The 53,940-nt window shown below is 73.0% G+C and carries 58 protein-coding genes and 1 pseudogene (2 of these 59 only partly in view); 32 read left to right on the forward strand and 27 right to left on the reverse strand.

Going from position 1 to position 53,940, the window contains the following annotated elements; all coding sequences use genetic code 11:
- Positions 1–652 carry the 3' portion of a GTP 3',8-cyclase MoaA gene (gene moaA, locus AC3X7Z_RS18170; RefSeq protein ID WP_489976806.1) on the forward strand. The gene continues 338 nt to the left of window position 1, outside the view, so the window shows 652 of its 990 coding nt (coding positions 339–990); its start codon lies off the left edge, out of view; it ends in the stop codon at positions 650–652.
- A 29-nt stretch (positions 653–681) separates the two neighbouring features.
- On the opposite strand, the gene AC3X7Z_RS18175 is transcribed toward moaA, so the two are convergent.
- Both AC3X7Z_RS18175 and AC3X7Z_RS18180 read right to left on the reverse strand, forming a co-directional pair.
- A complete protein-coding gene (locus tag AC3X7Z_RS18175) occupies positions 682–885 on the reverse strand; it encodes an acetone carboxylase (RefSeq protein WP_186342557.1) in 204 nt (67 codons plus the stop codon).
- 189 nt (positions 886–1,074) lie between these two features.
- Complete coding sequence (locus AC3X7Z_RS18180; RefSeq protein WP_186342556.1) at positions 1,075–1,365, reverse strand: DUF3099 domain-containing protein; 291 nt, start codon at positions 1,363–1,365, stop codon at positions 1,075–1,077.
- 77 nt (positions 1,366–1,442) lie between these two features.
- Here AC3X7Z_RS18180 and AC3X7Z_RS18185 point away from each other — a divergent pair, with 77 nt between their 5' ends.
- The 4 genes from AC3X7Z_RS18185 to AC3X7Z_RS18200 all read left to right on the forward strand — a co-directional run bounded on the left by AC3X7Z_RS18185 (position 1,443) and on the right by AC3X7Z_RS18200 (position 5,071).
- Positions 1,443–1,655: a dodecin gene (locus AC3X7Z_RS18185; RefSeq protein WP_186342555.1), complete on the forward strand. Its 213-nt coding sequence runs from the start codon at positions 1,443–1,445 to the stop codon at positions 1,653–1,655.
- Between the two features lie 70 nt (positions 1,656–1,725).
- Entirely contained in the window at positions 1,726–2,448 is a 723-nt protein-coding gene (gene fabG / locus AC3X7Z_RS18190; protein ID WP_489976864.1) for a 3-oxoacyl-[acyl-carrier-protein] reductase, read from the forward strand.
- Between the two features lie 63 nt (positions 2,449–2,511).
- Complete coding sequence (gene fabI / locus AC3X7Z_RS18195; protein ID WP_186342553.1) at positions 2,512–3,282, forward strand: enoyl-ACP reductase FabI; 771 nt, start codon at positions 2,512–2,514, stop codon at positions 3,280–3,282.
- A 31-nt stretch (positions 3,283–3,313) separates the two neighbouring features.
- Positions 3,314–5,071, forward strand: coding sequence for a Mur ligase family protein (locus tag AC3X7Z_RS18200; protein ID WP_489976807.1), 1,758 nt, complete (start codon positions 3,314–3,316; stop codon positions 5,069–5,071).
- On the opposite strand, the gene AC3X7Z_RS18205 is transcribed toward AC3X7Z_RS18200, so the two are convergent.
- The 3 genes from AC3X7Z_RS18205 to AC3X7Z_RS18215 are packed head-to-tail and all read right to left on the reverse strand — an operon-like array spanning position 5,005 to position 9,580.
- Positions 5,005–5,781, reverse strand: a complete 777-nt coding sequence (locus tag AC3X7Z_RS18205; protein ID WP_489976808.1) for a hypothetical protein — start codon at positions 5,779–5,781, stop codon at positions 5,005–5,007. The genes AC3X7Z_RS18200 and AC3X7Z_RS18205 overlap by 67 nt on opposite strands.
- 35 nt (positions 5,782–5,816) lie before the next feature.
- The gene (gene cphA / locus AC3X7Z_RS18210) at positions 5,817–8,588 is read right to left on the reverse strand and encodes a cyanophycin synthetase (protein WP_186342550.1); all 2,772 of its coding nucleotides are present in this window, start codon (positions 8,586–8,588) and stop codon (positions 5,817–5,819) included.
- Complete coding sequence (locus AC3X7Z_RS18215) at positions 8,585–9,580, reverse strand: cyanophycinase (RefSeq protein ID WP_186342549.1); 996 nt, start codon at positions 9,578–9,580, stop codon at positions 8,585–8,587. Before AC3X7Z_RS18215 ends, cphA begins: the two co-directional genes overlap by 4 nt.
- Positions 9,581–9,613: 33 nt before the next feature.
- On the opposite strand from AC3X7Z_RS18215, the gene AC3X7Z_RS18220 reads away from it, so the two are divergent.
- A complete protein-coding gene (locus AC3X7Z_RS18220) occupies positions 9,614–10,156 on the forward strand; it encodes a SixA phosphatase family protein (RefSeq protein WP_489976809.1) in 543 nt (180 codons plus the stop codon).
- Complete coding sequence (locus AC3X7Z_RS18225) at positions 10,153–10,947, forward strand: putative protein N(5)-glutamine methyltransferase (protein ID WP_489976810.1); 795 nt, start codon at positions 10,153–10,155, stop codon at positions 10,945–10,947. The genes AC3X7Z_RS18220 and AC3X7Z_RS18225 overlap by 4 nt, the downstream gene beginning before the upstream one ends.
- Here the strand turns inward: AC3X7Z_RS18225 and serB are convergent.
- Together serB and AC3X7Z_RS18235 are read right to left on the reverse strand one after the other, a co-directional pair.
- Positions 10,937–12,154 carry a phosphoserine phosphatase SerB gene (gene serB / locus AC3X7Z_RS18230; RefSeq protein WP_489976811.1) on the reverse strand — a complete coding sequence of 406 codons (1,218 nt, stop codon included), beginning with the start codon at positions 12,152–12,154 and terminating at the stop codon, positions 10,937–10,939. The two genes, AC3X7Z_RS18225 and serB, sit on opposite strands and share 11 nt — an antisense overlap.
- A gap of 128 nt (positions 12,155–12,282) precedes the next feature.
- On the reverse strand, positions 12,283–12,993 hold the full coding sequence (locus tag AC3X7Z_RS18235; RefSeq protein WP_186342545.1) for an Rv1486c family protein: 711 nt from the start codon (positions 12,991–12,993) through the stop codon (positions 12,283–12,285).
- 79 nt (positions 12,994–13,072) lie between these two features.
- Between AC3X7Z_RS18235 and AC3X7Z_RS18240 the strand changes: the two genes are divergently transcribed.
- The 4 genes from AC3X7Z_RS18240 (at position 13,073) to AC3X7Z_RS18255 (ending at position 16,333) form a co-directional block, all read left to right on the forward strand.
- The gene (locus tag AC3X7Z_RS18240; RefSeq protein ID WP_186342544.1) at positions 13,073–13,861 is read left to right on the forward strand and encodes an ABC transporter ATP-binding protein; all 789 of its coding nucleotides are present in this window, start codon (positions 13,073–13,075) and stop codon (positions 13,859–13,861) included.
- Positions 13,862–13,906: 45 nt separating this feature from the next.
- Positions 13,907–14,368, forward strand: a complete 462-nt coding sequence (locus AC3X7Z_RS18245; protein ID WP_186342543.1) for an NfeD family protein — start codon at positions 13,907–13,909, stop codon at positions 14,366–14,368.
- A gap of 67 nt (positions 14,369–14,435) precedes the next feature.
- Positions 14,436–15,575 (forward strand): SPFH domain-containing protein, encoded by a 1,140-nt coding sequence (locus AC3X7Z_RS18250; protein WP_186342542.1) that lies wholly within the window; start codon positions 14,436–14,438, stop codon positions 15,573–15,575.
- Positions 15,572–16,333 (forward strand): sulfite exporter TauE/SafE family protein, encoded by a 762-nt coding sequence (locus tag AC3X7Z_RS18255; RefSeq protein WP_489976812.1) that lies wholly within the window; start codon positions 15,572–15,574, stop codon positions 16,331–16,333. Before AC3X7Z_RS18250 ends, AC3X7Z_RS18255 begins: the two co-directional genes overlap by 4 nt.
- A 314-nt stretch (positions 16,334–16,647) precedes the next feature.
- Here AC3X7Z_RS18255 and AC3X7Z_RS18260 read toward each other — a convergent pair whose 3' ends face one another.
- On the reverse strand, positions 16,648–17,643 hold the full coding sequence (locus AC3X7Z_RS18260) for an alpha/beta hydrolase (RefSeq protein WP_489976813.1): 996 nt from the start codon (positions 17,641–17,643) through the stop codon (positions 16,648–16,650).
- 81 nt (positions 17,644–17,724) lie between these two features.
- Between AC3X7Z_RS18260 and AC3X7Z_RS18265 the strand changes: the two genes are divergently transcribed.
- Positions 17,725–18,882, forward strand: coding sequence for a PP2C family protein-serine/threonine phosphatase (locus AC3X7Z_RS18265; RefSeq protein ID WP_489976814.1), 1,158 nt, complete (start codon positions 17,725–17,727; stop codon positions 18,880–18,882).
- An 8-nt stretch (positions 18,883–18,890) separates the two neighbouring features.
- On the opposite strand, the gene AC3X7Z_RS18270 is transcribed toward AC3X7Z_RS18265, so the two are convergent.
- From AC3X7Z_RS18270 to AC3X7Z_RS18290, 5 genes are all read right to left on the reverse strand, one after another.
- Positions 18,891–19,850, reverse strand: coding sequence for an ABC transporter ATP-binding protein (locus tag AC3X7Z_RS18270; RefSeq protein WP_489976815.1), 960 nt, complete (start codon positions 19,848–19,850; stop codon positions 18,891–18,893).
- A gap of 1 nt (position 19,851) precedes the next feature.
- Positions 19,852–20,673 (reverse strand): ABC transporter permease, encoded by an 822-nt coding sequence (locus tag AC3X7Z_RS18275; RefSeq protein ID WP_489976816.1) that lies wholly within the window; start codon positions 20,671–20,673, stop codon positions 19,852–19,854.
- Positions 20,666–21,463, reverse strand: coding sequence for an ABC transporter permease (locus AC3X7Z_RS18280; RefSeq protein ID WP_489976817.1), 798 nt, complete (start codon positions 21,461–21,463; stop codon positions 20,666–20,668). The genes AC3X7Z_RS18275 and AC3X7Z_RS18280 overlap by 8 nt, the downstream gene beginning before the upstream one ends.
- Positions 21,464–21,576: 113 nt before the next feature.
- Positions 21,577–22,092, reverse strand: coding sequence for a CAP domain-containing protein (locus AC3X7Z_RS18285; RefSeq protein ID WP_186342536.1), 516 nt, complete (start codon positions 22,090–22,092; stop codon positions 21,577–21,579).
- Between the two features lie 343 nt (positions 22,093–22,435).
- Entirely contained in the window at positions 22,436–22,957 is a 522-nt protein-coding gene (locus AC3X7Z_RS18290; RefSeq protein ID WP_489976818.1) for a YbhB/YbcL family Raf kinase inhibitor-like protein, read from the reverse strand.
- Positions 22,958–23,006: 49 nt separating this feature from the next.
- Between AC3X7Z_RS18290 and cobA the strand changes: the two genes are divergently transcribed.
- Together cobA and AC3X7Z_RS18300 are read left to right on the forward strand one after the other, a co-directional pair.
- Entirely contained in the window at positions 23,007–24,245 is a 1,239-nt protein-coding gene (cobA, locus tag AC3X7Z_RS18295) for a uroporphyrinogen-III C-methyltransferase (protein ID WP_186342534.1), read from the forward strand.
- Complete coding sequence (locus AC3X7Z_RS18300; protein ID WP_489976819.1) at positions 24,238–25,059, forward strand: TrmH family RNA methyltransferase; 822 nt, start codon at positions 24,238–24,240, stop codon at positions 25,057–25,059. Before cobA ends, AC3X7Z_RS18300 begins: the two co-directional genes overlap by 8 nt.
- A 28-nt stretch (positions 25,060–25,087) precedes the next feature.
- On the opposite strand, the gene AC3X7Z_RS18305 is transcribed toward AC3X7Z_RS18300, so the two are convergent.
- Genes AC3X7Z_RS18305 through def form a run of 3 tightly spaced genes read right to left on the reverse strand, consistent with a single transcriptional unit; the run spans position 25,088 to position 27,140 of the window.
- Positions 25,088–25,693 (reverse strand): DedA family protein, encoded by a 606-nt coding sequence (locus tag AC3X7Z_RS18305; protein ID WP_489976820.1) that lies wholly within the window; start codon positions 25,691–25,693, stop codon positions 25,088–25,090.
- Positions 25,694–25,706: 13 nt separating this feature from the next.
- Entirely contained in the window at positions 25,707–26,501 is a 795-nt protein-coding gene (locus AC3X7Z_RS18310; protein ID WP_489976821.1) for a TrmH family RNA methyltransferase, read from the reverse strand.
- An 18-nt stretch (positions 26,502–26,519) separates the two neighbouring features.
- The gene (def, locus tag AC3X7Z_RS18315) at positions 26,520–27,140 is read right to left on the reverse strand and encodes a peptide deformylase (protein ID WP_186342530.1); all 621 of its coding nucleotides are present in this window, start codon (positions 27,138–27,140) and stop codon (positions 26,520–26,522) included.
- 87 nt (positions 27,141–27,227) lie between these two features.
- Between def and AC3X7Z_RS18320 the strand changes: the two genes are divergently transcribed.
- Entirely contained in the window at positions 27,228–28,598 is a 1,371-nt protein-coding gene (locus AC3X7Z_RS18320; protein ID WP_489976822.1) for an acyl-CoA dehydrogenase family protein, read from the forward strand.
- On the forward strand, positions 28,598–29,818 hold the full coding sequence (locus AC3X7Z_RS18325; RefSeq protein ID WP_489976823.1) for an acyl-CoA dehydrogenase family protein: 1,221 nt from the start codon (positions 28,598–28,600) through the stop codon (positions 29,816–29,818). Before AC3X7Z_RS18320 ends, AC3X7Z_RS18325 begins: the two co-directional genes overlap by 1 nt.
- A gap of 63 nt (positions 29,819–29,881) precedes the next feature.
- Here the strand turns inward: AC3X7Z_RS18325 and AC3X7Z_RS18330 are convergent, their stop codons facing one another.
- Positions 29,882–30,169 carry a YiaA/YiaB family inner membrane protein gene (locus AC3X7Z_RS18330; RefSeq protein WP_186342527.1) on the reverse strand — a complete coding sequence of 96 codons (288 nt, stop codon included), beginning with the start codon at positions 30,167–30,169 and terminating at the stop codon, positions 29,882–29,884.
- A gap of 98 nt (positions 30,170–30,267) precedes the next feature.
- Between AC3X7Z_RS18330 and AC3X7Z_RS18335 the strand changes: the two genes are divergently transcribed.
- The 4 genes from AC3X7Z_RS18335 to AC3X7Z_RS18350 are packed head-to-tail and all read left to right on the forward strand — an operon-like array spanning position 30,268 to position 34,432.
- Complete coding sequence (locus AC3X7Z_RS18335) at positions 30,268–31,707, forward strand: pyridoxal phosphate-dependent decarboxylase family protein (protein ID WP_489976824.1); 1,440 nt, start codon at positions 30,268–30,270, stop codon at positions 31,705–31,707.
- 55 nt (positions 31,708–31,762) lie between these two features.
- The gene (locus tag AC3X7Z_RS18340) at positions 31,763–33,199 is read left to right on the forward strand and encodes a GuaB1 family IMP dehydrogenase-related protein (protein ID WP_489976825.1); all 1,437 of its coding nucleotides are present in this window, start codon (positions 31,763–31,765) and stop codon (positions 33,197–33,199) included.
- On the forward strand, positions 33,196–33,891 hold the full coding sequence (locus AC3X7Z_RS18345; protein ID WP_206054366.1) for a sulfotransferase: 696 nt from the start codon (positions 33,196–33,198) through the stop codon (positions 33,889–33,891). Before AC3X7Z_RS18340 ends, AC3X7Z_RS18345 begins: the two co-directional genes overlap by 4 nt.
- Positions 33,884–34,432, forward strand: coding sequence for a nucleosidase (locus AC3X7Z_RS18350; protein ID WP_489976826.1), 549 nt, complete (start codon positions 33,884–33,886; stop codon positions 34,430–34,432). Before AC3X7Z_RS18345 ends, AC3X7Z_RS18350 begins: the two co-directional genes overlap by 8 nt.
- 645 nt (positions 34,433–35,077) lie before the next feature.
- On the opposite strand, the gene AC3X7Z_RS18355 is transcribed toward AC3X7Z_RS18350, so the two are convergent.
- Positions 35,078–35,554 (reverse strand): VOC family protein, encoded by a 477-nt coding sequence (locus AC3X7Z_RS18355; protein WP_186342524.1) that lies wholly within the window; start codon positions 35,552–35,554, stop codon positions 35,078–35,080.
- Between the two features lie 363 nt (positions 35,555–35,917).
- Positions 35,918–36,538, reverse strand: coding sequence for a maltokinase N-terminal cap-like domain-containing protein (locus tag AC3X7Z_RS18360; RefSeq protein ID WP_186342523.1), 621 nt, complete (start codon positions 36,536–36,538; stop codon positions 35,918–35,920).
- Positions 36,539–36,677: 139 nt separating this feature from the next.
- On the opposite strand from AC3X7Z_RS18360, the gene AC3X7Z_RS18365 reads away from it, so the two are divergent.
- Positions 36,678–37,052 (forward strand): Rieske (2Fe-2S) protein, encoded by a 375-nt coding sequence (locus AC3X7Z_RS18365; RefSeq protein WP_186342522.1) that lies wholly within the window; start codon positions 36,678–36,680, stop codon positions 37,050–37,052.
- A 30-nt stretch (positions 37,053–37,082) separates the two neighbouring features.
- On the opposite strand, the gene AC3X7Z_RS18370 is transcribed toward AC3X7Z_RS18365, so the two are convergent.
- From AC3X7Z_RS18370 to AC3X7Z_RS18380, 3 genes and pseudogenes are all read right to left on the reverse strand, one after another.
- On the reverse strand, positions 37,083–38,150 hold the full coding sequence (locus AC3X7Z_RS18370; protein ID WP_489976827.1) for an NAD-dependent epimerase/dehydratase family protein: 1,068 nt from the start codon (positions 38,148–38,150) through the stop codon (positions 37,083–37,085).
- An 82-nt stretch (positions 38,151–38,232) separates the two neighbouring features.
- A complete protein-coding gene (locus AC3X7Z_RS18375) occupies positions 38,233–38,814 on the reverse strand; it encodes a LysR family substrate-binding domain-containing protein (RefSeq protein WP_489976828.1) in 582 nt (193 codons plus the stop codon).
- 58 nt (positions 38,815–38,872) lie between these two features.
- Positions 38,873–40,749: pseudogene (locus AC3X7Z_RS18380) on the reverse strand (BCCT family transporter).
- Here AC3X7Z_RS18380 and AC3X7Z_RS18385 point away from each other — a divergent pair.
- Positions 40,748–40,984 carry a hypothetical protein gene (locus tag AC3X7Z_RS18385; RefSeq protein WP_489976829.1) on the forward strand — a complete coding sequence of 79 codons (237 nt, stop codon included), beginning with the start codon at positions 40,748–40,750 and terminating at the stop codon, positions 40,982–40,984. The pseudogene AC3X7Z_RS18380 and the gene AC3X7Z_RS18385 overlap by 2 nt on opposite strands.
- A gap of 13 nt (positions 40,985–40,997) precedes the next feature.
- On the opposite strand, the gene AC3X7Z_RS18390 is transcribed toward AC3X7Z_RS18385, so the two are convergent.
- Both AC3X7Z_RS18390 and AC3X7Z_RS18395 read right to left on the reverse strand, forming a co-directional pair.
- A complete protein-coding gene (locus tag AC3X7Z_RS18390) occupies positions 40,998–41,159 on the reverse strand; it encodes a hypothetical protein (protein WP_489976830.1) in 162 nt (53 codons plus the stop codon).
- Between the two features lie 4 nt (positions 41,160–41,163).
- Entirely contained in the window at positions 41,164–42,852 is a 1,689-nt protein-coding gene (locus AC3X7Z_RS18395) for a bifunctional 3'-5' exonuclease/DNA polymerase (RefSeq protein WP_186342516.1), read from the reverse strand.
- A gap of 16 nt (positions 42,853–42,868) precedes the next feature.
- On the opposite strand from AC3X7Z_RS18395, the gene AC3X7Z_RS18400 reads away from it, so the two are divergent.
- The gene (locus tag AC3X7Z_RS18400) at positions 42,869–43,381 is read left to right on the forward strand and encodes a VanZ family protein (protein ID WP_186342515.1); all 513 of its coding nucleotides are present in this window, start codon (positions 42,869–42,871) and stop codon (positions 43,379–43,381) included.
- A gap of 98 nt (positions 43,382–43,479) precedes the next feature.
- Here AC3X7Z_RS18400 and AC3X7Z_RS18405 read toward each other — a convergent pair whose 3' ends face one another.
- Together AC3X7Z_RS18405 and AC3X7Z_RS18410 are read right to left on the reverse strand one after the other, a co-directional pair.
- Entirely contained in the window at positions 43,480–44,073 is a 594-nt protein-coding gene (locus AC3X7Z_RS18405) for a hypothetical protein (protein ID WP_489976831.1), read from the reverse strand.
- Positions 44,074–44,248: 175 nt separating this feature from the next.
- On the reverse strand, positions 44,249–45,151 hold the full coding sequence (locus AC3X7Z_RS18410; protein ID WP_489976832.1) for a nitroreductase family protein: 903 nt from the start codon (positions 45,149–45,151) through the stop codon (positions 44,249–44,251).
- Positions 45,152–45,434: 283 nt separating this feature from the next.
- On the opposite strand from AC3X7Z_RS18410, the gene AC3X7Z_RS18415 reads away from it, so the two are divergent.
- The 4 genes from AC3X7Z_RS18415 to AC3X7Z_RS18430 all read left to right on the forward strand — a co-directional run bounded on the left by AC3X7Z_RS18415 (position 45,435) and on the right by AC3X7Z_RS18430 (position 48,261).
- On the forward strand, positions 45,435–46,031 hold the full coding sequence (locus AC3X7Z_RS18415; RefSeq protein WP_489976833.1) for a hypothetical protein: 597 nt from the start codon (positions 45,435–45,437) through the stop codon (positions 46,029–46,031).
- 137 nt (positions 46,032–46,168) lie between these two features.
- Positions 46,169–46,585 carry an Hsp20/alpha crystallin family protein gene (locus tag AC3X7Z_RS18420; RefSeq protein ID WP_186342750.1) on the forward strand — a complete coding sequence of 139 codons (417 nt, stop codon included), beginning with the start codon at positions 46,169–46,171 and terminating at the stop codon, positions 46,583–46,585.
- Between the two features lie 96 nt (positions 46,586–46,681).
- Positions 46,682–47,350, forward strand: a complete 669-nt coding sequence (locus AC3X7Z_RS18425) for a DUF2238 domain-containing protein (protein WP_186342751.1) — start codon at positions 46,682–46,684, stop codon at positions 47,348–47,350.
- A 71-nt stretch (positions 47,351–47,421) separates the two neighbouring features.
- Positions 47,422–48,261: a universal stress protein gene (locus tag AC3X7Z_RS18430; RefSeq protein WP_489976834.1), complete on the forward strand. Its 840-nt coding sequence runs from the start codon at positions 47,422–47,424 to the stop codon at positions 48,259–48,261.
- A 16-nt stretch (positions 48,262–48,277) separates the two neighbouring features.
- On the opposite strand, the gene AC3X7Z_RS18435 is transcribed toward AC3X7Z_RS18430, so the two are convergent.
- Positions 48,278–48,772 (reverse strand): DUF6326 family protein, encoded by a 495-nt coding sequence (locus AC3X7Z_RS18435; RefSeq protein ID WP_186342760.1) that lies wholly within the window; start codon positions 48,770–48,772, stop codon positions 48,278–48,280.
- A 162-nt stretch (positions 48,773–48,934) separates the two neighbouring features.
- Here AC3X7Z_RS18435 and AC3X7Z_RS18440 point away from each other — a divergent pair, with 162 nt between their 5' ends.
- The 5 genes from AC3X7Z_RS18440 to AC3X7Z_RS18460 all read left to right on the forward strand — a co-directional run.
- Entirely contained in the window at positions 48,935–50,074 is a 1,140-nt protein-coding gene (locus AC3X7Z_RS18440) for a sensor histidine kinase (protein WP_489976835.1), read from the forward strand.
- On the forward strand, positions 50,071–50,727 hold the full coding sequence (locus AC3X7Z_RS18445; RefSeq protein ID WP_186342754.1) for a response regulator: 657 nt from the start codon (positions 50,071–50,073) through the stop codon (positions 50,725–50,727). Before AC3X7Z_RS18440 ends, AC3X7Z_RS18445 begins: the two co-directional genes overlap by 4 nt.
- Before the next feature lie 117 nt (positions 50,728–50,844).
- Positions 50,845–52,347 carry a DUF3375 domain-containing protein gene (locus tag AC3X7Z_RS18450; protein ID WP_489976836.1) on the forward strand — a complete coding sequence of 501 codons (1,503 nt, stop codon included), beginning with the start codon at positions 50,845–50,847 and terminating at the stop codon, positions 52,345–52,347.
- Positions 52,344–53,120 (forward strand): DUF4194 domain-containing protein, encoded by a 777-nt coding sequence (locus tag AC3X7Z_RS18455; protein ID WP_489976837.1) that lies wholly within the window; start codon positions 52,344–52,346, stop codon positions 53,118–53,120. The genes AC3X7Z_RS18450 and AC3X7Z_RS18455 overlap by 4 nt, the downstream gene beginning before the upstream one ends.
- Positions 53,121–53,152: 32 nt before the next feature.
- Positions 53,153–53,940: the start of an ATP-binding protein gene (locus AC3X7Z_RS18460; RefSeq protein WP_489976838.1), read on the forward strand. It continues 2,665 nt past the right edge of the window; the window shows 788 of its 3,453 coding nt (coding positions 1–788); the start codon lies at positions 53,153–53,155; its stop codon lies beyond the right edge, outside the window.

The following is a 53,940-nucleotide window of genomic DNA, read 5'->3' on the forward strand; positions in this document are numbered from 1 at the left end:
GGGGCTCGACCGCATCAACGCCAGCATCGACTCGGTGCGACCGGAGACCTTCGCGACGATCACCCGCCGCGACCGCCTCACCGACGTCGTCGCCGGTCTCGAGGCGGCCAAGGCCGCGGGGCTTGGCCCGATCAAGCTCAACGCGGTGCTGCTGCGCGGCACCAACGACGACCAGGCCGCCGAGCTGCTGCGGTGGAGCGTCGCCCATGGCTACGAGCTCCGCTTCATCGAGCAGATGCCGCTCGACGCCCAGCACGACTGGAGCCGGGCCGCGATGGTCACCGCCGACGAGATCCACCAGGCGCTGTCCGCCGAGTTCTCGCTGACCCCCCACGGTGAGCCGCGGGGCAGCGCGCCGGCCGAGCTGTTCGACGTCGACGGCGGCCCGGCGACCGTCGGGATCATCGCCTCGGTGACCCGTCCGTTCTGCGGCGACTGCGACCGCGTCCGGCTGACCGCCGACGGTCAGGTGCGCAACTGCCTCTTCGCCCGCGAGGAGTCCGACCTGCGCACGGCGCTGCGCTCGGGCGCCGGCGACGAGGAGATCGCGGAGCGCTGGGTCATCGCGATGCTCGGCAAGCGTGCCGGGCACGGCATCGACGACGAGACCTTCCTCCAGCCCGACCGCCCGATGTCCGCCATCGGGGGCTGAGCGCCGGGCACTCCCATGACGTCCGGGACTCAGCGCTCGGTCCGGTGCTCCACGACGTCCTTCAGGAAGCCGCGGGCGCCCAGGAAGTCGGACAGCGAGGAGCGGTGCTCCTCGCACGCGAGCCACGACTTGCGGCGCTCGGGGGTGTGGATCTTGGGGTTGTTCCACTGGAGGTCCCACACGGCGTCGGCCTGGCAGCCCTTGGCCGAGCAGATGTCACGGTCGGGGTCCATCGGCGTCCTCTCGGCAGGGGGTACGGCGGGGCTCCGCCGGACATGAGAAGTGCCGGACAGCCACGGGGGGAAGCTGTCCGGCACTCAGAGCTCGCGCAGACGGGGGATGCTGCGCTCGCACGGTGAATCATTCCAGACGGGTGGATGAAAACCAAACTTGTCGCGCACCGCGCCCGACCGAGGTTTTCCTCAGTCCGTGTCGTCCTTCGCCGCGAGTTCGTGGGCCCCGGCGTTGGCCGGAAGCGTGAATCCGTCGTGACGCTGGTCGTTGGCGTTGGCCATGACCACGGCGAAGAGCGGCAGGAAGACGGCGGCCGCGACGAGCACCCACCGCAGCGCCCCCGGGCCGACCGCGACGGCGGCGACGAAGCACACCAGGCGGATGCTCATCGACCACGCGTAGCGCCGTTGGCGCGAACGCATGTCGTCGGCGGCGTTGCTGCGAGCCGTGGTGATGCGCACGGCATCGGACTTGGCCATGGGGTCGAGTCTACGTCGCTAGGCTCGGAGAACCACGGGCCCGGGGACGGTCCGCACGACGCTCACCAGGAGGAAGCATGACCGACCGCACCTACCGCGTCACCGAGATCGTCGGGACGTCTCCGGACGGCATCGACCAGGCCATCCGCAACGGCATCGAGCGGGCCGGCAAGACGCTGCGCCACATCGACTGGTTCGAGGTCACCCAGGTCCGCGGCCAGGCCAAGGACGGGGCCGTCGAGCACTTCCAGGTCGGCATGAAGGTCGGCTTCCGCCTCGAGGACGAGTGACCCGGGCGGGCGGCGCGGCGTGATTCCGGATACCCCCCGGTAATCACTAGCGTCGGGGAGCGTGAGCGAGATTCCCGAAACCACCCCCGCGCCCCGGTCCGTCCTGGTGACGGGAGGCAACCGCGGGATCGGCCGCGCGATCGCCGAGGCGTTCATCGCCCAGGGCGACAAGGTGGCGGTCACCACCCGCAACGGCGGCGCGCCCGACGGCGCGCTCGACGTGCGCTGCGACATCACCGACCCGGACGCCGTCGACGCGGCGTTCGCCCAGGTCGAGGAGGCCCACGGCCCGGTCGAGGTCCTGGTGGCCAACGCCGGCATCACCAAGGACACGCTGCTGCTGCGGATGAGCGAGGACGACTGGTCGTCGGTCATCGACACCAACCTCACCGGCACGTTCCGGCTCGCCAAGCGGGCCGCGAAGGGCATGCTGCGCCTGCGCCGCGGGCGGATCATCCTGATCTCGTCGGTGGTCGGCCTGCTCGGCTCGGCCGGGCAGGTCAACTACGCCGCGTCGAAGGCCGGCCTCGTCGGCCTCGCGCGCTCGCTCGCCCGCGAGCTGGGCAGCCGCTCGATCACCACCAACGTCGTCTCGCCCGGCTTCGTCGAGACCGACATGACCGACGTCCTCACCGACGAGCAGAAGGCCGCGATCAGGACGCAGGTCCCGCTGGGTCGCTACGCCACGCCCGCCGAGGTCGCGTCCGCCGTCACCTGGCTCGCCTCCGACGGCGCCGCCTACGTCACCGGCGCCGTGATCCCCGTCGACGGCGGCCTCGGCATGGGCCACTGACGCCCCCACCTGCTCCGCCACCTCCTCTGCCCGACCACGACCCGACACGAAAGGTCCACAGACATGGGAATCCTCGACGGCAAGCGCATCCTGGTCGCCGGCGTGACGATGGACAGCTCCATCGGCTTCGCCACCGCCAAGGTCGCCCAGGAGCAGGGCGCGACGGTGCTGATCTCCAACTTCGGCCGCGCGCTCGGCATCACCCGGCGCATCGCCAAGCGGCTCCCGGAGGAGCCCCCGGTGCTGGAGCTCGACGTCACCGACGAGAGCCACCTCGCCGGCCTGGCCGACCAGGTCCGCGAGCACGTGGACGGCCTCGACGGCGTCGTCCACTCGATCGCCTACGGCAACCCCGACACGTTGCTGGGCGGCAAGTTCATGGACGGTCCGTGGGACGACGTCGCACAGGCCGTGCAGGTCTCGGCCTACTCGCTGAAGTCGCTGGCCGTCGCGACCAGGCCGCTGCTCTCGCGCGGCTCGTCGATCGTCGGGCTGACCTTCGACGCCACCACCGCGTGGCCGGCGTACGACTGGATGGGCGTGGCGAAGGCCGCGCTGGAGAACACCTCGCGCTACGTCGCGCGCGACCTCGGCCCCGAGGGGATCCGCTGCAACCTCGTCTCCGCCGGGCCGCTGAAGACCCTCGCCGCCAAGGCGATCCCGGGGTTCGGCGACCTCGAGTCGGCGTGGAAGGACCGCGCGCCCCTCGGGTGGGACGAGTCCGACCACACCCCGACCGCCCAGGCCGTCGTGGCCCTGCTCAGCGACTTCTTCCCGGCCACGACCGGTGAGATCGTCCACGTCGACGGCGGGTTCCACGCGATGGGCCTGTAGCACCGGCGCCGTGCTTCGGTAGTTTGCGCGCGTGACCTCACTCGCCGAGCTGCGCGTCCTCGAAGGACCCAACCTCTACTTCCCGCGCGCGGCGATCAAGCTCACGCTCGACGTCTCCACGATCACCGAGGCCGACGAGGAGCGGGTGCTGCGGTTCGCGCGCCGCATCGGGCTGCGCACGACCCGTCCCGGCACGCCGGGCTCGGGATTCCGCCAGCGCTTCGCCCTGCGCGCGGTCGAGCGCCTGGTGCGCGCGGTCGCGGCCGAGGCCGGAACGCGCCGGCTGGCGGTCCGCGTCCGCCCGACGAGCGACCCCGACGTCGTGGTCGTGGCCTATCCGTGGCGCAACCGCGGGCGGGCCCGGGCCCTGGGGGAGGCGGTGGCCCGGGCCATCGACGCGCTGCCGACGCCCGACGTGGAGGCGGCCCTCGGCGCCGCTGCGGCGGAGGTGGCCGCCGCACCCGTCGGAGACACGCCCACCACGATCACGCCCACCATCCCGGTCGTCGCCGTCACCGGCACCAACGGCAAGACCACGACGAGCCGGATGATCGCCCACGTCGCCCGCACCAGCGGGCTGGTGGCCGGCTGGTCCAACACCGACGGCATCTACCGCGACGGCGTGCTCGTCGAGGCGGGCGACTACTCCGGACCCTCCGGCGCCGCGCGGGCGCTGGGACTCGACGGCGTGCAGCTCGCCGTGACCGAGACCGCCCGCGGCGGCATCCTGCTCAAGGGCATCGGCATCACCCGCAACGACGTGTCGGTGGTGACCAACGTGACCGCCGACCATCTCGGGCTCCAGGGCATCGACACGGTCGACCAGCTCGCCGAGGTCAAGTCGGTCGTCCCGCGGATCACCCGCAAGGGCGGCTGGGCGGTGCTCAACGGCGACGACCCGCGCGTCCTCGCGATGCGGGGCGTCATCTCCGCCCGACCGTGGATCTTCAGCCGCGACCCCGACTCGCCGGCCGTGCGCGACGTGCTCACCGACGGCGGGCGCGCCACCACGGTGATCGACGGCTGGATCACCGTCCTGGCCCCGGGGGCCGACCCCGACCCGCTGGTCGAGCTGGTCGACGTCCCCATGACGCTCGCCGGCCTGTCGCGCTTCAACATCGAGAACGCGCTCGCCGCCGCCTCGGCCTCCCTCGCCGTCGGGATCGCGCGCGAGCACGTCGTCGCCGGCCTCACGTCGTTCCTCCCCGACGCCGAGCACAACCCCGGGCGGATGAACTTCTTCTCCCTCCCCGGCGACGTCTCGGTCGTGATGGACCTCGCCCACAACGAGGCGGGCCTGGAGGCGCTGCTCGAGATCATGGGCGGCGTACGACGTCCCGGCGCGCGCCTGCTCCTCGGCCTCGGCGCCGTCGGTGACCGCACCGACGAGCTGATCGACGCGCTCGGCGAGATCGGGGCGAAGGGCAGCGACGTCGTCGCGATCGGCCACAAGGAGTGGTATCTCCGCGGCCGCACGATGGACGAGATCGACGTGCTCCTGCGAGCCGGCGCCGCCCGGGTCGGTGTCACCGAGATCGAGACCCACACCACCGAGGTCGCCTGCCTGGCCTCACTGGTCGGGCAGGCGGCGCCGGGCGACGTCGTCGGCCTGATGTGCCACGCGGAGCGCCAGGAGGCCTACGACTGGATCGCCGCCCACGGCGGCACCCCCGACAGCCCCGAGGTGCTGTCGGCCAAGGTGCGCGCGGCCGGCGGTGGGGCTCAGCCGGCCTTGGCGGCCGTGAACGGCACGTCGCCGGTGTCGCACTCGGGGCCGCTGACGCGGTAGCTCCCGGACGCCCCGCCCGCCGGGTCGAGCGCGACGGAGTAGGTGAAGGTCGCCGGGTAGAAGTCGTCGAGGAAGGTGTGGGAGACGCTGCCGTCGTGGTGGACCAGCGAGCGGCCGAAGCTGGAGAGGTCGCCGTAGGAGTGGGTGCCGCAGACGAGCTTGCGGGTGACCGCGAGGTCGTCGAGGACCTTCCCGCCCGCCTCGAGCACGAAGGACACCGGGGCACCCGTCGCGTCCGTGCCGGCGAACGTGCCGCCGCGCGACGCCGTCGGCCCCACCCACGTCGCGCTGAACGGCTTGGGCTTGCCCTTGCACCCGAACAGCCCGGGCGCCGGGTTGGCCGAGCCCTTGACCTTGGTGCGGCTGGTGAAGCGGCCGGCGATGTCGACGATCGAGGACTTGCTGAAGCGGCCCTTGCGGACCTTCACCCGCGTGTAGGTGGTGTAGCCCTCCTCGCCCTCGGTGTCGTTGCCGCACCGGTAGAACACGACGGCCCGGCTCACCGACAGCCCGCCCTTGCGCTTGACCACGTCGAGGGAGAAGGCGGACTTCTGGCCCTTCGGTCCGAACGTGCCCTCGTAGGTGCCCACCTTCGGGCGTGCGGTGGCGCGCCGGTCGTGGTCGACGACGGCGTGCGCCGTTGAGGGGACGGCCAACGCCCCCAGGAGCAGGGGCAGGACGGCGAGGAGCAGCGGGGTGCGTCGAGTCATGCCCGCACCCTGCCCTTCCCTCCGCGAGCCAAACCTCAGGAGCTGGCGGCCGGCGTGTAGTCGGGATCGGCCGCGGGCGCGTCGGGGTTGGTCGTCGAGCCGGCCTGGGCCACCTCCGACCAGTGCTCCAGCTCGGCCATCACCTCGGCGTGCTTGTCGACGCAGACCACGACCAGGTCGCCCCGGTTGGCGCGGCTCATCGCGTGCCGCACGGCCTCGAGCTCGTCGAGCACCAGCTCGGCCTGCTTGCAGCGCGCGCCCTCGGCCATGGCCGTGCGTACGCCCTCCAGCACCAGCGCGGCGGTCGCCCCCCGCTCGCGGCCGCGCAGCGCGACGTCCTCGCGCACGATGCACACGTCGAAGTGCTGGGCGGCGATGTGGCCCAGCTCGACCATGTCCTGGTCGCGCCGGTCACCGGCGGTGGCGATGATGCCGATGCGCGAGGGCCGGGCCAGGTGGTGCGAGGACTCCAACGACTCGCCCACCCGGTCCACGAAGTCGCCGAGCATCCGCATGCCGGGTGCGTTGTGGCAGTAGTCGACGATCACGTTGACGCCGTTGACCTCGACCTCGTTGAGGCGGCCGGGGGAGAGGTAGTAGTTGGTGGAGAAGGTGCGCAGGCCCTGACGGATGTCGTGCAGGGGCGCGCCGGCGGCGAAGGCTGCGGCCGCGGCGGCGAGCGCGTTCTGGACGTTCATCCGCGCGCGCCCACTGAACGTCGAGGGCAGCAGGTGGGTCCACGCCAGCTGCATCTCCCGGCGGCCGTGCTGGACGACCATCATCTCGCCCCGCTCGGTCGGGTTGAGCACGATGGCCTTGCCCCCGCGGCGGCAGTGCGCGTCGATCATGTCGCGCACCTCGCTGCCGGGCTCCTCCATGGAGAACCACACGACCTGGCCCGAGCACTTGCGACGCATCGCGCGCACCAGCGGGTCGTCGGCGTTGAGGACGGCGTGGCCGTCGCGGGGCACGGCCTCGACGATGACGGCCTTGACGTCCGCGAGCTGCTCGACGGTGTCGATGCCGCGCAGGCCGAGGTGGTCGGGCTGCACGTTGAGCACCACCGCCACGTCGTTGCGCTCGTAGCCCAGGCCCTCGCGCAGGATGCCACCGCGGGCGACCTCGAAGACCGCGAAGTCGACGCGGGGGTTCTGCAGGACCATGCGCGCCGAGCGCGGGCCGGAGGCGTCGGCGCGGATCACCAGGCGCTCGTCGATCACGACGCCGTCGGTGGAGGTCATGCCGACCTTGCGGCCCATCCCCTTGAAGATGTGGCTGATCATCCGGCTCGTCGTCGTCTTGCCGTTGGTGCCGGTGACGGCGACGATCGGGATCCGCGACGGGGCGCCCGGCGGGAACAGCATGTCGACCACCGGCTTGGCGATGAACTGCGGCTCGCCGATGGTGGGGTGCGTGTGCATCCGGAAGCCCGGTGCGGCGTTGACCTCGCAGATCGCGCCGCCGGCCTCGCGGACCGGCTCGGTGATGTCGGGGCAGATGAAGTCGATGCCGGCGATGTCGAGGCCCACCATGCGGGCGGCCTCCTCGGCGATCTCGACGTTCTCCGGGTGCGCCTCGAAGGTGCGGTCGATCGAGATGCCGCCCGTCGACATGTTGCCGGTGAGGGCCAGCTTGACGGTCTCGCCCTCGGCGGGCACCGAGTCGAGCGTGTGGCCCTGGTCGGCGAGCACCTCGATGGCCGCCTCGTCGACCTTGATCCGGGTCAGCACCTTCTCGTGGCCCACGCCGCGCCGCGGGTCGGCGTTGGTCAGCTCGACGAGCTGCTCCACCGTCGAGGTGCCGTCGCCGGTCACGGAGGCCGGCACGCGCTCGGCGATCGCGACCATCCGGCCGTCGATGATCAGGCAGCGGTAGTCCTTGCCGGTCACGAAGGACTCGACGATGACGGTGCCGCGTCGCGACTGCCCCTCCGCGATCGGGAACGCCGTGCGCACGTCTGCCTCGTCCTGCAGGTCGAGGCACACGCCGCGGCCGTGGTTGCCGTCGAGCGGCTTGAGCACCACCGGGTAGCCGATGCGGCGCGCTGCAGCGACGGCCTGGTCGACGGAGCGGACCGACTCCTGCTTGGGCACGGGCAGCCCGGCGGCGCCGAGGAGCTTGGTGGTGAGGTCCTTGTCGGAGGCGATGTCGACCGCGATCGACGACGTCTCGGAGGTCATCGTGGCGCGGATCCGCTTCGCGTGGACGCCCTGGCCGAGCTGGACGAGGGAGTACTGGTTGAGCCGGATCCACGGGATGTCGCGCGAGACCGCCTCGTCGACGATGGCCTGCGTCGAGGGGCCGAACGCCGTCCGCTCGGCGCGGCGGATGAACTCGTCGCGCTCGGTCTCCCAGTCGAAGTCCGGGTCGCCCTCGACCAGGTGGTTGACCAGCCGCACGGCGAGGCTGCCCGCGGTGAGGCCGACGTTCTCCTCGATGTAGCCGTAGATGATGTTGTAGCGGCCGGGGTGGCCCTTGACCTGGCGGGTCTTGCCCCGGCGGATGTCATGGCCGACGAGCTGCTGGAGGGAGAGGGCGACGTGCTCGGCGACGTGACCGAGCCAGGTGCCCTCGTTGAGCCGCTCCAGGAAGCCGCCGCGGCGCCCGCGCGAGCACGAGTGCTCCCGCAGGCCCGGCAGCATCGACACCAGGTCGTCGGTGAAGCCGGGGAGGGTGTTGGTGGGGAACTGCTCGAGCGAGCCGAGGTCGACCACGAGGTGGATCGACTTGTCGTACGACCAGACGTTGGCGCCGCGGTAGACGCGCGTCTCCATGATCTCCAGGTCCGGTGTGGGCCGCTCGCTCATGCACTGTCTCCGTCGGTGGGCTGGCTGGGGGGCTGGCTGGGGGTCTCGGCGGGCTTGCTGCGACGCAGCTTGAGCCGTCGCCGGATGGCGGCGGGGGTCGCGTCGGCGGCGGCGATGTCGCGGGCCAGCTGGCGCAGGTCGCGTCCCGCCTCGGCGAGCTCGTCGGCGTCCTCCTGCTGGACGGCCGGGGGCTGCGGCACGAGCGTGCGGGTGGTCAGGTTGAACACGGCGTCCTCGGGGAGGGTGTGGAGGACGACGCCGCTTGCGAGCAGCGGCTTGGAGCGGGCGGCCTCGTAGGCGTCGGACACCATCCGGGAGCCGTCGAAGATGGTGACCGCACCCTTGCCGAGGACCCGCATGACGGTGTCGCCGTCGACGTCCTCCAGGAGGCCGCAGGTGTCCTCGTCGACGCCGATCCCCAGCAGCTGCGGGCTCTGCGCGACGATCATCAGCAGCCGGCCGTAGCGGTTGCGCTGGTCGAAGTGCTGGTCGACGACCGCGGACTCGATGAGACCCAGCCCTGCCGCCACCTGCGTCATCCGCTGCTTGGCGGTCGACCCGCCCACGCCGAAGGCGACCATGTGGGAGGACTGGACGCTGGCGCCGGCGGACGTGCCCGCCACCACCGCGCCGCGCTCGTGCGCGCGCCGGATCGCCTCGCCGACGGGCGTGCCGCACACGATGGCGGACAGCTTGAGCTGGTTGCCGCCCGTCATGAACACGCCGGTGGCCTCGTCGATCGCCTTCACCAGCACCGGGTCGTGGGCCTCGTCGCGCGACTCGGGGCGTACGGCGTCGACGCGGGCCGCCCCGAACTTGGTGAACAGCGCGTCGTAGACGTCGACGACCTCGCGGCCGAGCGAGGACGCCGTGGGGATCACCGCGATGTGCGCGTCCCTGCCACCGCTGAGTGCGACGAAGTGCTTGAGGATCGTCGGCTTGCGCATCTTGTCCTCGGCGCCACCGATGATCATGAGTGGTCCCTTGGGCATGACAGGCAGGCTAGCGGCTGGGATGGTGAGGCAATGCAGGAGTCAGTGAGTGACGCGGCCGGAGCGGGCCGGCGGCTGGTCGTGATGCGGCACGCCAAGGCCGAGCACAGCGCTCCCACCGACCACGCGCGCGCGCTGGCCGATCGGGGTCGCGCCGACGCGGAGGCCGCCGGGCGGTGGCTGGGCGAGCACGACGTCGACCCCGACGCGGCACTGGTCTCCGACGCGCTCCGCACGCAGCAGACGTGGGAGGGTGTCGCCGCCGGCGCCGGGTGGGACCCCGACGGCAGGGAGCTGTCCGAGGCCCTCTACGCCGCCGGCACCGACTCCGCCTTCGACCTGCTGCGCGACACCCCGGCCCGCGTACGCACGCTCGTCGTCATCGGGCACAACCCCACGATCGCCTCGCTCGCCGAGCTGGTCGACGACGGCGAGGGCGACACCGAGGCGGCGACCGCCATGATGACGCGCGGGTTCCCGACGTCGGCGGTCGCGGTCTTCGCCGTCGCGGGCGACTGGGCCGACCTCGGCCCCGGCACCGCCCGCCTGGAGGCGTTCCACCCCGGGGCCGCGTGAGCGCTCGGCACGTCGTGACCCGGCTGCGTGCCGCCGGGTGCGTGTGGGCCGAGGAGGAGGCCGTCCTGCTCGAGGAGGCCGCCACCTCCGACGGGGAGCTGGAGGCGCTCCTCGCCCGGCGCGTCGCCGGCGAGCCCCTCGAGACGGTGCTGGGCTGGGCCGGCTTCCTCGGACGCCGCCTCGTGGTCGCCGCGGGCGTCTTCGTGCCGCGCCGGCGCACCGAGCTGCTGGCGCGGACGACCCTCGACCACCTCGCGCGGTCCGACCGCCGGGTCGCCGGATCGCGGCCCGTCGTGGTGGAGATGTGCTGCGGCGTCGCGCCGGTCGCCGCGTGCCTGGAGGGCAGCGGGGCGCAGGTGCACGCCGCCGACGTGAGCCCGGCCGCGCTCGACTGCGCCCGGGCCAACGCGCCGTCGGCCGCACTGCACCTCGGTGACCTCTACGACGCACTCCCGCCCGGCCTGCGCGGCCGGGTGGACGTGCTGGCGGCCAACGCCCCCTACGTGCCGACCGACCGGGTCGCCGACATGCCGCCCGAGGCGCGCGAGCACGAGCCGCTGGTCGCGCTCGACGGGGGAGCCGACGGGGTCGACCTGCACCGGCGCCTCGCGCGCGACGCCGTCGGCTGGCTCGCGCCCGGGGGAGTGCTGCTGGTGGAGACCAGCCCTGCCCAGGCGCCGCTGACGACGGCCGCCATGGCCGGCGCCGGGCTGGACCCCCACGTGGTGGCCGACCCGGACGTGGGCGGCTGCGTCGCCGTCGGCGTACGCCCGGCGACGGTCAGTCGGTGAGTGGCGGCGCCGGCGTGGTGATGCCCACGGCGGCGTCGGCCTCCTCGATCTGCTCGCGGGAGATGCCCAGCAGATAGAGGATCGCGTCGAGGTAGGGCACGTTGACCGACGTGTCCGCGGCGTCGCGCACCATCGGCTTGGCGTTGTAGGCGATGCCGAGCCCCGCGGCGTTCAGCATGTCGAGGTCGTTGGCGCCGTCGCCGATGGCAATGACGGCGTCGAGCGGGACGCCGACCTCCGCCGCGAACTCGCGCAACGCCGCCGCCTTGCCGGCCCGGTCGACGACGTCGCCGACGATGCGGCCGGTGAGTCGGCCGTCGACCACCTCGAGCTGGTTGGCGCGCGCGAAGTGGATGCCGAGGTCGGCCCTGAGCCGGTCGGTGATCTGGGTGAAGCCGCCGGAGACGATGGCGAAGCGGTAGCCCAGCCGGCGCAGCGTGCGCACCATCGTGCGCGCTCCCGGAGCCAGCTCGATGGAGCGGTAGACCTCGTCGAGCGCGGACTCCGGGACGCCCTCGAGCAGCGCGACGCGCTCGCGCAGGGAGGCCTCGAAGTCGAGCTCGCCCCGCATCGCCGCCTCGGTGACCCGGGCGACCTCGGCCTGCTGTCCGGCATGGGCGGCGAGCATCTCGATGACCTCGCCCTGGATGAGCGTGGAGTCGACGTCCATGACGATGAGTCGGATGCCCCGGCGGTGCAGCGAGTCGCGCTGCACGGCGAGGTCGATGCCCTGCTTGACCGCCTCGACGGACAGCAGCGGGCGCAGCGTGTCGGCCGGCGCGCCCGAGACGTGCATCTCGATGGCGGTGACCGGGTAGCGCGCCATCCGCTCGATCCGGTCGATGTTGGCGCCCGAGTCGGCGATGCGGCCCGCGATCGCCGAGATCGCCGAGGCCTTGAGCGGGCGCCCGATGATCGTGATGTGCGAGCGGTCGCCGGGTCGGCTGCGGTTGTCGCCCGCGCCGCGCTCGACCTCGACGCTCATCCCCAGGTCGGCGGCGGTGCGCTCGATGACGTCGCGCAGCCGCTTCCAGTCGCGGGGCGCGGTCACCAGGATGCCGAGCACCAGCCGGCGGCGCAGCACGATCTGCTCGATGTCGAGGACCTCGACCCCGGCGCCGGCCAGGGCGGCGAAGATCGCTGAGGTGACGCCAGGCCGGTCCTTGCCCGTGAGGGTGACCAGGAGAGTCTTCGGCTCGTCTTCCATCGTGCTCAGAAGGCTAGACCCGCCGCGCCGATCACGTCGCCCCGGTCCGTCCCGCGGGCGGCACGATCACCTCGGGCTCAGCGACCCGGTCGGCAACGTGCTGGGCGTCTGGTCGACGTCATGGCCGCTCAGGGCTCGGGCCACACCTCGGGCGAGCACGCCGCCACGACCGCCCGCCGGGCGGCGCGGCCCAGCGGCCGCAGCAGGTCGCGACGCCGCTCGGCCTCGAACGACGACAGCGCGCCGCCGTCGTCGGCCAGCGCGAGGTCGACGATCGCCCAGGCCTGGAGGCCGCGCGCGGCGAGGTCGACGCAGCGCGGCGGGGTGCCCAGTGGCGCGTCGAGGTCGGGCCGGTGGTGCAGGTTCATCAGCGCGTCGGCCGCCTCCGGCCGCCACCGCGCGACGTCGAGCGCCGCGAGGTCGCCCGCCGCCGCGAGCAGCGCGGCCCGCAACGACCGGTCGGCCTCACCGACGTCGGGGAGCTGGCGGCGCGACGCCGCGAAGGGGTGCCACTGCACGGTCTCGCCCTGCTCGTCGGGCACCAGCCCTAGATCGCCCGCCACCACCGCCTGCCCCGCCTCGAGCGCGGCGGCGTTGAAGTCGTGCGGTCCGCCCAGGCCCAGCGGGTCGCCGTCCACCGGCAGCGCCAGTCCGGCGTACGAGGCCCCGGCGCTCCTGGCCTGCAGCAGCAGGTCGAGGGCGGAGCCGCCGTGCAGCAGGTGGGTGTCGTCGGCGAGCGCATCGAGCACGTGGTCGGTCTGCTCGTGCCCGCGCAGCCAGGCGGTCAGCCACCAGGCGAGGGTCGCCGAGTGGGGAAGGGCGAGGGACGTTCGCGACATCGCGGGCGACGTTACTCGTCGTCCTCCGCCCGTCGTGTCAGGCGGGGCCCTGCCCACGATGCTGGATAGGGTGACGGCCATGGTCGCCGTCATCGAGCTCGCCGGGGTCACGGTGCGCCGTGGCCGGTCGCTGCTGCTCGACGACGTGAGCTGGGTGGTCGAGGACGACGAGCGCTGGGTGGTGCTCGGGCCCAACGGCGCCGGCAAGACCACCCTGCTGCAGGTCGCCGCCGCGCAGCTGCACCCGACGTCCGGCGTCGCGGGCATCCTGGACGAGGTGCTCGGCACGACCGACGTCTTCGAGCTGCGTCCGCGCATCGGCCTCACCAGTGCGGCGCTCGCCGACCGCATCCCGCGCTCCGAGCTGGTCAGGGACGTGGTGGTGTCCGCCTCCTACGGCGTCCTGGGCCGGTGGCGCGAGGCCTACGACGAGCTCGACCACGACCGGGCCGCCGACCTGCTCGCCGAGGTCGGGGCCGACCACCTGGCCGAGCGCACCTTCGGCACCCTCAGCGAGGGGGAGCGCAAGCGCGTGCAGGTCGCGCGGGCGCTGATGACCGACCCCGAGCTGCTGCTGCTCGACGAGCCGGCCGCGGGTCTCGACCTCGGCGGGCGTGAGGACCTGGTGGCGACCCTGTCGCGGCTGGCCCTCGACCCGGACTCGCCGGCGACGGTGCTGGTCTCCCACCACGTCGAGGAGATCCCGCCTGGCTTCACGCACGCGCTGCTGCTGCGCGAGGGCCGGGTGGTCGACTCCGGCCCCATCGACGACGTGGTCACGGCCGAGTCGCTGTCGGCCGCGTTCGGCATGCCGCTCCTGCTGAGCCACTCCGACGGGCGCTTCGCCGCCCGGCGCCGGATCGACTAGCGCGTCCACCGGCGCGCCTCATGGCGCACTCGATAGGGTCGGGCCATGGACTGGATCCGCGACCACCTCTGGGAGACCTGGCTCGGCCTCTCGATCGTGCTGGGCGTCGCCGAGATGTTCAGCCTCGACCTCATCCTGGCCATGCTCGCCGCCGGTGCGGTCGTCGGCATGGTCGCGGCCCTGTTGGGCCTGCCGCTCGTCGTGCAGGTGCTCGTCGCCCTCGGCGCCGCGACCGCGATGCTGGTCTTCGTCCGTCCGAGCTTCGTCAAGCGGCTGCACAGCGGTCCCGAGCTCTCCCTCGGCCACGGCAAGCTGGTCGGCTCGCGCTGCCTGGTGACCGAGGAGATCACCGGCCTGGCGCCCGGCCGGATCAAGGTGTCCGGCGAGATCTGGTCGGCCCTGCCCTACGACGAGAACCTGCGGATCGCACCGGGGGAGACCGTCGAGATCCTCCAGATCAAGGGCGCGACCGCCTACGTCCACCCGGTGGCCACGCTCGAGCCCTGAGCGACCCGCAGCCACCGCATCACAGACCCGCACACCCACACGTCCACACCAAGATCGGGGGAGACCAGTGCCGTCCGCATTGCTCGTCCTGCTCGTGCTCGTCATCCTGTTCGTCGTCGTCATGCTCGCCAAGACGGTCCGCATCGTGCCCCAGGCACGGGCTGCGATCGTCGAGCGCTTCGGCAAGTACAAGGGGACGCTGTCGGCAGGACTCAACATCGTCGTTCCGTTCGTCGACAAGGTGCGCTACCTGATCGACCTGCGCGAGCAGGTCGTGAGCTTCCCGCCCCAGCCGGTCATCACCGAGGACAACCTGGTGGTGTCGATCGACACGGTCATCTACTTCCAGGTGACCGACCCGGTGGCGGCGACCTACGAGATCGCCAACTACATCCAGGCCGTCGAGCAGCTGACCATGACGACCCTGCGCAACATCGTCGGTGGCATGGACCTCGAGGAGACGCTCACCAGTCGCGACGAGATCAACACCCGCCTGCGGGGCGTGCTCGACGAGGCGACCGGCAAGTGGGGCATCCGGGTCAACCGCGTCGAGCTCAAGGGCATCGACCCGCCGCCGTCGATCAAGGACTCGATGGAGAAGCAGATGCGGGCCGACCGCGACAAGCGCGCCCAGATCCTCACCGCGGAGGGTGGCCGCCAGGCCGCCATCCTCACCGCGGAGGGCGAGAAGCAGTCGTCGATCCTGTCGGCAGAGGGCGACCGGGAGGCACAGATCCTGCGCGCGCAGGCCGACCGTGAGGCGCAGATCCTGCGGGCACAGGGTGAGGGTCAGGCGATCCAGACGGTCTTCCAGGCCATCCACGACGGCCAGCCCGACCAGTCGCTGCTCGCCTACCAGTACCTCCAGATGATGCCGAAGATCGCCGAGGGCAGCGCCAACAAGGTGTGGGTCATCCCCTCGGAGATCACCAAGGCGATGGAGGGCCTGGGCTCCTCGATCCACGAGATCGCCGGCATCCCCAAGGACGCCACCCCGCGCACCCGCGTGGACATGGGCCCGACCGACCCGCAGCTGCCCCGCTCGTCGGCCGACCCGGAGATGCGCGCGACCAACGAGGCGGTCCAGCAGGCGATCGCCGAGGCCGAGAGCGCCGCCAACCCGGGACGTGGCTCCCGCTCGATCGACCCGGCGACCGCGACCGAGGGCGACGAGCCCACTGACCCCGGAGCGCCTGCCGGCCAGTGAGTCCGACCGAAGCGGTGCTGGTCGTCCTCGCAGGAGTGGCGGCCGGCACCATCAACACTGTGGTGGGGTCGGGAACGTTGATCACGTTCCCGACCCTCCTGGCGTTCGGCGTCCCTCCGGTGACGGCCAACGTCAGCAACAACGTCGGCCTGGTGCCGGGCAGCGTGTCGGGGGTCATCGGCTACCGGCGCGAGCTCGCCGGCCAGCGGGCGCGGGTGCTGCGGCTGGGGGCGGCGTCGCTGATCGGCGGCACCGCCGGGGCGCTGCTGCTGCTGTGGCTGCCGTCCGCAGCCTTCGACACCATCGTGCCGGCGCTGATCGGCCTCGGCGTGGTGCTGGTCGTGCTGGGCCCGCGCATCCAGCGCTCGGTGGCCGCTCGCGCGGAGGAGCGCGGTGGCATCCCCGACCACGGCGTGTGGTGGGTGTGGCCGGCGGTCGCGCTGGCCGGTGTCTACGGCGGCTACTTCGGCGCGGCCCAGGGCGTGCTGCTGATGGCGATCCTCGGCATCGGCGTCGCCGACTCCATGCAGCGTCACACCGCCACCAAGAACGTCCTCGCCCTCATCGTCAACGCGATCGCCGCCGTCGTCTTCATCGCGGTCGCCGAGATCGACTGGGAGGTCGCCGGCCTCATCGCGCTCGGCTCGGTCGTGGGCGGTCAGATCGGCGCCGGCGTCGGGCGGCGGCTGCCGCCCGACCTGCTCCGCGCCGTGATCGCCGTCGTGGGGGTCGTGGCCCTCGTCGCCCTCGTCTCCTGAGCAGGCTCCCCGGGGGCATGCCTGGGTTCAGGCCGGCTCGCAGACGCAGAGCGCCCGCCAGTGGCCGTGCTTGAGCGGTCTCGTCTCCGCTCAACCACCCGGATCCGGGTGTCCCAGCGGGGATGAGACCGTCCTAGTGGCCTTGCGCGGGCGGTGGGAGGGCAGCGGCCGTGCTGCTCGACCAGGTCAAGGGGGCGATCGCAGGACGGGCCCGGACAGAATGACAACCCGGCCGCGCGGTGCCGTACGCACCTCGACGCGTACGGGATGGCCGCCGGACGCCCCCGACCGCGTCGCCGTAGCCGATCGCGCAGCTAGTCCGCCCGACCGTCGCCGGCGCCGGGTTCGGGCTTCTCCACCCACGCCTCGAGCCACGTGCCGAGGACGTCGTAGACCCGGGTGCGGATGCCGGGGCGCGACAGCACGACGTCGTGCACGGCTCCCTCGATCGCGACCGACGTGACGTGCCGGCCGACCGAGGAGGCCCAGCGCCGGATCTGCTCGACGTCGAGCACGATGTCGTGCGTCGCCGCGGTCTCCTCGGTCTGCTCGCCGAAGAAGGACCGGGCCGAGGACAGCACCAGGGTCGGCCGGTCGATGTCGAGCCCGGCGTGGAGCAACGCGTGTCCGCGGCGGACGGCGCGGAGCCACCCGACGTGGACCGGGCGTGACTCGATCGGCTTCCACGTCAGGTCGTAGTCCCACTCCCCGCCGTACTCGCGGTGGAGCGAGCGCCCGTAGACGGTCCTGATCCGGCGCGGGACCTCCTGCATCGGGCGTCTGCGGCCGAGCCGCTCGATCGCCAGCCGGGTCGCCGGGCCGCGCAGCCACGCGGCACCGTGCATGTCGAACCAGGGGGAGTTGAGCACCATCGCCGCGAGCTCGGCGGGCCGCCGCTCCCGCACCCACAGGGGCACGGTGAGGCCACCGGTGGAGTGCGCCGAGGCGATCACCGCGCGGTGCCCGTCACGGTGCGTGATCCGCCACCAGGCGAGATCGATCTCGGCGAAGTACTCACCCAGGTCGGCGACGTAGTGGGGGGTCTGGTGATCCCGCAGCGACCGGCCGTACTTGCGGAGGTCGAGGGCGTAGAAGGTGTAGCCGCGATCGGCCCACCACCGGGCGTACTCGGTGTGGAAGAAGTAGTCGGCGAAGCCGTGCACGTGGAGCACCGCGCGACCGTTGGGGCGGGCGGGCCTGAGGCGCACGAGGGTCGCGACGACGGCACCCTCGGCGTCGGGCGGGAGGGAGATCGTCTCCGCCTCGAACTCCGGGCCGAGGACGTCGGCCTGCAGCGGGACCAGGGACATGTGACGAGCCTATCGAGACCGAAGGGGTGGACTTTCGGGGTTCGGCCTCGGGGGGCTCCCGGCGCGACCTACTCTTCGGTCGTGTCGAACGCGCTGGGATCCGTCGCGCGCGGTCTCGTGTCCTACGTGCAGCAGCGCGTCGCCGGCTGGCGCACGGGTTCGCGCGGCAGCCAGGCGTTCCTCCTGACGGTGCTGGTGGCGCTCGTGGGTGGTGCCGTCGGAATCGGCATGCTGAGCGAGACCATCGTCCCGGTGACGCTCTGGTTCCTCTTCCTGATGCTCGGGCTGATGCTGCTCCGCTTCATACCGCTGCTCGTGCTCGCAGCGGTGCTGATGGGCGTCGCCTACTGGACCTCCATCCAGACGGGCTTCGCCGCCGCGAGCCGCCAGGCCGCCCTGCTGACCCTCGCCGTGGCCATCATGCTGGCGATCCACCAGTCCAGCCGCCAGCGCTCGGGACTGCCGATGGCGCTGAGCGAGGCGGTGCTGAGCCAGCTCCGCGACCGGCTGCAGCGCCAGGGCGTCGTGCCCGCGCTGCCCAACGGCTGGCGCTCGGAGTCGGCGACGATCACCGCCCACGGCCCCAGCTACGCCGGCGACTTCCTCGTCGCCGACCTGCGCGAGGGGCGCTGGCTCGAGATGGCCCTCGTCGACGTCTGCGGCAAGGGCACCTCGGTCGGCCCGCAGGCGCTCCAGTTCGCCGGCGCGCTCGGTGGCCTGATCGGCGCCCTGCCCCCCGCCGAGCTGATGGCGGCGGCCAACCACTTCCTGCTCCGCCAGGACTCGGACGAGTCGCTGGCCACCGCCGTGCACATCAAGGTCGACCTCGTCACCGGCGACTACACGATCACGAGCGCGGGCCACCCGCCGGCGCTCCACTGGCACCTCGGCGAGCGCGGCTGGTCGATCGACAACGCGCGTGGCATGGCGCTGGGCGTGATCGACGAGGCCGAGTTCGTGCCCAGCCGGGGCCGGCTGCGCCCCGGTGAGGCGTTGATGTTCTACACCGACGGCGTCATCGAGTCGTCCGGGCGCGACCTCGACGAGGGCATCGACTGGCTGCGCGACGTCGCGCTGCGGGCCGTCGACGCGCGCGGCTTCAACGGCATGCCCCAACGGGTGCTCAAGCAGGTGCCCCGCGGCGACGACGATCGGGCGATGCTCGTCCTCGAGCGCCAGCCGCTGACGTCCCCCGAGCGCGACGCCGACCGGCTGCGCGGGCTCGGCGGCGCGCGCTAGCGGCTCGGTCAGGCGCCGCGGGAGTAGAGGTCGCGGATGACGTCCTCGATGGCGGGCTCCTGGATCGACAGGTCCGCCACGTCGTACGCCGCGGCGACGGCCGCCACGACGGGTGCGGCGCTCGCGTCGGCCGGGAACGACAGCCACTGCCTCGGCCCCTCGACCCGGCGCACGCTCGCCCCCGGGACGACGATGGGAGGCGCCTCGTCGACGAGGTCGACGACGAGGGTGCGCGACGACCCGCCCTCGGCGTGCAGGCCGGCCAGCGAGCCGTCGTAGACCGACGTGCCGTCGTCGATGACGATCACCCGGTCGCACAGCGCCTCGATGTCCTGCAGGTCGTGGGTGGTCAGCAGCAGCGTGGTGCCGCGCTCGGCGTTGAGCGCGCGCAGGAACTCGCGCAGGCGTCCCTTGCTGACGACGTCGAGCCCGATGGTGGGCTCGTCGAGGTAGAGCACCTCCGGGTCGTGGAGGAGCGCGGCGGTGATGTCACCGCGCATCCGCTGGCCGAGGCTGAGCTGCCGGACCGGGGTGTCGAGCTGCGGGCCGAGGTGGAGCAGGTCGACGAACCGGTCCAGGTTGTCGCGGTAGCGCTGCGGCGGGATGCGGTACATCTTCTGCAGCAGGTCGAACGAGTCGCGCAGCGGCAGGTCCCACCACAAGGTCGAGCGCTGGCCGAACACGACCCCGATGCGCCGCGCGAGCTCGACCCGGTCGCGGCTGGGGTCGAGTCCCGCGACCTGCACGTCCCCGCCGGTGGGGACGAGGATCCCGGTGAGCATCTTGATCGTGGTCGACTTCCCGGCGCCGTTGGGCCCGATGTAGCCGACCATCTCGCCGGCGTCGACGCAGAACGTGAGGTCGTGCACGGCGCGGACCGACTCGCGCACCCGCCGCCGACGACCCTCGACCCGGCGGCGGACGACGAAGGTGCGCTCGAGGTCACGCACGTCGATCAGGCTGGACATCTCAGCTCCCGGTGGAGGTGTAGTGGCGGACGCCGGAGCGCCACACGAGCAGGGCGACGGCCATGGTCAGCAGCCCGGCGACGGGGGAGGCGAACTGGAGCGCCTCGGGCATCCCGGCAGGGTCTGGCCGCCCGAGCAGGTAGAGGCACGGGTACCAGTTGACGAACGCGATCGGCACCACGAACGTCAGCCCGACCAGCACCTCGCGCGGGAAGATCGAGAGCGGGTACTGCGTGACCGTCGCGCCTCCGTAGGTGAAGGCGTTGGCGAACTCCGTGGCATCGGTCGTCCAGAACTGCACGCACGAGAACCCGACGAACAGCCCGAAGAACACCAGCGCACCGCTGGCCAGCATCGACACCGCCACCAAGACGCGCAGCGGCGTCCAGTCGACGTAGGTGCACGCCCAGCCGAAGAAGGCGCTCGCCTGCGTGAGGCGCCCCAGCCGGCGCAGCGTGAACTGGTCGGCGCACACCTGCAGGAGCAGCGGCACCGGCTTGGTCATCATCTGGTCCAGCCGGCCGGTGCGGATGTAGGTGCCGATCCGCTCGACGCTGCCGATCGCGGTGTCGGCCAGCGCGAGCGCCAGGGACGCGCTGCCGTAGAGCAGCGCGACCTCGTGCAGCGAGAAGCCGGCCAGGTCGTCGAGGTGGGCGAACATGATCCACAGCCCGACGAAGTCGAGGCCGGTGATGAGTCCGTTGCCCACGGCCAGCAGCACGAACGAGGCGGGGTACTGCCACGCCGCACGGATCCACAGCCACGCGATCTGCGCGTAGGTGCGCAGGTGGCGACCGGGCGCCGCCAGCACTCGCTCAGCCACCCTGCACCACCACCTTGCGCGTGGCCAGGCGCAGGACGCCGTGGCAGGCCGCGAGCAGCACCACCGCCCAGAGCACCTGGAAGCCCAGCGCGGCGACCAGGCCGGTGCCGGTGTGCTTGCCGAGCCAGACGTCGGCGGGCACCTGGACGTACGACGCCCACGGCAGGGCCCGCGCGAGCGTGCCGAGCCAGCCGGGGAACAGGACCAGCGGGAGCATCATGCCGCTGAAGAAGATCGCGAACGCCCCGCTCATCACCCTGACTCCCGACTGGTCGAGCAGCCAGAAGGCGGTGCTCGCCACCAGGAAGCGCACCGAGAAGCTCACCACCACGGCGAGCACCAGCGACACCGCGAAGGCGAGCCCGGCCAGCGGTGAGGCGGGGAGCGAGATGCCGAAGACCACGATGCCGATGAGCGTGGGCCCCAGGCCCCGGGTGAGGAGGTGGTAGGCGGCGCGGCCGAGGTCGCTGGCGAGGTACCAGCCGACGATCCCGACCGGCCGGTAGAGGTCGATCGCCACGTCTCCGGTCCGGATCCGCTCGGCCAGGTCGTCGGTCGACCCGCCGCCCCAGAGGGCGATCGTCATCAGCAGCGCCTGCCCGAGCCAGACGTAGGTCACCGCGTCCTGCTGGTCGTAGCCCCCCGCGGTGGGGTTGGCCTTCCAGAGGGCGATGTAGGCGAAGGAGTAGATGACGCCGAAGACCGAGTTGGTGAAGATCCCGGCGAGCGTGGCGGCCCGGTAGGTGGAGTAGCGACGGAACGTGCGGGTCGCGACGGCGACGTGCAGCATCCCGTTCCCCCCTCACGCGAGTCGATTCCCGGCCCTCCCCCGAGGGGGCCGGGAATCGTCTCACATCCGGGGCGGGACGCGCCCGGCTCTGCGCCGGGTGGTCGTCGTGCGGATCAGCTTTCGCGGACCAGGTTGACCACACCGACGGTGCGGCCCTGCGCATCGCGCGTGATGGCGACGCCCGCGCGCCGGGCGCGGGGGCTCAGGAGGATCGCCCGGTGTCCGGGGGAGTCGAGCCAGAGCTCCACCATGGCCGCCGGGCTGAGGTCGGCGCCTCGCACCAGCGTCTCGCCTGCCCAGGAGTGGTCGCACCTGCGGAGGACCTCACGCTGGTCGCGGTGCTCCAGGACGCCGGTGCGCGCGATCCGCGCGCCCCACTTCTCGGCCAGTCGGTCGGTGCAGCCGTCGAAGGTCCTGATCCTGCGCAGGCCGCGGTCGACGCGGGCCTCGTTGATCCGGACCATGACGGCGGTCTCCAGGGCATCGCTGCCCGGGTCGTCCGCGGTGGTGGCGGGCGCGGTGCGGGGGACCGACCAGGTCTCGGCCTCTGCCGCGACCGGCATGCCGCACGCGAGCGCGGTCGCGACGCCCAGGGCGGCGAGGCGCAGGAAACGGCGAGGCTGTGGCACGGGTCGTCCTCCAGGGAGGATCCGCAACGTGAGCGGATCTTGATGAAATCTGTTGACTCTCAACATTGACGATAGGCATGCGACGTGCATGCTGTCGACCTTTTGGGCGATTCGCGGACGTGCTGCGGACCGTTTCCTCAGATTTCGTGGAAGAGCCCCGCATTCCATCCCTGCGCAGATGAAAGCGGCTTGACGGTTTCTTCATGACGGGAACGCGCAAAAAAGAGGCCCGCGGTCTGGACCGGTGGGTCCGGACCGCGGGCCTCGTGGGGCCGGTGCCGACTGGTGTGACTGGTGTGACTGAATCCGAGCGGGCGGGGGTCAGTGCTGGGTCAGTGCTGGGTCAGTGCTGGTAGGTGCCGTGGATGATCGCGCGGCCGAGCGTGGCGAAGGCCAGGTTGAACGACACGACGGCGCACGAGGCGTCCGCGTCGACGCCGAGTGACTCCTCGCCGACCGCGTGGACGACGAAGTAGTAGCGGTGCGGCTGGTCGCCCTCGGGCGGCGCCGCACCCATGAAGCCGGCCTCGCCGCCGTCGTTGCGGACGTGGAAGGCCTTGCCGGGCAGCTCGCCCGAGGCCGCGCCGGCGTCGAGGGAGGTCACGTCGGCGGGGATGTCGACCAGGCACCAGTGCCAGAACCCGCTCGGGGTCGGCGCGTCGGGGTCGAAGCAGGTCACGACGTAGGACTTGGTGCCCTCGGGAGCACCCGACCAGCTCAGCTGGGGCGAGGTGTTGCCCTTGTCGGCCACCTGGTCGTCCTTGAGGGGGGCGCCGTCGGTGACGTCGTCGCTGGTGACGGTGAAGGAGGCGATGGGCGGGAGGAGGTCGTAGGGATCGGGTGCCACGGGTCGCTCGATGCTCATCCCTCGAACCTAGCCAGTGACCACCACGCGGGCCAGAGACAATGGGGCAATGCCCGACGACAGGCCCGCCGAGGTCCGCCCCTACCTCGCCGGCCTCGTCCTGACGGGCCGCAAGGTGCTCGTCGTGGGCGGCGGCCACGTGGCCCAGCGACGCGTCCCCTCCTTCCTGGCCACCGGAGCGCTGGTCACCGTGGTGAGTCCCGAGGTGACCCCCGCCCTCGAGGGCCTGGCCGGCGAGCTGACACTGGTGCTGCGCGACTTCGTCGAGACCGACGTGGACGGCGCGTGGTACGTCGTGGCCGCCACCGACGATCCCGAGGTCAACGCCCGGGTGGTGGCCGCCGCGGAGGCACGCCACACGTTCTGCGTGCGCGCCGACGACGCGTTGGGCGGGAGCGCCTGGACCCCGGCCGTGGGCCACCACGGCAGCGTCACGGTGGGCGTGCTCGGAAACCGGGAGCCGCGCAGGTCCGCGGCACTGCGCGACGACATCGTCAACGCCCTCCGCGACGGCCACGTCTCGGCGCGCGACGCCCACGACCGCACCCCGGGGGTGGTGCTCGTCGGCGGGGGACCGGGGGAGCCGGAGCTCGCGACGGTCGCGGCCCGGCACGCGCTGGCGTCCGCCGACGTGGTCGTGGCCGATCGGCTCGCCCCCCGCGAGCTGCTCGACGAGCTGGGCCCGCACGTGGAGCTCGTCGACGTGGCCAAGCTCCCGCGCGGCCGGTCGGCCTCCCAGGAGGCCATCAACCGGGTGATCGTCGACCGCGCCCGCGCCGGCAAGCGCGTCGTGCGCTTCAAGGGCGGTGACAGCTTCGTCTTCGGCCGCGGGTTCGAGGAGGTGCTGGCCTGTGCCTCGGCCGACGTGCCCGTCACCGTCGTGCCCGGCCTCACCTCCGCCATCGCGGTGCCCGCCCGTGTGGGCATCCCGGTCACCCACCGCGGGGTGGCGCACGAGTTCACCGTCGTGTCCGGCCACCTGCCGCCCGGACACCCCGACTCGCTCGTCGAGTGGGACGCCCTCGCCCGGCTGCGCGGCACCCTGGTCCTGCTGATGGCGGTCGACAACGCCCCCGCCATCGCGGACGCGCTGGTCTCGGGCGGTCGCGGCGCCGAGACGCCGGTGGCCGTGATCGTCGACGGGACGATGCCGACCGAGCGCACCGTGCTCAGCACGCTGGGGACGCTGGCCGACGACCTGGCCGCCCACCGCGTCGAGCCGCCGGCCATCATCGTGGTGGGCGAGGTCGTCGCCGTGGCCCGTCCGGCACACTACGGTCGTGGCTGACCCGGACCCGACCGTCGAGATCATCGAGCTGGACGACCCCGGCGACCCTCGGCTGGCCGACTACCGCGACCTGCGCGACGTGGAGCTGCGCAAGCACCTCGAGGCCGAGCACGGGCTGTTCCTCGCCGAGGGCGAGAAGGTCGTGCGCCGCGCCGTCGAGGCGGGCTACGAGGCGCGCTCCTTCCTGATGGCACCCCGGTGGCTGGCCGGCCTCAGCGACGTGCTGGCCCGTGGCGACGCGCCCGTCTACGTCCTGTCCGAGGCGATGATCGAGCAGGTCACCGGCTTCCACGTGCACCGCGGTGCGCTGGCCTCCCTGCATCGGCGGCCGCTGCCGTCCGTCGAGGAGGTGCTGGAGGGCGCGCGCTCGGTCCTGGTGCTCGAGGACCTCGTCGACCACACCAACGTCGGCGCCGTCTTCCGCAGCGGGGCGGCGCTCGGGTTCGACGCCGTCCTCCTCTCGCCGCGGTGCGCCGACCCGCTCTACCGCCGTTCGATCAAGGTCGGCATGGGCGCCGTCTTCTCGACGCCGTGGACGCGGCTGCCCGACTGGTACGACGCGCTCCCGGCGCTCTCGCGCCGCGGCTTCACCACGGTGGCCCTGACCCTCGGCCCCGACTCGGTGCCGATCGAGGAGGCGGTGGCCGGGGTCGACCGGCTCGCCCTCGTGCTCGGCTCGGAGGGGCACGGGCTGTCCGCGCGGTGGGAGGCGTCCGCCGACCGGCGCGCGATCATCCCGATGGCCGCGGGGATCGACTCCCTCAACGTGGCGGCCGCCAGCGCGGTGGCCTGCTACGCCGCGGCCCGTCGCTGACGCCGGGCGGGTGGCAGGCGGACCCTGCTCAGGCCGGTCGGCGCTGCAGCCGGCGGACCGCCAGGACGGACAGCCCCACCGCCAGGAGCACGTAGACGACGTTGCTGACCGGACCGACGTACGACTCGACGACGTGCCACTGCGCCCCGAGCTGGTGGCCGGCGAGGATGAGTGCGGCGTTCCAGACCAGGCTGCCGGCCGTGGTGAACACGCAGAAGCGCAGCAACGGCATCCGGTCGATGCCGGCGGGGATCGAGATCAGGCTGCGCACCCCGGGCACCAGCCGGCCCACGAAGACGGCGGTGCGGCCGTGACGGCCGAACCACGCGACCGCCCGGCGCACGTCGCGACCGTGCATCAGCGGGATCCGATCGGCGAGCGCGCACACCCGCTCCAGGCCCCAGGCGGCGCCGAGCCGGTAGAGCACCAGCGCTCCGAGCAGCGAACCTGCCGTCGCCCACGCGATCGCGGGCACGAGCCCGTAGTGGCCCTGGCTGGCGGTGTAGCCGGCGAGCGGCAGCACCAGCTCGCTCGGCACCGGCGGGAAGACCGTCTCGAGCGCCGTGGCGACACCGACGCCGGGCGAGCCCAGCGTGCGCATGACGAGGACCACCCAGTCCAGCACCGCGTCCATCGACCAGCCGCCGTCAGCCGCGCTGCCGCAGGGCTTCGTGGAGCACTATGGAGCCGGCCACGGCCGCGTTGAGCGAGGAGGCACTGCCGACCATCGAGATGGCGGCGACGTCGTCGCAGGCCTCGCGCCAGCCCGACGACAGGCCGTGGGTCTCGTTGCCCACCACGAGGACGACCCGGCCGCCGAGGTCGACGTCGGTGAGCGCGCTGCCGTGCTCGTCGGTGCCGACGATGCGGTAGCCGTGGGCGTGGGCGTGCTCGACGACCGGGCCGGGGCCGGGCACGCGCAGCACGGTGAGGGCGAAGAGCGACCCGGTGCTCGCCCGCACCGACTGGGGGTCGTAGGGGTCGGCGGCGTGGCCGGTGACCACGAGCGCGGAGGCGCCGAACGCGTCGGCGGAGCGGGCGAGGGTGCCGATGTTGCCCGGGCTGGTGGGCCGGTCGAACACCACGACCGGGCCGTGGCGGGTCGAGTCCTCGAGCCGGGCCACGCCGTCCTCGGGCATCTCGACGACGGCGACGAGCTCGGCGCCGTCCTCGCGACCGCTGAGGCGGGCGTGCAGCGCGGGGGAGAGCAGCACCCGCTCGGCCGACGTCGAGGCCCACAGCTCGTCCGCCCAGGTCGAGCCGGCCGCGTCGTCGGCGCGCAGCAGGGCGCGCACGGTCCAGCCCTCCCCGACGGCGCGGGTGAGTGGGCGCACCCCCTGCACGAGGAACTCGCGGTTGCGGTGGCGCTTGGTGCGGTTGGTCAGCAGCGCCTCCCACTGCTGGAAGCGCGCGTTCTCCCGGGTGATGCGCAGCTCAGCCATGGCGGTCTCCCGTCGGGCTCACTCCGCCGGCCAGGTCGCCGGGAAGTCCTCGGCCGCGGCGTCGTGCTTCTTCGTCAGCCGCTTGCGCGACTTCGCGGAGAGCCGGTCGCCGAACACGGTGCCGACGGTGTGGTCGGTCTCGTGCTGCAGGCAGCGCGCGAGCAGGCCGTCGCCCTCGAACGAGACGGGCTCGCCGTCGAGGCCGTAGCCGTCCACGCGCGCCCAGTCGGGGCGCGGGCACGGCTCAAAGGATCCGGGGAACGACAGGCAGCCCTCGTCGTCGTCGTCGAGGCGGCGGTCCTTGCCCTCGGGGAGGGTGAGCACCGGGTTGCAGACCACGCCGACGGTGCGCACGCCCTCGTCGTCGGGGCAGTCGAAGACGAACATCGCCACGTCCTCGCCGATCTGGCAGGCCGCCAGCCCGACGCCCTCGGCGGCGTACATCGTGGCGACCATGTCGGCCGCCAGCGCGGCGAGCGCGTCGTCGTAGGCGGTGACCTCGGCCTGGGGCCGGTGCATGACCGGGGTGCCCCAGCGGGTGATCGGGCGCACGGTCCCACCGGTCGGCAGCGGTCCGTGGGGTGCCCGGACGGACGGGTCGGGATCGGCGCGTACGTCGGTCGGCTGCTCGTCGGACATGCGGTGGATCCTAGCCAGCGACCGGGTGACCGCCCGCAGGGCGGGCAGGCGGTGGTGCGAGATGTAACTGACAGTTACGTTGACGGCATGGTCCTTCCTCGCATCCTGCGCCCGGGCGGTCGGCACGGGGTGTCGTCCCGCGAGACCCGCGATGCGCTCGGGCTCGCCGTGGCGGCGGTCAGCCGGGTGGCGCAGAGCGACCTCCTCGACCGCCTCGGGCTGCGCAGGCAGGCGGAGCAGACCGTCTACGCGACGACCCGCGACGGCTTCCGCGTGGCGACCGCGGCCGGGCGCACGTTCGCCCGTGCCGGTCGCAGGAGCGCCGGCGCGAGGCCGGTGAGCGCGGCGTCGACCGGGCTCTTCGACCTCACGCCCACCGACGACGAGGAGATGCTCGTCGCAGTCGTCCGCGAGCTCGCGGATGAGGTGCTGCGTCCCGCCGCCCCCGCGGCCGACGCGGCGTGTGCCGCGCCCGCCGAGGTGCTCGCCGCCGCCGAGGAGCTCGGCCTGCCCGGCCTCGGCGTCCCCGAGGCGCTCGGCGGGATCATGGAGGAGCGCTCGGCCACGGCGGGCGTCCTGGTCGCGGAGGCGCTCGCCCACGGCGACATGGGCCTCGCCGTCGCCACGCTCGCCCCGGGAGCCGTCGCCACCGCGATCGCGCTGTGGGGCACGGACGCCCAGCAGCAGACCTACCTCCCCGCCTTCACCGGCGGCGACGGGTCGGGCGCCCCCGCCGCGGCGCTGGCCGTCGCCGAGCCCGCCGTGCTCTTCGACCCGTTCCGGCTCGCCACGACCGCGCGCCGCGACGGCGACGGGATCGTCCTCGACGGGGTGAAGTCGGCGGTCGTGCGGGGCGCCGAGGCCGAGCTGTTCGTCGTGGCGGCGATGCTCGACGGCACACCCGCGCTGTTCCTGGTCGAGTCCGGCGCCGACGGCCTCGAGGTGGAGGCCGACCCCTCGATGGGGGTGCGGGCGGCCGCCCTGTCGCGACTGCACCTCTCCGGCGTCCGCGTCGGCGCCGACGCGCTGATCGGTGACGCCGCCGGTGAGGCGTACGCCGAGTGCGTGCGGCTCTCCCGCCTGGCGTGGTGCGCCCTCGCGGTCGGCACCGGGCAGGCGGTGCTCGACCACGTCAAGGACTACGTCAACCAGCGCGAGGCGTTCGGCGAGCCGATCAGCCACCGGCAGTCCGTGGCCTTCATGGTCGCCGACATGGCGATCGAGGTGCAGGCGATGCGGCTGGTGACGTGGCGGGCCGCCTCCCGCGCCACCCGGGGCGAGGACTTCGCCCGCGAGGTCGGCCTCGCCCGCCAGCTCTGCGCCGAGAAGGGCATGCGGATCGGCCTCGACGGCGTCCAGCTGCTCGGCGGGCACGGCTTCGTCAAGGAGCACCCGGTCGAGCGGTGGTATCGCGACCTCCGGGCCGTCGGCGTGATGGAAGGCGCGGTGCTCGTCTGATGATCAACCTCGAGACGCCTCGCAAGCACGCCACGCTCGTCGGCCAGGCCCACCAGCTGGCGTTGAACATGCTCCGCCCCATCTCCCGCAGGTACGACCGTGCCGAGCACACCTATCCCCGGGAGCTCGACATGCTCGCCGCGCTGATCGACGGCGTGTCCGAGACCGGGGCGACGAGCGGGGCCGGCGCGGGTGGCGTACGCCGGGACGGCACGGGCACCGGGGACGAGGCCGGTACGGTCCGCAACGGTGCCAACCTCGCCTCCGTGCTGTCGGTCGCCGAGATGTGCTGGGGCGACACCGCGCTGCTGCTCTCGATGCCGCGCCAGGGCCTGGGCAACTCGGCGATCGCGTCGGTCGCCACCGAGGAGCAGCTGGAGCGCTACCGCGGGACGTGGGCGGCGATGGCGATCACCGAGCCGGGCACCGGCTCGGACTCGGCCAACATCACCACGACCGCGGTGCGCGACGGCGACGACTACGTCATTAACGGCGAGAAGATCTACGTCACCTCGGGCGAGCGGGCCGACTCGGTCGTGGTCTGGGCGACCCTCGACAAGGAGCTCGGCCGCGCCGCGATCAAGTCCTTCCTGGTCCGCAAGGACAACCCCGGGCTGAAGGTCGAGCGGCTCGAGCACAAGCTCGGCATCCGTGCCTCCGACACCGCGGCCCTCACCTTCACCGACTGCCGGGTGCCCGCAGAGGACCTGCTCGGCTCGCCCGAGATCGACGCGCGGTCAGGCTTCGCCGGCGCGATGGACACCTTCGACAACACCCGCCCCCTGGTCGCGGCGATGGCGGTCGGGTGCGCCCGCGCCTCCCTCGACCTCACCCGCGACCTGCTCGAGCAGGCCGGCGTGGTCGTCGACTACGACCGCCCCGGGCAGTCGCAGTCGGCAGCCGCGGCGACGCTCCTGCGGCTGGAGGCCGACTGGGAGGGGGCCCGGCTGCTGATGATGCAGGCGGCCTGGATGGCCGACAACCGGATGCCCAACTCGCTCGAGGCGTCGATGGCGAAGGCGAAGGCCGGCCGGGTCGGCTCCGACGTGACGCTGTCGTGCGTGCAGCTGTGCGGGACGCTCGGCTACAGCGAGGTCGAGCTGCTGGAGAAGTGGGCCCGCGACTCCAAGATCCTCGACATCTTCGAGGGCACCCAGCAGATCCAGCAGCTCATCGTGGCGCGGCGCGTGCTGGGGCTCACGAGCGCCGAGCTGCGCTGAGGGCGCACGAAGAGCCCCCTCCCGGTGGACCGGGAGAGGGCTCTGGTGGGCGATGGTGAGTGGTCAGGAGACGGACTTGAAGGGGTCGTGCTCGGAGAGGATCCGGTCGACGCGGGCCTGGTCGATGCGCGAGACGACGTAGCTGTCCTCCTGCGCGTCGCGCACGCACTTGGCGAGCGTGAAGCTCGAGGTGGTCAGGAACATCGTCCCGAGGCCGAGGAAGGCGCGGATCCAGCCGTCGACCGGGAGGTAGAAGATCGCGAAGATCATCGTCAGCAGGGCGACGGCGAAGGAGATGCCGGCCTGCAGGAAGAAGGCGTTGGTGTTCTTGGTGGGAGTCGTGGTGGCCATGGCCCCCACCCTCGTCATCCTCGGGCGCCGCAGCAGCCGCTGACCTACCCGTTCCGGGGTGAGTACCGGCGCTCAACCGCCGCGAGTAGGTTCTGCGCATGCCCGACCAGCCGGCCCACATGTCGCCCGAGGAGTTCCGTCGCCACGGCCATGCCGCCATCGACTGGATCGCCGACTACTGGGCCTCGCTCGACGACCTCCCGGTCCGCTCGCAGGCCGCGCCCGGCGACGTACGACGTCTGCTGCCCGCCTCGGCGCCCGAGCAGGCCGAGCCGTTCGACGCCGTCCTGACCGACCTCGACCGCGTGGTGGTGCCGGGCCTGACGCACTGGCAGCACCCGCGGTTCTTCGCCTACTTCCCGGCCAACTCCTCGCCCGCCGCGATCCTCGGCGACCTGGTCTCCAGCGGCATCGGCGCGCAGGGGATGCTCTGGGCGACCAGCCCGGCGGTCACGGAGGTCGAGCAGGTCGTGCTCGACTGGTTCGCCGAGGCGCTCGGGCTGCCGGACGCGTTCCGCAGCGACGGCCCCGGTGGCGGGGTCATCCAGGACACCGCGTCCACCGCCACCTTCACGGCGCTGCTGGCCGCGCTGCACCGCGCCAGCGGGGGAGACGTACGACGGCACGGGGTCGGCGACGCCGGGTGGCGGGTCTACGGGTCCACGCAGGCGCACTCGTCGCTCGTGAAGGCCGCGATGATGGCGGGACTGGGCGAGGACGCCGTCCGCACGATCGACGTGGACCCCGCCACCCAGGCGATGGACGTCGACGCGCTGCGCGCCGCGATCGTGGAGGACGCCGCTGCCGGGCTGCGACCGGTGCTGGTCCACGTCGCCGCCGGCAGCACCTCCACCGGGGCCATGGACGACATCGCGGCCGTGGCAGCCGTCGCGCGTGAGGGGGACGTGTGGGTGCACGTCGACGCGGCGTGGGCGGGCGTCGCGGCGGTGTGCCCGGAGCACCGGGCCCACCTCGCCGGCGTCGAGGCGGCGGACTCGTTCGTCACCAACCCGCACAAGTGGCTGCTGACCACCTTCGACTGCAGCACCTTCTGGGTGCGCGACCGCGCCGCCCTGACCGGCGCGCTGTCGATCCTGCCGGAGTACCTCCGCAACGCCGCCACCGAGTCGGGCGACGTCGTCGACTACCGCGACTGGCACCCGCAGCTCGGGCGGCGCTTCCGCGCGGTCAAGCTGTGGGCGGTGCTGCGCACCTACGGTCTCGAGGGACTGCGTGCGCACGTCCGCAGCGGGGTGGAGCTTGCTCGTCGGGTCGCCGACCTCGTCGCGGCCGACGACCGGTTCGAGCTGGTGACCGAGCCGTCCCTGTCGTTGGTGGTCTTCCGGCTCCGGGCGGGCGACGAGGCGACGATGGCGGCGATGGAGGCGGTCAACGCCTCCGGCGAGGCCTACCTCTCGCACACCACCGTCGAGGGGCGCGCGGCGATCCGGGTCGCGGTCGGCAGCTGGCGCACCACACCCGCCGACGTCGACCGCACCTGGCGAGCCCTCCAGGAGGCCGCGTCCGCGCCCGGCTGATCGCCGGCTGCTCGCCCCGGTGCACGTCGGGTCCGGCCGCGTAGAGTCACCCCACGTGCAGTTCCTCGACAGCGCCACGCCGCCCCACGACCTGACCTACGACGACGTCTTCATGGTGCCTCGCGCCTCGTCCGTCGCGAGCCGCTACGACGTCGACCTCTCCACCACCGACGGCACCGGCGCGACGATCCCGATCGTGGTCGCCAACATGACGGCGATCGCGGGCAAGCGGATGGCCGAGACGGTCGCCCGCCGCGGCGGCATCACGGTCATCCCGCAGGACATCCCGGTGCCCGTCGTCGCCGACGTCGTGGCGTGGGTCAAGCAGCGCCACCGCGTCTTCGACACCGCCATCGAGCTCCGCCCGGACCAGACCGTGGCCGAGGCGCTGTCCCTGATCCCCAAGCGCGCGCACCGGGCGGCCGTCGTCGTGGAGGACGGCCGTCCGGTCGGGGTGGTCTCGGAGGCCGACTGCGCCGAGGTCGACCGGTTCGCCCAGGTCGCCCGGGTCATGAACCGGTCGGTGGTCACCGTCGCGGACGACACCGACCCCCGCGACGTCTACGACGCCATCGAGCGCGCCGGCGCCCCGCTCGCGGTCGCCGTGTCCGGCGACGGCGCGCTGGTGGGCGTGCTGACCCGCCTCGGCGCGCTGCGGGCCACCCTCTACACGCCGGCCGTCGACGCGTCCGGGGGCCTGCGCATCGCCGCCGCCGTCGGGGTCAACGGCGACGTCGCCGACCGCGCGGCCCAGCTGCTCGACGCCGGGGTCGACTGCCTCGTCGTCGACACGGCGCACGGCCACCAGGAACGGATGCTCCAGGCCCTGCGGTCGGTGCGCGCGCTGTCACCCTCCGTGCCCGTCGCCGCCGGCAACGTGGTGTCGGCCGACGGCACCCGCGACCTCATCGAGGCCGGCGCCGACATCGTCAAGGTCGGCGTCGGTCCGGGGGCGATGTGCACGACGCGGATGATGACCGGGGTCGGGCGTCCGCAGTTCTCCGCGGTGCTGGAGTGCGCGGCCGCGGCCCGCGAGCTGGGCAAGCACGTGTGGGCGGACGGCGGCGTGCGCCACCCGCGCGACGTCGCGCTCGCGCTGGCCGCCGGGGCATCGTCGGTGATGATCGGCTCGTGGTTCGCCGGCACCCACGAGTCGCCCGGCGACCTGATGGAGGACGCCGACGGCCGGCCGTTCAAGGTGTCGTTCGGGATGGCGTCGGCCCGCGCGGTGGCCAACCGCACGGCCGGCGAGTCGTCGTACGACCGGGCCCGCAAGGGCCTCTACGAGGAGGGCATCTCCTCCTCGCGGATGTACCTCCACCCCGGCCGGCCCGGTGTGGAGGACCTGATCGACCAGATCTGCTCCGGGGTGCGGTCCTCCTGCACCTACGCCGGCGCAGCCGACCTCGCCCAGCTCCACGAGCGGGCGCTCGTGGGCGTGCAGTCCACGGCCGGCTTCCACGAGGGACGGCCGCTCGAGAGGTCGTGGTGAGGGTGCGCGGCCCCGACGACGACCTCGAGGATGACCTCGACCATGTGTTCGTGATGACCTACGGGAGGTCGGGCTCGACGCTGCTGATGGGCATCCTCAACTCGATCCCCGGCTGGCTGCTGCGCGGGGAGAACCGCCACGCCATGCGGCACCTCTACGACTTCCACCGCAGCGGGCTGGTCGAGCGGGCGCGCGTCGACCCCGAGCGCGCGAGCCGCCCCACGCACCCGTGGTTCGGCATCGAGGCGTTCCCCGAGGACGCCTCGCTGCGGCACATCCGCGCCCTGGCCGAGGCGACGCTGCTGCGGCCCGAGCCCGACACGCGGGTGACGGGCTACAAGGAGATCCGCTGGTACGACGAGGACCTGCCCGACTACGTCGACTTCCTCCGCCAGGTGTTCCCGGGCGCCCGGTTCGTGGTCAACACCCGCAACCTCGAGGACGTGGCGGCCAGCAACTACTGGACGCACAAGGACGACCCGCTGTCGCAGGTGAGCGCGATCGAGGCGAAGATCCTCGACGCGGCGGAGCGGCTGGGCGACGCCGCCTACCGTGTGCACTACGACGACTACGTCGCCGACCCCGACGTGCTGCGCGGGCTCTTCGACTGGCTCGGCGAGCCCTACGTCCCGGACGCGGTGGAGACGGTGCTCGCCACCCCGCACTCGCGGCGCGGGAGGCATCGTGGCTGAGCGCCACCTCGTCGTCGCTGCGACCGCCGCGGAGGCCGCCCACGTGCCGCCGCACCTGCCACTGGTCGTCACCGGCCTCGGCAAGACCGCGGCCGCAGCCGCGACCGCCCGCGCGCTCGCGGCGTACGACGACCTGAGCGACCTCACCGTCGTCACCATCGGCACCGCCGGAGCGCTGCGCCCGGGACTCACCGGCCTGTTCGAGCCCGGCGTCGTGCTCAACCACGACCTGAGCGCCGACCTGGTGAGGGCGCTGGGCTACGACCCGCAGGAGCGACTCGATGTGGGGGCGTCCGAGGTCGTGCTCGCCACGGGCGACGTCTTCGTCACCGACCCCGCTGTCCGCGACGCCCTCGCCCTGCGGGCGCACCTCGTCGACATGGAGGGCTACGCCGTGGCGTACGCCGCGCGCGAGGCCGGCGTGCCGGTGCGGCTGGTCAAGCACGTCTCCGACAGCGCCGACGAGTCCGCGCTCGACTGGCCGAGCGTGGTCGAGGCGTCCGCGCGGGCGCTGGGGGACTGGCTGCACGCCAACGTCTGACGCGGCTGCGCGGTACGTGGTGTGCGGTGTTTGGGTCGGGCCGACAGGGCGTCCTCAAGCGGTCGCGTCCCCGCTCAACCACCCGGATCCGGGTGTCTGAGCGGGGACGAGACTGTCTTAGTGGCGCTGCTCGGGTAGAGGAGGGGCAGCGGCTCGGCTGCTCGGCCACCAGCCCCGGGGCGTTTGAGCAGACCAGCCCTTACGGCCACCTGCTTCCGCCGAGACCGGTCCCACGCTGGTCCTCGTGCACCCAGGTCATCGCGACCTCGGCGACCTGGCCTCAGGTCCAGCCCGAGACTCCCGCGACCAGTTCGCCGTCTAGGTTCTGCCTTGGCGGTCAGCTCCACGGCCGGGGCGGCATCAGGCGTCGCGACGGCGTTGGACCGGTCCAGCTCGTCGTTTGAGTCGCTGGTCGAGGTCCGCATCCGCCTTGCCGGTCACGATCTGTGCGTCTCCCATGGCCGGAGCGCATCGGCGCTCACGGGCACGCGCTTTCACCCGCCAAGGCGCGCCCATACCCGTCCCGGGTACTCGATCGCTGCAACGCTGCACTCATGATCCTCTCTGTGGGTGGCTGAGTGGGCCCTCGACGAGGACCGGCGCACGCTGCGCGTCGACGACACCCGCTCGGCCTCACCCACGCCGTCAGCCGGGCGTGGGCCCGTCGACGCCGAACCACGCGTCGACCGCGGCCTGCAGGCCGTCGCCGCCCTGCTCAGGCAGCACGCGGAAGAGCTTCCACAGGTAACCGTAGGGATCCTCGAGCTCCACGTATCGCTCGCCCCACGGGGCAGACTCGGGACCGGAAGTGACGACGCACCCTGCGGCCGCGGCGATTCGGGCGGCCTCGTCCACGTCTGCCACCTCGATGCCGATGACCACGCCGAGTCCACGGGGGCCGGTCTTGGTGAGCCGCTCGCGCGCGCTGTCGGGGAACGGCATCCCGTCCAGTGCGTCGACGAGCAGCTGCAGGGGTCCGCGCCTGAGGATCACCATCAGGGCGCGACCGTCCGGGTCCGGGACCGTCCCGACCTGCACGAAGCCGAGCTGCTCGTACAACGCCGTGGCGGCCGGCACGTCGTCGACTCGTAGCGCAAGTCGCACGGGAGGCTCATCGCTCACGCAGCGACATTAGCGTCGTCGGTGTCTGCGGCCGTCAGGTCAGCGGCGGCTGGATCTTCTCCCGGACCTCGGTCTCGGTGACCCCGAGGCCGAGTTCACAGGCTTGAGCGTGCCTCACGCTCGAAAGCTCCCAACAGGCTGGCGCCGGGGCAGGTCCCGCGCTGGTCGTGGTGCACCCAGATCATCCCGATCCCGGCGGCCCGGCCCAGGTCCAGCCCGAGACTCCCGCGACCAGCTCGCCGACCAGCTCGCCGTCCAGCTCAGCCTTGGCGGTGAGATCCACGGCTGGGGCCGAACCGCACGCTGATCACCGGCGGATCCGGACGTGCGGCCGTAGCGGCCAGCGCTGCACGGTGCCGGCGCTCAGCCGGAGACGACGACCAGGCGGAGACCATCCCCGCCCTCGAAGCTGCCGATCAGTGCCGGGCCTGGCGGGGCGTCGCCGACCCGACGCATGACGGTGAGCTCGAAGCCCGTGCCGGCGATGGTGGTGCGGTCGGACCCGTCCGTCGGGGACACCGGTTGCTCAGCGTCGTGCTGGGGGACGGTCGACACGCGTTCGCCCCAGGCGGTTGCGGTGGGTTCGCGCTGGACCTGGGTGCCGTCGGGCCGCCTCAGCAGGAGGTCGGCCTGACGGCCGCCCGTGCGGATCGCGTGGAGCACGGTCGCGACGAAGACCGGGTCCGCGCAGGCGTCGTACAGGTAGCGGGTGCCGAGGACGGAGTGCTCCATGGTGCCCAGCAGGCTCGCCTCGGCGCCCGGCAACGGAGCGGCACGGTAGGTGACCGGGACGAACAGGGTCGACGCCGATCGCGACCCGAACAGGAAGCACTCCATCCCCACCTCGCCGGCCGGATCGTCCAACCGGAACGAGCCGACCGGCTCGCGTTCGCTGGCGCCGTCCCACCACGACCTGGTGCGGAGCCAGGGACCGACGAGCTCGTCCTTGCGCGGTGAGATCGTCGCCTCGTGGAGCGTCGCCATGGGGCCACGGTAGCCGCCCGGGCCGATCCGGCGGGGCGGTCGGTTCCTCAGTCCTGCCCCGACGCGACACGAGTGGCCCGGCTCGGTGACCACCCCGCTGGAGGTGCACCCGCCCCGCCCGAGTGCCCAGTCTGGTCGGGTGAGCCGTGAGACGAGCGTTCCCGCCGACCAGCTGACCCCGGGCCAGGTCCGCCGGGCCGGGAGATGGGCGGTGGGCAACCGCGACGGCGAGCTCTTCGCGGTGTCACGCCGCTGCCGGCACCAGCTCGCCGACCTGGCCGAGGGGCGCGTCGACGCCGACGGATGCCTCGTGTGCCCGTGGCACCAGTCGCGCTACGACGTGACGACCGGGGTGATGGTCGAGGGACCGCACGGCTTCCTCGGCCACCACGGACGCACGCCGCGCTACGCGCGGTTCGTGCGCGGCTACGCGAAGGTGCTCCGGTTGCGGGTCGCGCGAGCCGTACGGGCCGGCGCCGACGTCGTCGTCCGACCGGGCAGGACTGACCGGTAGAGGCACGCCGGGGCGCCACGGTCGGAACGCTCAGGGCTCCCGGCGGCTGCTGACCGGCCCCCGGCGCAGCGTCCGCAGCAGGCCACCGGCCACCGAGCGCGGGCGCAGGACCGGCGTCCGGGACCAGCCCGCCTCCTGCATGCCCTCGAGGGTCTCGGCCAGCACCGAGACCGCGTCCGTCGTCGGGCTCCAGCCCAGCTCGGTCCGTGCGCGCGTCGAGTCGAGGAGCGGCACCGCGTAGCCCATGTCGATCCAGCCGGGGTCGACCGGCTGGAGCCGCGCGTGCCAGCTCGCCGAGACGGCGGCGCGCACCACACCGGAGGGGACGTGGACGAGGCGGGCGCCGAGCACGTCGGCCACCTGGTGGGCGGTGACCGGCGGCGGCGCCGAGAGGTTGAACGCGCCCGGAGCCCGGGCCGCGAGCACCCGGGCGAACGCGTCGGCGACGTCGTCGGCGTGCACCATCGAGATGACGAGGCGCTCGTCGATCGGCAGCACCGGCACGTGGCGCAGCACGCCGCTCGGCACCAGCGCCGGCAGGCCGTAGCGCAGCAGCGCGCTGCCCGCGTCGCGCTGCCCGATGATCCCGGGGCGCATCCGGGTCACGACCACGCCCGGGAAGTCGGTCTCGAGGCGGTCGAGGAGCCGCTCGGCGGCGGCCTTGTGCCGGCTGTACATCGACGTCGGGACGCCGGCGGTCGGCCAGGTCTCGTCGACGGGGGAGTCGTCGTGCTTCGGCGAGTAGGCGCCCACCGATGACATGTGCACGAGGTGAGGAACGCCCGTGGCCACGACGGCGTCGATCACCCGCCGGGTGCCGCCGACCCCGAGCTCGCGGAGGTGGTCCTCGCGGTGCGAGGGCTGGAACCCCCAGGCCAGGTGCACCACCGCGTCGGCCCCCTCGCAGGCGGCCCGCAGTGCCCCGGTGTCGGCGTCGTCGGTCAGGTCGACCCGGACCCACTCGGCCGCCGACAGCGGGGCGTCGTCGCCCGGCGGTCTCCGCACCAGCCCGACGAGCTCGTGCCCGCCGTCGTCGGCCAGCCGACGCAGCAGCGCCGTGCCCACGTTGCCGCTCGCGCCGGTGATCACGATGCGCATGTCGCCTCCTCGTCGTGGCGCGGCACCACGGCCCCGCTCCCGACGCCGGTACCCCGCAACCGCCTCGGGCACCGGCCGGCGCTCAGCGCGAGGTGTTGGCGGTGCGGCCCTTGGTGACCCCGACGAACGCCTGGGTGACGTCGTCGTCGCGCTCGATGCGCCAGACCAGCGCGATCGTGGTGGGCTCGAGGTCGGCCACGACGCGGGTCACCACGTCCTTGCGCTGGTGGAGGCGCGCGACCGACATCGGCACGATCACGATGCCCGTGCCGGCCGCGACCGTCTCGATCGCCTCCTGCTCGGTCATCGGCGGCCACTCGAGCTGGCGGACCGTCGGCGTCCAGCCGCTCGGGTGGGGGCGGACGAGCTGCTCGTCGACGAGGTCGGCCGTGGTGACCTCCTCGTCGGCGGCGGCCAGGACGTGATCCCGCGACGCGACGGCCACCTGCAGCTCGTCGTAGAGCCGCACGCAGTGCAGCCCGTCGCGGTCGACGGGGAGCCGCACGAGCGCCATGTCGAGGCTGCCGTCGCGGACGCCGTCGAGCTGCTCGGCCTCCGTCACCGGCACCAGCTCGAGCGGCTCGCGGCGGCGGTCGCGCCAATGGCGTGCCCACTTGTCGGGGGTCGAGCCGGCGACGAAGCCGATGCGCAGCGGGTCGGTCATGCCCCGAGCCTAGGCGTCAGCTCTTCGCGGTCTCGCCGGCCCCGGTCTGCGGCCCGCCCTACTCGACCTCGCTCTTCTCCACGGAGAACACGAAGTCGTCGCCGTGCTCGGTGACGCCGGTGATGACGGCGGCCTCCACGGCCTCGCGGGCGTACTTGCGCCGCACGACCAGCGGGTCCTGGCCGAGGTCCTTCACCAGCGCGACCGCCAGGCCGATCATGATCAGCACGAAGGGCAGCGCCGCGATCACCGTGATCGTCTGCAGCCCGCTGAGGGCGTCCGGGCCACCGACGAGCAGCATCACCGCGGCGACGGCACCGGTGGCGACGCCCCAGAAGACGACGGTCGGACGGCTGGGGTGGATCGTGCCGCGCTCGGACAGCGAGCCCATCACGATGGACGCGGCGTCGGCGCCCGAGACGAAGAAGATGCCGACCAGGACCATCACGACGATGCTGGACGCCGTCGCCAGGGGGTAGGCCTCGAGCGTGCTGAAGAGCTGGTTCTCCAGGCCACCCGCGCCCGCGATGTCGTGCCCTTCTCCTGCAGGTCGATCGCCGCGCCGCCGAAGATGCAGAACCAGACCACGCTGATCATGCTCGGCACCAGCAGCACGCCGGTGACGAACTGGCGGATGGTGCGGCCGCGGGAGATGCGGGCGATGAACATGCCGACGAACGGCGTCCACGACAGCCACCACGCTCAGTAGAACACCGTCCAGGTCGAGAGCCACGCGCTGGTCTCCGCGCCCTCGGCGGCAGTGCGGGCGGCCATCATCGGGAGGTCGGCGACGTAGCTGCCGATCGAGGTGGGCACCAGGTTGAGGATGAACACGGTCGGACCGACCACGAAGACGAACAGGGCGAGCGCGACCGCGAGGACCATGTTGATGTTGGACAACCACTGGATGCCCTTGGCCACGCCGGACACGGCGGAGAGCACGAAGGCGGCCGTCAGGACGGTGATGATGCCGATGAGCGCCGCGTTGTCGGTGTCGCCGAGGCCGGCGACGATCGTGAGGCCCGACTCGATCTGCAGCGCGCCGAGGCCCAGGGAGGTGGCCGAGCCGAAGAGAGTCGCGAAGATCGCGAACATGTCGATCGCCTTGCCACCGAGCCCGTGGGCGTGGCGTCCGATGAGCGGCTCGAACGCCGAGCTGATCAGCTGCAGGCGTCCCTTGCGGTAGACGCCGTACGCCACAGCGAGGCCCACGACCGCGTAGATCGCCCAGGGGTGCAGCGTCCAGTGGAACATCGTCGTGGCCATGGCGTTCTGCGCGGCCTCGGCCTCGCCGGCGGCACCCGTGCCGGGCGGGGGAGCGATGAAGTGGGTGATCGGCTCGCTGACGCCGTAGAACATCAGCCCGATGCCCATGCCGGCGCTGAACATCATCGCCACCCAGGAGATCGTGCGGAACTCCGGCTGCTCGTCGTCGCGGCCGAGCGGGATGTTGCCGAACTTGCCGAGCGCCAGCCAGATGACGAAGACGACGAACCCGCTCGAGGTCAGGACGAAGAGCCAGCCGGTGTTCTCCATCGTCCATGCCAGCCCCTTGCCCGAGGCGTCGGCGAGGCTGTCGGTGCTGATGAAGCCCCAGGCCAGGAACGCCAGGCTGACGACGGCGGTGACGCCGAAGACGAGCCTGTCCAGGCCGCGCTCACGCGGCGCGGTGGGCTCGATCGCCGCGTCGAGGGCGGGGTGCGGCTCGTCGACGGGGTCGGGCGTGGGCAGGTCGCGCGGATGCTCGAATCCGGTGGCCATCCGCCGACAGATCAAACAGCGGCGCCGGCACGCAACCCGCGGGCCCGCCCGTCCACCCGAAATGGCGCGCCAGTCGCGCGGAATGAGACCAGGACCACAGGGGTGAGGACCCCGCGGCAGCGGCCGTGGCACCGTGGTGGGACGGGCGGACAGCCAGAGGAAGGGGAGCGGCATGAGGCAGTCGCGGACGTTCGACCCGTCCCTGCACGCGGCCGGTGGACCGGCGGCCGAGGGACGGTGCTCCTACCACCGGAGCGAGCAGTCAGGGGACCGGGGCGACCCCGCGTGCGCGGGTGAGGCCGTCGTCTCCTTCGAGGACGGCGCCGGCGGGTGGGAGTCCGGGTGCTGCACGGCCCTCGAGGACCTCGTCGAGCGTGGTGAGATCGAGCCGCTCGGCCAGGGGGCGTGAGACCGGCGCCACCTCAGGCGCCGTTGGACGCCTCGTGCCAGTCCCAGTGCGCGCGGCGGTAGACGTCGGTGGCGGCCACCAGCGCGCCGCAGACCCGGCACACCGGCTGCGGGCCGGCGTCGGTGTCGAACATGTCGTCGATGTCCGCTCCGGCGATGTCGTCGTGCTCGCTCATGCGCTCACGATAGGGCCGGGCCCTCCGGTGGGCCACCCACCGCCGTGGCTCCGGGCTTGCCCGCCTCTGCGTAGGAGCGCGTGACGGTCACGGTGAGCGGGAAGTCCACCGCGAGGTCGCGGAACAGCAGCCGGCCCGCGTCCTCCGCCGCCGCCCTGGCCTCCCGGCCGACCGCGTCGGCCAGGGCGGCGGGAGTGTGCACGACCACCTCGTCGTGGAGGAAGAACACGAGGTGGGGCCGGTCGGTGAGCGCGCCGTCGCCGAGTCGCCAGAGCCGGTTGCGCAGGTCGGCGACCCAGCACAGCGCCCACTCCGCGCCCGTGCCCTGCACCACGAAGTTGCGGGTGAACCTGCCGAAGGCGCGACGCTGCCGGTCGAGCGCGTCGAGGTCGGGCGGCGTCGCGTCGGGCGACTCCTCCCACGTCCCGCCCAGTGACGGGCTGCCACGCCCGAGCAGCGTGCGCACCACCTGGCCGCGCTCGCCCGCCCGTGCGGCCTCCTCGACCAGGCCGAACGCCTGCGGGTAGCGGCGGGTCAGCCCCGCGACCATCCGTCCGCTCTCGCCACTGGTGGCCCCGTACATCGCCCCGAGCAGGCCGAGCTTGGCGTCCTGACGGCTCGCGACCGCGCCGGCGTCGACCATCCCCTGGTAGAGGTCGGCACCCCGCGCCGCCGCGGCCAGCCCACGGTCGCCACTCATCCCGGCGAGCACCCTCGGCTCGAGCTGCGCGACGTCGGCGACCACGAAGGTCCAGCCGTCGTCGGCGACGACGGCCGAGCGCACCTGCGCGGGGATCGACAGCGCGCCCCCGCCGTTGGACGACCACCGCCCGGTGGCCGAGCCGGCCGGCTGGTAGACGGGACGGAAGCGACCGTCGCGCACCCAGTCGTCGAGCCACGCCCAGCCGTTGGTCTGGAAGAGGTGGGCGAGCGACTTGTAGCGCAGCAGCGGCTCGACGACCGGGTGGTCGACCGCACGCAGGGTCGAGGCGCGGATGTCGCCGACGTCGATGCCGGCGCGGCGCAGCGAGGCGAGCAGGTCGGGGTGGGAGTCGGGGTTGAGGGCGGGGGCGTCGAGCAGGCGGCGCAGGTCGTCGGCGCACTCCTCGAGCAGGCGGGGGCGCGCTCCGCGCACCGGGCGTGGGCCGAGCCGCTCGGTGAGCAGGGCCTCGTGGACGTCGACCCGCCACGGGACCCCCGCGTGCGTCATCTCGGCGGCCGCGAGCGCGCCGGCCGACTCCGCCGCGACGAGGAGCGCGAGCCTCGGCTGCTCCGGCGAGGCAGCGATCGCGGCGAGCTGGCGGTCGTCCTCGAGGTCGGCGCGCAGGTGCTCGGCCGCGTCGTCGGCGCCGAACAGGACGGGGTCGCCCACCCGCTCCGCGGACCACGGCCGCAGCAGGTCCCACAGGTCGGCCTGGTCGCCGCGCAGGAAGGACCGGTCGACGGCGGGTGCCCGGGAGAGCACGCGACGACAGAGCCGGAGGTCGTGGCACCTCGTCACCCGCACGCCTGCCGCCAGCAGCCCGGGATACCAGCGGGCGGTGTCGTCCCACACCCACCGCGGGGCGTCGGGCCCGTCCTCCCGCTCGCGCACGTGGGCCGGAAGCGCGCCGAGCGGCAGCTCGCGGGAGGCACTGCCGTCGGCGACCAGCACCCGCTCACCCGGCAGGAGGGAGAGGCGGACGCGCGTCATGGGGACAGCCTCCCCGATGCCACCGACGCCGGACGCGGCGGTGCCCCGCTCAGGTACGACCCGGATGATGGGTCGGGTGCTGCACCGACATCCCTTCCTCGGCCTGATGACACTGCTCTACCTGGGGTTCGTCGGGCTGGTCACGCTGACGCCCGGGGCGGAGCAGCCCGACTACGCGGGCCTGGCCGGTCGCATCCTGGCCCGGCTCGAGCGCTACCCCGACCTCGACCCGATCACCAGCCGGCTCAGCGTGGAGCGGTTCGAGTTCCTCGCCAACATCGGGCTCTTCGTCCCGCTGGGGATGTTCCTGCTGCTGCTCGTCGGCTCTCGGCTGTGGCTCGTGGCCCTGGCCGCCGGCATCGTGCTGACCTCGATGATCGAGAGCGTCCAGCGCGAGATCCCGGGGCGGGTGTCCGACCCGCGCGACGTCGCCGCCAACACGATCGGCATGTTCCTCGGCATCGTGCTCGCTCTCGTGCTCACCCTGCCCAGCACCCTGCGGCGCCGCCGTGCGGCACGCGGCACCTGACGAGAGGGGCGGCGCCGGCGCTGCCCGCGTGGCCGTTCGCACGCGAGAGGACCCGGCGCCGTGGGCGCCGGGTCCGGGTGTGTGGGTGTGGGTTGGTGTCAGCGGAGGATGGGGAACCTGCGGACCAGTGCGGTGTTGCTCCACCAGCGGCCCAGGCCCCAGGTCATGCCGGCCGCGCCGAGGGCGAGGACGACCATCACGATGACGCCGATGAGGTGGTCGTCGACGATGGGGTTGTTCTCCAGCGGGAACGCGGCGAGGTACATGAAGGCGTACATCAGGGCGCCCGCAGCGGTGCCGATCCGCATCCCGACCCCGAGCAGCAGGGTCAGGCCGATGCCGAGCAGGCCGGCCATGAAGAGCCAGTCGACCCAGGCGTGTCCGGCCAGGGAGGTGAAGAACCCGTGGAAGGGGTTGTCGGCCGGGACGCCGAAGGACAGGAACCCCTCGGTGGGGCTGCCGCCGTTGATCCAGGCGGCGGGGCCGAAGCGGTCGAGGTTGCCCGCCTGGTCGTAGCCGGTGTGGAAGCCCAGGGCGAAGGTCTTGTCGAGGAAGGCCCACAGGAAGGTCACTCCGAAGGCGATCCGCAGGACGGCGAGGGCGCGGGCGAGGCCCGGACGGGTGACCTCCTCGGTCGCGGAGGTGGTGACGCCCTCGGTGCTGATGTGGTGCTGGCGGTGGATGACGCTCATCGTCATCTCCTCCTCGGTTCACGATTCCGGATGTCTTCCGGTACTTCCACTGTGGCCGACCGGTGGGGTCGCGTGGAGAGGAGGACGTCCATGATCGGCCGGGACCAAGGTCCCCACCTCCCAGGGACCCTCGTCCGGGCGCGAGCGAGCGACGGATCCCCGGCCCCGTCGGTGGTCAGTGCCCGTGGGCCAGGTGGGGGTCGGGCCGGCGTACGCGGAGGGGTGACTGCTGGAGGTCCGTGCGGCCCGTCGGCTGCCAGCCGACGCCCACCAGCAGCAGCGGGTGACCGAGCCCGTCGAGGACCTCGGCCCGGAGCGCCTCGCGGGTCTGCGTCACCTCGATCACCTGCGAGAGCGGGACGATCGACATCCCCTCCTCGGCCGCGGCCAGCCACATCGTGCTCAGGCCCTCACCGGCCCGCAGCCAGCTCTCCGGCGTGTCGTCACGGTCGAGGAGCATGACGAGGCCGTCCACCGGTCCGGGTGGTGCGAAGCCCTCCGGCGTGGCCCGGGCGATCCACGCCTCCTGCTCCGAGACGGCGGCGCGGTCCTGGCCCTGGAGCGTCGCCGCGCGGGAGATGAGCCGGTCGACCCTCGAGCGCTCGTCGCGGTCGGTGAGTGCCCGACCGATGGTGCCCCAGGTCGTCGCCGCCGCCGCGAGGTGCTCGAGATGCTCCCGTGGCACCGGTCGGGAGGCGGGGGGCCGCGGGTCGGCGCCCTCCTGCTCGACGGCCGCGAGCACGGCGTCGCCCCCGGGAGCAGGGGTGCCCGACGCGAGGTCCAGCCGGGCGAGCAGGTCGGGGCGCTCGGGGTCCGGGCGTCGGGTCACGGTCGCGCTCCAGCCGAGCGCAGCGGCCATCGCCTGGGCGTGGTGCAGCGCGGCACCGCAGCTGATGACCATGTCGCGGCCGTCCGGGTCCGTCGACGGCAGGCGCCGGCTGCGGTCGGCGAACAGCTCCAGCACGTCGGCCGACGCGCGCCAGCGCCACGGCTTCGTGTTGCGCACGCTCGGGGCGCTGGCGGCACCCGCGATGATCCGGCGCAGCGCCGGCACCGGCACGACGAGTGTCTGCGACATCGCTCAGCCTTCCCTCGAGACGTTCCTCGCAGACCAGCGTGCCGTCGCCCACCCGAGGCGGGCAGTGCCCTTCTACCCGGTCCCTCGGGGGCCGTCCGGGGCGGGCCGGGCAGCGCGCGAGCCGGCCCGCCGCGCCCCATGACGTCGGCCCCGTGCCCGAGCCGCCCACCGGCTGGTCGGCACCGGCCGGCTGCCTCTGGGAGCCGGGCGGCGCTGCGGGCACCGTGGGGAGCGGCAGGGCCCGCCCGGCGGCGGCCCGTGCCGCGAGCCGGAGGTGGACGGGATGAGGGTGTACCGCTGGGTGTGGGCGGTGGTGACCACGGTCGTCGTCGTGTCGAGCGTGTCGTACGACGTCCCGACCGGCGGGTGGGTGCGCCTGGCGGTGCTCGGTCCCGCGATGGCGGTGTTCGGCGCGCTCCTGGGGCTGGTCTTCGCCGAGGACCGGCACGACCGGTGGGCGTGGGCGAGGAGGGGCGCGGTCTGGCTCGGGGTGGGAGCGACGACGAGCGATGCCCTCGTCGCCGCCTGGGGCGGCGTCGGGCTGCTGGTCGGAGCCCTGCTGGTGGGGAGCTCCCCGGCCTTCGTCCGGACGGTGCGCTCGCGGTTGTTGGCCCACTCCCTGCGCAGCTGCAGCGGTCCGGTCGAGCTCCTCGCCACGCGCGACCTGATCCGCTGGTGGGACTGGACCACGGACGAAGTGGTGCACAGGCGCACCTCGGTGCCCCGGCGGATGGTCCTGGTCGAGGAGCGGCGACGGCTGCTCGACGAGCTCCAGCGACGCGACCAGGAGCGCTTCGAGGAGTGGATCGCGGTGGCGGTGCCCGAGCGCCCCGGCGACCGGCTCTGGGGCGGCGAGCGGGCGTGGCGTCGGGGGTGGTGACCGGCTCGTCGAGCCGCCCCCGCATGCCCCACCGAGCAGAGGTCCCGGGTCGAGTGGCCCGGTCCGTGCGCCTCTGCTGGGGCGCCGTGCGGCGGACGAGCATGGGGGAGACCAGACCCCGACCGAGAGGCACGCCCATGGCACTGACGCGACGCACCCAGAGTCCCTTCGCCGAGATGGTGGACTGGCTCGAGACGGTGGCCCCCTTCCGCCAGTCGTACGACGAGGGCTTCATCCCCGTCGAGGAGTACCGCGAGGACGGGAAGTACGTCGTGCGGGCGGACCTCCCCGGCATCGACCCCGACAAGGACGTCAGCGTCACCGTCGACGACGGCTACCTCGTCATCCACGGCGAGCGGCGGCACGAGGAGCACGACGACCACCACAGCGAGCTGCGCTTCGGGTCGTTCAGCCGCCGCCTCCCGCTGCCCAAGGGGAGCACGGGCAAGGACGTGACGGCGTCGTACGCCTCGGGCGTGCTGACCGTGACGATCCCGTCCGACGGCGAGGTGTCCGAGCCGACGCGCATCCCCGTCGCGCGCTCGGGTGACTGACGCGCCGCGGGCGATGCCCCGGTCGTCGGACGACCCCCCGCCGCCGCGGATCCCGGCGCCGCGCCGCCCGCCGGGCCGGCAGGGACGGGGTGAGGGGTGAGCTCGCTCGCCGAGGGCGTGCATCCACGCGTGGTCCCCTCGTGGGTGATCGTCCTCGACCTGCTCGCCAAGGTGGTGCTGGTCCTGGCCATGGCCCGGGTGGCCATCGACCCCGCCTGGGGCAACCTGGAGGGCAAGGCACCCGGCACCCGTGCGGTCACCTATCCGCTGCTCGCCTTCCTGGTGCCGCTGGTCTACTGGCTGCGCCGCCCGGCGGGGCCCTACCCGTGGCTGGCCGACCTGATGGTCACCGTGCCGGCGTTCTCCGACATCCTGGGCAACCGGCTGGACCTCTACGACCAGGTGGTGTGGTTCGACGACCTCGTCCACTTCGTCAACACCGGTCTGCTCGGCGCCGCTGCGGTCATCTTCTCCGGCGCCGTCGAGGCGCCGTTGCGGCGGCGGCTGGAGGTGTCGGTGTCGGTGGCCATGACCCTCGGGGTCGCCTGGGAGGTGTGGGAGTACCTCGCGTTCGTCACCCGCTCGGGCGAGGCCGGCACGGCGTACGCCGACACGGTGGGCGACCTCACGCTCGACTGGATGGGTGCCGTGCTCGCCGCCGTCCTGCTCGGGCTGCCCGGGTTCCACCGCCCGGGGGTCCTGCCCACGCCGCCCCACCTGGGCGCCACCCGACGGCCGTCACGGCCCGGAGGTCCGGCGGGCTGAGGCCCCCGCGGTGCCGGCGACGGGACCTCCGACTCTGGCGATGGTCGCCCGCGCACGTACATGCTCGCCTCATGGACGACACCACGCGCAGCATCCTCGTCGCCTACGACGGGTCCACCGACGCGGATCTCGCACTGGGATGGGCGGTGCGAGATGCCCAGCTCCAACGCCGCCCGGTGACCGTGGCCATCGTCGAGGAGACCGGCGCCACGCCCGGTGTCGCGTGGCAGCCAGCCGACCACTGGATCGAGGTGGAGCGGCGTGCCACGGCGATCCTGGCCAAGGCGCCCGTCGACGCCGCCACCGTGGTCCGCACGCACGGCCCTGCGGTGACGACCCTGGTCGACCTCTCCCGCGATGCCGCCCTCCTCGTGGTGGGCGGTCGCGGACACGGCCTGGCCGGTGAGCTCTTCGTCGGCTCGGTGAGCCAGCACCTCGCGACCCACGCTGCGTGCCCGGTCATCGTGGTCCGGGTCGCCGATGCGTCGGACGCCCGGCGGATCGTCGTCGGTGTGGACGGGTCCGCCGCGAGCGACGCTGCGCTCGACGTCGCGTGCCGGCACGCCCGGGCGACCGGCGAGACGGTGTCCGCGGTGCGGGCGGCCGCCGTCGGCACGGTCCACGTCGACCGACACGGAGAGATGCCGGACGCCCTCGGCCGGCTCCTCAACGACGAGGGGGAGCGCCTCGCCGCGACCGTCGAGGCGGCGGCCGCCCGCCATCCCGAGGTGGACATCGAGTCGGATCTCATCGCGCTCGCGCCGGCTGCGGCCCTCATCGAGGCGTCCAAGCACGCCTCGCTTGTCGTCGTGGGGTCGCGGGGGCTCAACCCCTTCGCCGGACTGCTCCTCGGCTCCGTCAGCCACGCCGTCCTGCACCGGGCGCGCTGCCCGGTCATGGTGGTGCGCTGAGCCGCCGCTCGCGGGGTCACGCCTGCTGCCGGGCGCGAACGGCGTCCCGCGCCGGACGGGTCGCCCTGCTCGGCGGGGTCGCCGTCGGCGCGGTGCGGGGCCAGGTCCAGGCCCACCGCAGGACGAGGGCGAGGAGGACCAGCTCCAGCACGACGCCGAGCCCGTAGAAGTACAGGTAGAACCCGCCCGCGATGTTGAAGACCGTGAAGGGCACGTAGAGCGCGGCCACGACGAGGTTCGTGGTGCGGTTCACCCTGGCAGGCAGCGTCGTCGACAGCACCACCATGAAGATCGGGACGGCCAGGGCGGTCAGCGCCGCCACCGAGAAGGTCTGGGAGAGGTCGAACTCGTAGACCTTGCCGTCGAGGATGTCCTCGACCATGCCGGGCGTGTAGAAGCCGAGGACGTCCACGTAGACGTACAGGAACATGAAGCTCGTCCACGCGGCGGCGAGCTTGGCCTGCACGGGGATCGTCCGGTCTTCCAGGGGCGTGCGGTGAGGTGCATTCATGTCGGGCTCCGTTGTCGTGGTGGGGATCGGTGCGTCCACGGTCCCTGCGCCACGTCGCGGGCGCCTCGGCTTCGAGGCCGGAGCTCGCCCGGCCGATGGCACGGTTCCTCGCTCGTACTTTCGGCGGGCACGCCGAGGCGCCCCGCTCCCTAGGCTGGCGCTGTGGTCACCGTCCCGCGCTCCGTCTGGCACGAGCCGCGGCCTGCCGACGCCCCACCCGTCGGCCGGCCCGACTGGCTGCTGGTGGGCGTGTTCGCGGCCGGCGTCCTGGTCGAGGGCGCCGCTCGACCGGGCGTGACCTGGCGGCCCCTGGTGACGGTGCTCGCCCTGGCGCTGGTTCCTGCGCTGCTCCGGCGGCGGCATCGCCCCCTGGTGACCGCCCTGGTGGGGTGGGGCGTCGCGGGGGTGCTCTCCGTGCTCCAGGTGGCCGCGCACGACGGGGACCTCGGCCTCTACTCCATGGCGGCCGTGCTGGTCCTGCTCTACTCCCTGGTGCGGTGGGGCTCGGGCCGCGAGGTGGTCGTGGGTACGGCGTTCGTGGCGGTCGTCGTTGCGCTGGGGATGTACGCCGGGTCCGCGGGCTGGGCCGACATCTTCGGCGGGACCGTCCTGCTGTTGCTGGTCATCGCCCTCGCGGCGGTGTTCCGCTACCGCGCGGACCTCTGGCTCCGCCAGCAGCGTGAGATCCGCAACCAGGAGCGGGTCGCGCTCGCGCGCGAGCTGCACGACACGGTGGCCCACCACGTCTCGGCCATCGCGGTGCAGGCCCAGGCCGGTGGCGTCGTCGCCGGCACCCAGCCCGAGAGGGCTGCGGAGATCCTGGCCGCGATCGAGTCCGAGGCGTCGCGAACGCTGGCGGAGATGAGGTCCATGGTGCGGGTGCTGCGGGAGGAGGAGGCGGTCGCCTACGCACCGCAGCCGGGTGTCGCGGACCTGCCTGCGCTGGCCCGCGCCGACCCGACGCCCGCGGTCGAGGTCTCGGTGGACGGCTCGTTGTCGCGGCTGGCACCACCCGTGGACGCCGCGCTCTACCGGCTCGCGCAGGAGGCGCTCACCAACGCCGTACGGCACGCGCGGAGCGCGACCCGCGTCGGGATCGACGTACGCCGCGAGGGCGACGCCGTCACGCTGCGCGTCAGCGACGACGGACGGGCCGAGCCGGGGCCAGCGCCGAAGCCCGGGTTCGGCCTGCTGGGCATGGCCGAGCGCGTCCAGCTCCTCGGCGGGTCGTTCTCCGCGGGCCCGCGGCCCGAGGGCGGCTGGGTGGTCGAGGCCGTGCTGCCGGTGGAGGCGCCGGCATGAGCATCCGCGTCGTCGTGGCCGACGACCAGGACCTGGTCCGGACCGGGCTCGTGATGATCCTCGGCGCGCAACCCGACCTCGAGGTCGTGGGGGAGGCAGCGGACGGGCTCGCGGCGCTCGACCTGGCGACCCGGCTCCGTCCCGACGTCCTCCTCGTCGACATCCGGATGCCCGGGCTCGACGGCGTCGAGGTGACGCGGCGCCTGGCCGGGCCGGACGTGCCCGACCCCATGGCGGTGGTCGTGATCACCACCTTCGACCTCGACGAGTACGTCCTCGGCGCGCTGCGCGCCGGCGCCCGCGGCTTCCTGCTCAAGGACGCAGGGCCGGAGCTCCTCGTGCAGGCCATCCATGCCGCGGCCGACGGGGACGCGCTGATCGCCCCCAACGTCACCCGCCGGCTGCTGGCGACCTTCGCCGACCACGCGCCGGTGGCACCGGTCCAGCCCGTCACCCCGCTCACCGAGCGCGAGGAGGAGGTGCTCGCGCTGGTGGCACGGGGCCGGACCAACGCCGAGATCGCCACCGAGCTCTTCGTGGGCCTGAGCACGGTCAAGACCCACGTCGCGTCGTTGATGGCCAAGCTCGGCGCCCGCAACCGCGTCGAGGTCGCGATGTGGGCGCACGACACCAGACGCGTGAGAGCCGATTAGCCGGTCGTGACCCGCTCCGCATCGCCGCGCAACTCGCGGGTCGCCATCCCTCCTGTCGGGGGGCTTTGTCATGCTTGCGCCCCGAGCACCAGGTGGGAACGAGTGGGGGCCTAGACGTTGAGCGAGATCACGGGCGAGCTCGCGCGCGTCAAGGGTGCCTTCGGCCAACCCACGCTGACGCTGCTCCACCAACGGCAGGCGCCCGTGGTGATCACCATCTTCCGCACTGCTTTCGGCCGCAACAACAACCCGATCCCCACGGCTCGCCTGCACACGCAGGTCGAGGAGCACGTCGCGCAGATGAGGCTGGCGGGGGAGCAGGACGTCCCCAGTGGCACCGGCCGCGACATCTGTCAGCGCTGGATGCGCGGTCAGTGGCTGGTCCGATCGCTCGACGAGGGCGGACACGAGGTCTACGTGCTGACCTCGCACGCGCAGCAGGCGTTGGAGCTGGTGAAGAACCTGGCGCGCGATCGGGCCACGCTCAGCGAGCACCGGGTCGCCACCATCCTCGGCACGGTCCGGCGCTTCAACTCCGAGGCCAACCCCGATCGGACGGCCCGAGTCACGATCCTCAACGAGGAGATCGCGCGGCTGCGAGCCGAGCGCGATCGGCTGGTCGACGGTGGTGTGCTGGAGGGCGCCACCGAGGACTACATGCTCGAAGGGTTCACCGAGCTGTTGTCGCTGATCTCGGCGCTGCCGAGTGACTTCGCTCGCGTCGAGGAGCGCTTCACGACCATCCGCGCCGAGATCCTCGCAGCGTTCCGAGCCGAGGACCGGCCGGCGGGTGAGGTGATCGACGACTACCTGGCTCGCGCCGACGCGCTCATGACGGCCACCCACGAAGGACGTGCGTTCGAAGGTGCGTTCGCGCTGCTGCGCGACGACGCGATGGTGGCGCAGCTTCGCGAGGACCTCACCGACCTGCTCGAGCACCCCCTGTCGGACCGGATCCTCAGCGACGCGGACCGAGCCGAGCTGCGCGGCACCGTGCGGGTGGTCCGCGACGGCCTCGACCGGGTGCTTGCGCAACGGTCGCGGGTGACGGCGACCCTCAAGGAGTACATCGTCTCCCACGACGCGGCGCGCGACCGCGAGCTCGAGCAGACGCTGCGCCAGGTGGAGGCCGAGCTGATGACGTGGATGGCCACGACCGGGCCGCGCGCCACCCACGACGTACCGCTGCTCCCCGCGCGCACGAGCATCGACCACCTGCGCGAGCGCTTCTACGACCCTGCCGACCACGTGCTGCCCGAGCGCCTCACCGTGGTCGACGCAGACCTGGCGCCGACGGTCTCGCTCGCAGAGCTGGTGTCGCAGGGTGGGCCCAAGCTGACGACCTTGCGTGAGCGGCTCGACGCCGCCTCCTCCTCGCTGCTCCCCTACGCCTCCCTCGGCGCACTGTTCGACGACCTGGAGCCGTCACTGCGCAGGCCGGTCGAGATATTCGGCCTGCTCCACCTCGCCGCCGACCGCGAGTGGCTGGCCGAGGACGAGACCGAGTCCTACGCGACCGTCCGTCCCGACGGAACGACGCGCCTCTTCGCGGTGCCACGGACGCCGCTGCCCGACCCAGACCTGGACGAGACCCGGCACGACAGGGAGACCCGCGCATGAGCGTCGAGACCGACACCGCGCCTGAGACCGCGCCCCACGCGGACGCGGAGGCGGCAACAGACGACGGACTCGTCGAGGACCTGCTCGACGACGGTTCGGTCTCCCTGTTCGAGGGCGACGAGGGCGGCCTCGAGTACGCGCAGCGGCGGGTCCTCGTCACGCTGCTCAAGCAGCGCTTCATCAGCGCGCGCACCCACCCACGCGACTGGCCGGTGCTCGTCGAGCACGAACGGCTGATCCGCTCCCGCCTCAACGAGCTGTTCCTCGACCTGCAGGTCGACCGCTCGAGCGAGGTGGCCTGGAAGCGACAGGCAACATCCGAGACGGGCAGCCGGTTCCCGACGCTGCTCTACGACGCCGCGTGGTCGCGCGAGGAGACGCTCGTCCTGGTGCACCTACGCGACCGGCTGCGCGCCGGGCTGGCCGGCGGCGACGCGCGCGTGTTCATCGACCGCGAGGACGTCGTGTCCTACGTCGCCAGCTTCCGACCCGCGCACGCCACCGACGAGGCCGGCGACGAGAAGCGGGCGCGCAATGCGGTCGCCAGCGTCGTCAAGGCCGGTCTGCTCATCCCCTCCGGCAACGACGAGCGCTTCGAGATCAGCGAGGCCGTGGAGCCGCTGCTGCCGCTCGAGCTCCTGCAAGAGCTGCTCGAGGCGTTGATGGCGGCCAACAGCAGCGAGGTGCTCCCGGAGCCCGAGTCGTCCCACCTCTTCGACGACGAGCCCGACCCGGACGGCCACGCCGCCGACGACGACGCGAGGGAGCAGTGAGCGTGTCCATCGACCGGACTGACACGGCGGACGTGAGCGGCCTCTTCGCGCAGCGTGACGTCGCCACCCCCTCGGACGACACCATGCAATGGCGCGCGTCGCTGCTGCAGATGGTCAACTGGGGTGGGTTCGGCGGACTCACGGTGGTGCCGCTGCGCGGCGACGCCACGATGATCTCCGGCGCCTCCGGCGTCGGCAAGAGCACCATCCTCGATGCCTACACGGCGCTGATGATGCCGTCCGACACCAAGTTCAACGGCGCGTCCAACGACGCGGTCGCCGGCCGCGCCCGAGGGGCCGGGCAGCGCAACCTGCTGTCGTACCTCCGGGGCGCGGTCGACGTCATCGACGACCCCCGCACCGGGCGGCCGGTCGAGCAGCTGCTGCGCGGCAAGGGCTCCGACACGTGGGGCGCCATCGCGATGACGTTCGTCAACGACCGGGGCGGCCGGTTCACTGCGCTGCGCACCTACTACGTCCCGCGCCGCGCCACCCGCTCCGGCGACGTCCAGATGCAGCTCGCGACGCAGGAGGGCGCGCTGACGCTCGACCTGCTCGAGGTCGCGGTGCCCGAGCGGTTCCACGCCAACACGCTCAAGAAGATCTTCCCCGGGATCCGGGTGCACCGGACCTACGCCGAGTACGCGGCCGTGCTGCACGCCCGCCTCGGCATCGGAGCCAACGGCGACGGCGCCAAGGCGCTGCGGCTTCTCGCCCGGATCCAGGCCGGCAACCAGGTCCGCAGCGTCGACGAGCTCTACAAGGACATGGTCCTCGAGCGCCCTTCGACCTTCGCCGCTGCCGACCGCGCGATCGAGCA

This window comes from Nocardioides sp. Z24_21 (genome assembly GCF_058134345.1).

Bases quoted from the DNA above. Each gene is read 5' to 3' on its own strand.
- AC3X7Z_RS18175 (WP_186342557.1), bottom strand. From the start codon at position 885: ATGGACCCCGACCGTGACATCTGCTCGGCCAAGGGCTGCCAGGCCGAC.
- AC3X7Z_RS18305 (WP_489976820.1), bottom strand. From the start codon at position 25,693: ATGGACGCGGTGCTGGACTGGGTGGTCCTCGTCATGCGCACGCTGGGC.
- AC3X7Z_RS18325 (WP_489976823.1), top strand. From the start codon at position 28,598: ATGATCAACCTCGAGACGCCTCGCAAGCACGCCACGCTCGTCGGCCAG.
- AC3X7Z_RS18415 (WP_489976833.1), top strand. From the start codon at position 45,435: ATGAGGGTGTACCGCTGGGTGTGGGCGGTGGTGACCACGGTCGTCGTC.
- AC3X7Z_RS18410 (WP_489976832.1), bottom strand. From the start codon at position 45,151: ATGTCGCAGACACTCGTCGTGCCGGTGCCGGCGCTGCGCCGGATCATC.
- AC3X7Z_RS18455 (WP_489976837.1), top strand. From the start codon at position 52,344: ATGAGCGTCGAGACCGACACCGCGCCTGAGACCGCGCCCCACGCGGAC.
- AC3X7Z_RS18310 (WP_489976821.1), bottom strand. From the start codon at position 26,501: ATGGCTGAGCTGCGCATCACCCGGGAGAACGCGCGCTTCCAGCAGTGG.
- AC3X7Z_RS18445 (WP_186342754.1), top strand. From the start codon at position 50,071: ATGAGCATCCGCGTCGTCGTGGCCGACGACCAGGACCTGGTCCGGACC.
- AC3X7Z_RS18280 (WP_489976817.1), bottom strand. From the start codon at position 21,463: ATGCTGCACGTCGCCGTCGCGACCCGCACGTTCCGTCGCTACTCCACC.
- AC3X7Z_RS18205 (WP_489976808.1), bottom strand. From the start codon at position 5,781: ATGACTCGACGCACCCCGCTGCTCCTCGCCGTCCTGCCCCTGCTCCTG.
- serB (WP_489976811.1), bottom strand. From the start codon at position 12,154: ATGGAAGACGAGCCGAAGACTCTCCTGGTCACCCTCACGGGCAAGGAC.
- AC3X7Z_RS18430 (WP_489976834.1), top strand. From the start codon at position 47,422: ATGGACGACACCACGCGCAGCATCCTCGTCGCCTACGACGGGTCCACC.
- AC3X7Z_RS18215 (WP_186342549.1), bottom strand. From the start codon at position 9,580: ATGCCCAAGGGACCACTCATGATCATCGGTGGCGCCGAGGACAAGATG.
- AC3X7Z_RS18390 (WP_489976830.1), bottom strand. From the start codon at position 41,159: ATGAGCGAGCACGACGACATCGCCGGAGCGGACATCGACGACATGTTC.
- AC3X7Z_RS18375 (WP_489976828.1), bottom strand. From the start codon at position 38,814: ATGACCGACCCGCTGCGCATCGGCTTCGTCGCCGGCTCGACCCCCGAC.
- AC3X7Z_RS18395 (WP_186342516.1), bottom strand. From the start codon at position 42,852: ATGACGCGCGTCCGCCTCTCCCTCCTGCCGGGTGAGCGGGTGCTGGTC.
- def (WP_186342530.1), bottom strand. From the start codon at position 27,140: ATGTCCGACGAGCAGCCGACCGACGTACGCGCCGATCCCGACCCGTCC.
- AC3X7Z_RS18400 (WP_186342515.1), top strand. From the start codon at position 42,869: ATGCCACCGACGCCGGACGCGGCGGTGCCCCGCTCAGGTACGACCCGG.
- AC3X7Z_RS18360 (WP_186342523.1), bottom strand. From the start codon at position 36,538: ATGGCGACGCTCCACGAGGCGACGATCTCACCGCGCAAGGACGAGCTC.
- AC3X7Z_RS18235 (WP_186342545.1), bottom strand. From the start codon at position 12,993: ATGTCGCGAACGTCCCTCGCCCTTCCCCACTCGGCGACCCTCGCCTGG.
- AC3X7Z_RS18245 (WP_186342543.1), top strand. From the start codon at position 13,907: ATGGACTGGATCCGCGACCACCTCTGGGAGACCTGGCTCGGCCTCTCG.
- AC3X7Z_RS18220 (WP_489976809.1), top strand. From the start codon at position 9,614: ATGCAGGAGTCAGTGAGTGACGCGGCCGGAGCGGGCCGGCGGCTGGTC.
- fabI (WP_186342553.1), top strand. From the start codon at position 2,512: ATGGGAATCCTCGACGGCAAGCGCATCCTGGTCGCCGGCGTGACGATG.
- AC3X7Z_RS18370 (WP_489976827.1), bottom strand. From the start codon at position 38,150: ATGCGCATCGTGATCACCGGCGCGAGCGGCAACGTGGGCACGGCGCTG.
- AC3X7Z_RS18180 (WP_186342556.1), bottom strand. From the start codon at position 1,365: ATGGCCAAGTCCGATGCCGTGCGCATCACCACGGCTCGCAGCAACGCC.
- AC3X7Z_RS18335 (WP_489976824.1), top strand. From the start codon at position 30,268: ATGCCCGACCAGCCGGCCCACATGTCGCCCGAGGAGTTCCGTCGCCAC.
- AC3X7Z_RS18290 (WP_489976818.1), bottom strand. From the start codon at position 22,957: ATGAGCATCGAGCGACCCGTGGCACCCGATCCCTACGACCTCCTCCCG.
- AC3X7Z_RS18240 (WP_186342544.1), top strand. From the start codon at position 13,073: ATGGTCGCCGTCATCGAGCTCGCCGGGGTCACGGTGCGCCGTGGCCGG.
- AC3X7Z_RS18330 (WP_186342527.1), bottom strand. From the start codon at position 30,169: ATGGCCACCACGACTCCCACCAAGAACACCAACGCCTTCTTCCTGCAG.
- AC3X7Z_RS18435 (WP_186342760.1), bottom strand. From the start codon at position 48,772: ATGAATGCACCTCACCGCACGCCCCTGGAAGACCGGACGATCCCCGTG.
- AC3X7Z_RS18260 (WP_489976813.1), bottom strand. From the start codon at position 17,643: ATGTCCCTGGTCCCGCTGCAGGCCGACGTCCTCGGCCCGGAGTTCGAG.
- cobA (WP_186342534.1), top strand. From the start codon at position 23,007: ATGCCCGACGACAGGCCCGCCGAGGTCCGCCCCTACCTCGCCGGCCTC.
- AC3X7Z_RS18385 (WP_489976829.1), top strand. From the start codon at position 40,748: ATGAGGCAGTCGCGGACGTTCGACCCGTCCCTGCACGCGGCCGGTGGA.
- AC3X7Z_RS18185 (WP_186342555.1), top strand. From the start codon at position 1,443: ATGACCGACCGCACCTACCGCGTCACCGAGATCGTCGGGACGTCTCCG.
- AC3X7Z_RS18405 (WP_489976831.1), bottom strand. From the start codon at position 44,073: ATGAGCGTCATCCACCGCCAGCACCACATCAGCACCGAGGGCGTCACC.
- cphA (WP_186342550.1), bottom strand. From the start codon at position 8,588: ATGAGCGAGCGGCCCACACCGGACCTGGAGATCATGGAGACGCGCGTC.
- AC3X7Z_RS18320 (WP_489976822.1), top strand. From the start codon at position 27,228: ATGGTCCTTCCTCGCATCCTGCGCCCGGGCGGTCGGCACGGGGTGTCG.
- AC3X7Z_RS18270 (WP_489976815.1), bottom strand. From the start codon at position 19,850: ATGTCCAGCCTGATCGACGTGCGTGACCTCGAGCGCACCTTCGTCGTC.
- AC3X7Z_RS18420 (WP_186342750.1), top strand. From the start codon at position 46,169: ATGGCACTGACGCGACGCACCCAGAGTCCCTTCGCCGAGATGGTGGAC.